This is a genomic window from Mesorhizobium sp. WSM4310 (assembly GCF_007003935.1).
Taxonomy (GTDB): domain Bacteria; phylum Pseudomonadota; class Alphaproteobacteria; order Rhizobiales; family Rhizobiaceae; genus Mesorhizobium.
The window spans coordinates 1-54,364 of sequence record NZ_VFTA01000021.1; the positions used below are offsets into that span (position 1 = coordinate 1).

Consider the following 54,364-nt stretch of genomic DNA (forward strand, 5'->3'; position numbering starts at 1 on the left):
CCTCCCTACCCCGGGGGCGCCCGCCGCGGCCGCTGCCGGATCAACCGCGCCGCCGCCAAGCAGGCTGCCGAGGATTGCCGCGCCGCCGACGCCGCCAATGGCGCCACCCAGGATTTTGGGAAGCTGGCCCATCGCCGCGTTCTTGAGTGCAACACCGACCGCCTGACCACCGATGATACCCGTAATCACCTGTACAATGATCGGAAGAAGCGTTTCCATATGATTAGTCCCTCCATAGCTGCCAGCCTCCCGGGCCGACACCATCATGAGACGCCGAATTGACTGAAAGTCAAATGCAGAAACGCTGAAATAAAAGGGGCGGCCCGAAAACCGCCCCTGCTTGCGCGAAAAGCTGTGACTATTGTTATTCTGCGGCGATTGCGTGCTTCGGCTGAACGGCCGCAGAATAGTCATTCATAAGGTTCTTGGCGATTTCGCCAACCTCGAATCGGTAAGGGCCGATCTCCGAAACCGGCGTTACTTCCGCCGCCGTTCCGGTCAGGAAGCATTGTTCGAAGCTTTCGAGTTCTTCCGGCAGGATGGCGCGTTCGATTACGTCCAGGCCACGGTCCCTGGCGAGCCCAATGACCGTGCGGCGGGTGATGCCGTCGAGGAAGCAGTCGGGCTTGGGCGTATGGATCTTGCCGTCCTTGACGAAGAAGATGTTGGCACCGGTTGCCTCGGCGACCTGGCCGCGCCAGTCGAGCATCATGGCGTCGGCATAGCCTTTTGCTTCGGCGGCGTGCTTGGACATGGTGCAGATCATGTAGAGGCCGGCGGCCTTCGACTTCGACGGCGCCGTGCGCGGGTCGGGTCGGCGCCATTCCGCGACATCGAGGCGGATGCCTTTCAGCTTCTGCGCCGGATCGAAATAGCTCGGCCACTGCCAGATGGCGATGGCGACGTTGATGCGGTTGTTCTGCGCCGAAACGCCCATCTGCTCGCTGCCGCGCCATGCGATCGGCCGGACGTAGGCGTCCTGGAACCCTTGCTTCTTCAACAGCGTGGTCGAGGCGTCGTTGAGCTCGGTGACCGAATAGGGAATCTTGAAGCCGAGCAGGCGGGCCGATTCATGCAGGCGCTCGGTGTGCTCGTTGAGCTTGAAGATCTCGCCGCCATAGGCGCGCTCGCCCTCGAAGACCGCGCTGGCATAGTGCAGACCGTGCGTCAGAACATGGATCTTGGCGTCGCCCCACGCAACGAATTCGCCATTCATCCAGATGAAGCCGTCCAGTTGATCGAAGGGAACGGATGCCATGGTAACCTCCCGCGGGTCGCGGCCCGCATATCCTTGGTGTCGTAGCGTGTTCTTTTTGGCCGCGCCGTGTGATTGGAGACGCCGGCCGGTGTTGCGAAGCGTAGGCGGATAATCGCGCTCTGGCAAACTCAGGAAGTTCCGGAAAAACCGGCCTGCCTTGCCTTTTCGTTCGCAATCCGCCCAAAAGCTTGTCAAAAATTACCATTGCGGGGAAATTACGTCAATAGTACTGACATAATCTCCCGTTCCCATGGAGAAATGATGACGGATCGAAGCCCAGCCGCCGGAAAGCCGATCAGGACCGCGATGTCAGTCGAGGACGGCATAGACTTCGCCATCATCGAACTGTTCTTCTTTGCCTATCGCGACTTCACCTCCGATCCCGACCAGATCCTGGCCGACTATGGCTTCGGCCGCGCCCACCATAGGGTGCTGCATTTCGTCAACCGCCGGCCGGGGCTGACGGTCGCCGAACTGCTCGACGTGTTGAAGATCACCAAACAGAGCCTGGCGCGCGTGCTGAAGCAGCTGATCGACACCGACCATGTCGTGCAATTGCAGGGTCCGCGCGACCGCCGCCAGCGCGAACTCTATCCCACCGCCAAGGGCCGCGCGCTGGCGCTCGCCCTGGCGCGGCCACAGTCACGCCGCATCCGTGCTGCATTGGAAGATTCCGGCGCCACCGAACGGGCCTTGGTGGAACGCTTCCTCGAAGCGATGGTCAATCCGGAACTGAGAGCTCAGATCGACGTTGGGTCCGCAAAAATGTCAGGAAAAAGCCATGGAGAGCACTGAGAGGGTCGATCAGGCGGCCGCACCGGACGACGACGCGCCGCATCTGCTTGTGGTCGACGACGACACCCGCATCCGCAATCTTCTCAAACAGTATCTGACCGAAAACGGCTTTCGCGTCACCGTCGCCGGCAATGCCGGCGAGGCCAGGCGCAAGCTCGCCGGACTCGACTTCGACCTGCTTGTGCTCGATGTCATGATGCCCGGCGAAAGCGGCGTCGATCTCACCAAATCGCTGCGCGCCGAAAAGAACGTGCCGATCCTGATGCTGACCGCGCTTTCGGAAACCGACAGCCGCATCCTAGGGCTCGAGGCCGGCGCCGACGACTATCTGCCAAAACCCTTCGATCCGCGCGAGCTGATCCTGCGCATCAACAACATCCTGCGCCGCGGCGGCCCCGCGACCACGCCCAAGGTCGAACAGCTGGTCTTCGGTCCCTACACGTTCCAGATCGCCAGGCGCGAACTGAAGCGCGGCGGCGAGGCGCTGAAGCTGACCGATCGCGAGCAGGAGATCCTGGCGATCTTTGCCGCGCGGGCCGGCGAGACCATCCCGCGCCACGAACTGGTCGGCGACGATTCGGAGGTCGGCGAGCGCACCATCGACGTGCAGATCAACCGGCTGCGCCGCAAGATCGAGCGCGATCCGTCCAATCCTGTCTGGTTGCAGACCGTGCGCGGTATTGGGTATCGGCTCAGCGTGGAATAGAATGCCGGACGCGGCTCTGGAGCCAAACGTCGTTCTGATCTAGTGCCGCGGACGAAATGAAAAGAGCCAATGGCAACGACGCAACTGGAAGGGCCGGGACCTGACGGCTTGAGCGCACGCGCCACGCGAACGCTCAAGGCGGTGCCGCGCATCTGGAACCGGTTCTGGCGCCTGATTTCGCTTTACATGCCCAAGCGCCTTTACGCGCGCTCGCTGATCATCGTCATCGCGCCGATGATCCTTCTGCAATCGGTGGTCGCCTTCGTCTTCATGGAGCGCCATTGGGCAACGGTGACCCAGCGCCTGTCGCAGGCGACCGTGCGCGACATCGCCGCCATCATCGACCTGATCGAGACCTACCCGCACGACGCCGACTACGCCAACGTCATCCGCATCGCCCAGGACCGCATGCAGCTGAAGGTCGACCTGCTGCCGCCGGATCCCTTGCCGCCGCCCGGTCCGAAACCGTTCTTCTCGATCCTCGACGACGTTCTCTCGGCCGAGATCACCCGCCAGATAAACCGGCCGTTCTGGATCGACACGGTCGGCAATTCCAACATCGTCGAGGTGCGCGTCCAGCTCGAGAACAAGGTGCTGCGCGTCTTCGTGCGCCGCAGCCAGGCCTATGCCTCCAACACCCACATCTTCCTGATCTGGATGGTCGGCACCTCGCTGGTGCTGCTGATGATCGCCATCCCCTTCCTGCGCAATCAGATCCGGCCGATCCTGACGCTTGCCGAGGCCGCCGAAAGCTTCGGCAAGGGCCGGCCGATGCCGCGCGATTTTCGCCCGCGCGGCGCCGAGGAGGTGCGCCGCGCCGGCTTTGCCTTCATCCAGATGCGCGAGCGCATCGAGCGCCAGATCGACCAGCGCACCGCCATGCTTACCGGCGTCAGCCATGATCTCAGGACCATCCTCACCCGCTTCAAGCTGCAGCTGGCGCTGGCCGGCGGCAAGGCCGAGACCAAGGCGGCGCTCAACCAGGACATCGACGACATGCAGTCGATGCTGGAAGGCTATCTCGCCTTTGCCCGCGGCGAAGCCTCGGAGGATCCGGGACGTTTCGATCTCGAAGCCTATTTCCAGAAGCTCAGCGACGAGGCCGCCTTGCGCAAATGCAAGCTGTCGACGACGCTTTCCGGTGATCCGACCGTGCATGTGCGGCCGAACGCCTTCGCGCGGCTGTTGTCCAACGTCATCGGCAATGCCTTCCGCTATGCCAAGACGGTGGAGGTCAGCGCCGATCACGGCCGTGGCTCGCTCGTGGTCACCGTCGACGACAACGGTCCCGGCATTCCGGCCGACAGGCGCGAGGACGTGTTCAAACCCTTCGTGCGGCTCGACGAAGCCCGCAACCTCGATTCCAGCGGCACCGGGCTCGGCCTGTCGATCGCCCGCGACATCGCCCGCAGCCATGGCGGCGACATCACCCTCGACGACAGTCCGCTCGGCGGCCTGCGCGCGGTGATCAAGGTTCCAGCCTAGGCTGGCCAAACATCGGGCTTCATCCGCCCGTCATGAAATCATGGTGAAGAGCGCGCATGAAACGCGCGACATCACTTGATTCGGCCTTGCCGCCCCATTTCGATCCCGTGCCCGCCCGGGTGCGCTGGAGCGAAGCGAGGGCCGCCGGCTGGTCGCCGTTCCGGCATCGTCTCAAGGCTACCGTCGACCTTTCCAGCAAAGGGCCGCCATGCGCATATTGATGGTCACCGACGCCTGGCGCCCGCAAGTCAACGGCGTCGTCCACACGCTGGAGCGGCTCACCGAAACGCTGAAATCCTTCGACGTCGCGGTGGATTTTCTGACACCCAACATCTTTCGCACGCTGCCCCTGCCGACCTACCCCGACATCAGGCTGGCGCTGACCACGCCAGGCCATGTCGCGCGCCTGATCGACGCCTACAAGGCCGACCATATCCACATCGTCACCGAAGGACCGCTGGGCATCATGGCGCGGCGCTATTGCCGCAATGCCGGCCGGCCGTTCACCACCAGCTATCATACGCGCTTTCCCGAATATCTCAGCGCCCGCCTGCCAGTGCCGGAAAGCTGGGCCTATCGCTGGCTGCGCGACTTCCACAATTCCGGCCAGGGCACGCTGGTCGCCACCCAGTCGCTCGCCGATGACCTTTCGGCGCGCGGCTTCAACAAGCTGAGGCCATGGACGCGCGGCGTCGACACCGACCATTTCCGCCCGGACAAGCGCAAGGACCTCGGCCTCCCCGGCCCGGTCTTCCTCTGCGTCGGCCGCGTCGCCATCGAGAAGAACCTCTCCGCGTTCCTCGACCTTGACCTGCCCGGCAGCAAGGTGATCGTCGGCGAGGGACCGGAGCTCGCCAAGCTGAAGGCCCGCTACTCCAACGCGCATTTCCTCGGCCATCGTCCCAATGACGAACTGGCGGAGATCTATGCCTCGGCCGATGTCTTCGTCTTCCCCAGCCGCACCGATACCTTCGGCAACGTCATCATCGAAGCGCTGGCCAGCGGCACACCAGTCGCCGCCTATCCGGTGACCGGACCGATCGACATTGTCGGCGACGGCTTTGGCGGCGCGGTCTCCAACGATTTGCGCGAAGCCGCGCTCGCCGCCCTTGAGGTCGACCGCGGCCAGGCGCGGGAACGCGCCCTGCGCTACAGCTGGAAGGCTTGCGCCGAGATGTTCCTCGACACGGTCGAGGAAGCGCTCGGCAGGACGCGCAAGCTGGCGGCCTGACGGCGGCAGTTGTGTGACCTCTTCGATGGCGCCCACTCATGCGTTTCCTTCAGGAAATCCAGACCTTCGACAACTTGCCGATACTTTTAGACAAGTCTTCCGCGTGAAGTTGATGGAATGCATTGGAAGATCGTGCACCGGCAAGCTTTAGTCCCGGTGAGCGCGCTCCTTGCGAGAGCTTGCGCGACAGTTCCTTGCGGTGCATTATTCTGCATCTGTAGTTCGCTGCGGGATTGACACTGATTTCAACGCTGGACCAGTCGCCTGCCGTATCGCCGAAGCGTCGCGTCTTGCGCATCAGCAGGACCGTTGCGAAGGTGTTCGGCTATTGCCGTGCGAATGCCTGGCCACTCTTCGTGGCCGCCTGGTTTCCCTGCTTTCTGACGACGCTCTGTCTGGCGGCGCTTGCTCTTATTCTCTTTGCCAATCCGGGGCAGGTGCCCGGCTGGCTTCTATCGCGAGGCTTTGACTCCAGGACCTGGCTTTCCGCGATTGTTGCGGCGCCGTTCTCGGCGATGGTCATTGCGTTCGTTCTGGACCGCATGGCAAACGCGCCCGAGCGCGGCCGTGTCGTTGTTCGGCGCGGCGTTGAACGTGTCAAACGCTACGCTATCCCGGGCATGCGCTTTGAGCTTGGCCAGCGGATTCTCTTGGCTGCGTTGCTTCTCGCAGTGATCCAGCTTGTTTGCGGCTTTGCCGTCGCCGGCGAGCACAGACTGCTTGCGGCCCTGCTGGCCACACGTGACCTACCGCTCAACCCTCAGGACGTCGCGCATTGGGTGTCGGCGATGGGAGTCTTCAACCTGTTGGCAGGTGCTTTCGTACTTGTCTGGACATATCTTTTTGTCGGTGATTTTCTCTGGACAGGATCGTTTGATCCAATCGGGTGCTGGCGCGCGCTGGATGGCAATCGTCTGCGTTTCCTCGCCATAATGTTCATCGTTTTCGCAATAGTTGCCATACTCAAATATGGGCTGGTCCTGGCCGGAGCCCTGATCCTCATTCCAACGGATGCCGCGTCGCCTTCCTTCCTGACCCTTATGCTGGTGCATTTCGGACTCGCCTGGCCGTTCGACATCCTCCATCTCGTACTCTCGGCCGCAACGGTCGGAACCATTCTCGGCGCGTTTCGGCCACCAGCTAGCGCTTCAATCCGGTCGGCTGTGCCGCTATGACGGCGCCCGCCGGGCGTCCTGACAGCGCTGCGCCGGGCGAGGTTCTTTTGAGCAGGCCGGGGTAAAATTCTAGAACAACCGCCCGCCGTCCGGCACCTTGCGCTCGATGGCGCCGAGCACCACGGCGCCCTCCTCGTCGGGAAAGCCCAGCGTCAGCACTTCCGACATGAACGGGCCGATCTGACGCGGCGGAAAATTGACCACGGCGAAGACCTGCCGGCCGACCAGCGTCTCGGGCGTATAGTATTTGGTGATCTGCGCCGATGATTTCTTGATACCGATCTCAGGCCCGAAATCGATCTTCAGCTTGAATGCCGGCTTGCGCGCCTCGGGGAACGGCTCTGCTTCGATGATCGTGCCGGCACGGATGTCGACACGATCGAAATCAGCGAAGCTGATTTCGGGCTTTCGCGTGGTGCTTGAACTCATCCAGTGCGACTCAGGCGTTGCCGTAGGTCTCGAACAGCACGCCGGCCAGCGCGTCCTTGGCCGAGGTTCCCGACCAGACGACGAACTGGAACGCCTGGAAATAGCATTCGCAGGCTTCCAGCGCAGAGGACAAAAGCACCTCGACCTGCTGGCTCGACGGCTCGACCCCACCGGCCAAAAGCAGCGACTGGCGGAACATGATCGCGCCTTCCTGCTCCCAGAGGTCGAAATGGCCGAACAGCATCTGTTCGTTGATCAGCGACAACAGCCGCATCACTTCCAGCGCGCGGGTCTCCGGCACCTTGATGTCGAAGGCGCAGGCCAGGTGCAGCGCCTCGAAATCCTCCATCCAGGAGAAGGAGACGTGATAGTCGGTCCAGCTGCCTGCGACCGAGATCGAAATTTCATCGTCGCCGGCCCGTTCGAAGGACCAGTCATTGTTGTGGGCCACCTGCTCGATAACATCCACCGGATGGATTTCGCGGGAGAATTCGAGTTCGAGAAGTTCCATGGAATGCTTCCTGTCGTTCTGAGGAGCGCCGCCACACGCTCCGCGGGAGGGCACACACAACGAACAATCTGATCTAGAACTCGGACGGCCAGGACTTCTCGACGCAAAGACCCCAGACCGGACCCCACCGCCCGGCCGCATGACCCTGCTCCGAATCATGCAACAAATTCAGTCTATTGATCGGGAGTCGCGTGAACAGCCCAATTTTTCGCACTGCGTCATTCGCATGTGGAAAGGCGCTGTCACAAAGATTCATGCAATGCCGTTAAGCGATTCACGGCAAAGCGATTTTCAGGATCGGACTATGTGGAAAAGTTTAACGATTATTTTTTTGCGCGAGGCTTCGCCGTCGCCGCTGGTGCGGCATCGCCGGCGAGTTCGGCGAGCTTCGCCTCGAGCGCTTCGATGCGGGCGGCAAGCCTGGCATTCTCGTCCCGGGCCTTGGCGGCCATCTCGCGCGCGGCCTCGAATTCCTCGCGCTGCACCACGTCCATCGAATTGAGGATGCGCTCCGCCTGGCCCTTGAAGGCGGTCTCGACCTCGCGGCGCACGCCCTGCGCGGCACCCGCGGCGTCGGTCATCAGCTTGGCGAATTCATCGAGAATGCGGTTCGGTCCGGTCGACATGGCAAATCCTCGCTTTGCTCGAAATGACGTAGTGGCGCGGAGCGCCGAATGCAAGAACGTTGAGGGCTGGTGCGGCCTCTGCGTTGCTATGGCGCATGGCGATGCCTTGCCTGCGCCAAGCTTTCAAATGGCCCCAAGCTGTACTTGAGGACGCCAAATCGCCTACTGTGTGGTCATCACGCCGTGCCTCAGCATGCTCCAATCAGGGTCACCCAATGGCAACGCCCCCGCGCCGACCGACAAATCCGTTCGCAGCCGCCGAAGCGGCATTCAAGCCGGTCAAGAAGCCGGCAGCGCCCATTCGCGAACCCTCGACCGCCCCGAATGTCCGCGAGCTTGTCTCGATCCGGATCGACCGGGCCGTGCTCGACCATTTCCAGGAAGACGGCCCCGGCTGGCAGGACAGGATCAACGACGCATTGCGGCAGTGGGTGGCCGCCAAGGGTTGAACTCACCACTCATGGCGCGATGGCTCGCAATGGCGATCCGTCGCGACCCCTGACGGCGGCCGGCTTGCCTTGACCCTGCCAAAACCCTGCCGCATGGTCCGCGCCCGAATGCGACCGCAACCGAGAGCTCCCCGTTGAACGAATATTTCCTGCTGCCGCTGGCCTCGTTGCCCTTCCCCAACATCAACCCGATCCTCATCCAGATCGGGCCGCTGGCGGTGCACTGGTACGGCGTCGGCTACATCGTCGGCATCCTGTTTGCCTGGTGGTATGCCAAGCGGCTCGCCGCCAATCCGAAGCTTTGGCCCGACGGCATCCTGCCGATGAAGCCGGAGGACCTCGACGATTTCATCGTCTGGGCGGCCATCGGCGTCGTGCTCGGCGGCCGCACCGGCTATGTGCTGTTCTATGACCTGGCGCGCTACATCGCGCATCCGCTCGACATCTTCGCCGTCTGGCAAGGCGGCATGTCGTTCCATGGCGGCCTGCTCGGCGTCATCCTCGCCATGACGCTGTTTTCCATCAAGCGCGGCATCCGCACCTGGTCGCTGTTCGATGTCGTGGCCGCCGGCGTGCCGGTTGGGCTCGGCCTGGTGCGCGTCGCCAACTTCATCAATGCTGAACTCTGGGGGCGGGTAACAGACGTGCCGTGGGGCGTCATCTTCTGCAACGAACGGCTTCAACAAGCTCAAGCACTTTGCCCAGCCGGCCTGGATCCTCGCCATCCTAGCCAGCTCTACGAGGCCCTGCTCGAAGGCCTGGTGCTGTTTGTCGTGCTACGCGTCCTCACCCATTCGCGCCTCAAGCTGAAGACGCCCCGCTTCGTCGCGGGCGCCTTCATCTGCGGCTATGGCTTGTCGCGCATCTTCGTCGAATTCTTCCGCCAGCCAGACCAGCAGCTCGGCTACCTCCTCGGCACCAACTGGCTGACCATGGGCATGATCCTGTCGACGCCGATGGTGCTGGCCGGCATCTGGGCGATGGCGACAGCCAAGCCGGTGAAGCAAGCGCAGCCGCAGGCGACATGACGCGGCTGAAGACCCGCATCGTCGACCTGATCGAGGCACTCGGCCCCCTTCCGGTCAACGAGTACATGGCGATGTGCCTGTTCGACCCCGCGGACGGCTACTACACGACACGCGAGCCCTTCGGCGCCGCCGGCGACTTCGTCACCGCGCCCGAGATCAGCCAGATGTTCGGCGAACTCGTCGCCGTCTGGCTTTATCAGGTTTGGGCAGCGATTGGCCGGCCGATGCCGGTCACCACCGCCGAGATCGGCCCGGGTCGCGGCACGCTGATGAAGGACATGCTGCGCACCCTGTCGCGGCTCGACCCGGTCCTGGCCAATGGCGCCGCCTTCGCCATGATCGAGACCAGCCCGCGCCTGACTGAAATCCAGAAGCAGACGCTGGGCGCGACGCCTTTCGCGGTTCGGTGGCACGAGACCATCGACACCCTGCCCGATCAGCCGCTGCTCATCGTCGGCAATGAATTGTTCGACGCCGTGCCGGTCCGCCAGTTCGTCCGCGCCGGCACGGGCTGGCGCGAGCGCATGGTCGGCCTCGACGATGAGGACGAGCTGCGCTTCTTCGCCGGCGCCGGCTCGATTGACTCGGCCCTATTGCCCCTCGACGCCGCTGAAGCGCCGCAAGGCGCGATCGTCGAAGTGGCACCGGCTCGCACCGCCCTGATGGCCGCCATTGCCGGGCGCATCGCCCGAAACGGCGGCGCTGGGCTGTTTCTAGACTATGGCCATCTCCAGCCGGGTGTCGGCGACACGCTGCAGGCCTTGCGCCGACACGATCACGAAGATGTGCTGGCCAATCCCGGCGAGGCCGATCTCACCTCGCATGTCGATTTCGCCGCCCTTGCCGCCACCGTACGCGCGCATGGTCTCGACGCGCATCTGTCGACGCAAGGCAATTTCCTGCTCGGCATGGGCATTCTCGAGCGCGCCGGCCGGCTTGGCGCCGACGGCGACCAGGCGGCCCGCGACAAGATCACCGGCGATGTCGAGCGTCTCGCCGGACCGCAGGCCATGGGCGAACTGTTCAAGGTGCTTGCCGTCCTGCCGCGCGGTGTGCCGATCCGGCCCTTTGCGACGGCGGATTGACTTTTCACCGCTGCCCCTCCCAATCTCCCGTCCGGTAGAAGAGCGGCAGAACAGCCGGCCACCTCGCTTCCGGACTTTTTCTTGACGAAACCGCCCACACGGACAACAACGCCCGCATGCTGAATCAGACCAAACCGGATCCCGTTCGGTCGCCGCTGCTGGACAAGGCGCAGGCACAAGGCATCCGCCATGGCTATTTCACCCGGATGGGCGGCGTCTCGACGGGCATCTATCAGGGCCTCAACATCGGCACCGGGTCGGATGACGACAAGGCCCTGGTGGCCGAGAATCGCGCCCGTGTCGCCGCCTGGATGGGCGTGCCGGCGAACCATCTGCTGACCGCCTGGCAGGTCCATTCGCCCAACGTCATCGTCGCCAGGGAACCCTTTGCCGGCGAACGGCCCAAGGCCGATGCCATCGTCACCGACCGCCCGGGCATCGCCATCGGCGCCTCGACCGCCGACTGTGGCCCGGTGCTGTTTGCCGATTCCGGCGCGCGCATCATCGGCGCGGCGCATGCCGGCTGGAAAGGTGCCTTTACGGGCGTGCTGGAGAACACCGTTGCCGCCATGGAAAGCCTGGGCGCCCGGCGCGAAAACATCGTCGCCGTGCTCGGCCCCTCGATCGGCCCCGCCAATTATGAAGTCGGGCCGGAATTCGTTGCCCGCTTCGTCGAGGCCGACGCGCAGAACATCGGCTATTTCGCGCCCTCCGCCACATCAGGCCATGCCATGTTCGACCTCAACCGCTACACGGTCGACCGGCTCATCAGGGCCGGCGTGACCGCCGAGGGCCTCGGGCGCTGCACCTATGGCGAGGAAGATTTGTTCTACTCCTACCGGCGCACCACGCACCGCAAGGAACCCGATTACGGCCGGCAGGTTTCGGCCATCGTTTTGGAGAGTGAATAATGGCGCTGCATTTTGAACGATCGGAATTTGACGCGCGGCGCGACCGGCTGATGATCGAGATGGCCGAGAAGAAGCTCGACGCCATCCTGCTGTTCGCGCAGGAAAGCATGTACTGGCTGACCGGCCACGACACCTTCGGCTTCTGCTTCTTCCAATGCCTGGTGGTGAAGGCCGACGGCTCGATGGTGCTCTTGACCCGCTCGGCCGACCTTCGCCAGGCGCGCCACACCTCGATCATCGACAACATCGTGCTGTGGACCGACCGCAACGGCGCCAACCCGGCGGTCGACCTGCGCAATCTGCTCAACGACCTCGACCTGCTTGGCGCCCGCATTGGGGTCGAATACGACACCCATGGCCTGACCGCCTATAATGGCCGCCGGCTGGACGAGCAGTTGCAGACCTTCGGCCAGATCGCCGACGCTTCCGGCATTGTCGGCCGGCTGCGCCTGTTTAAGAGCCCGGCCGAGATCGCCAAGGCCGAGAAGGCCGCCAACCTCTCCGACGACGCGCTGGACGCGGCACTGCCGCTGATCAAGCAGGGCGGCGACGAGGCACTGATCCTGGCCGCCATGCAGGGCGCGGTCTTTGCCGGCGGCGGCGACTATCCGGCCAACGAATTCATCATCGGTTCGGGCGTCGATGCGCTGCTGTGCCGCTACAAGGCCGGCCGCCGCAAGCTCACCAAGAACGACCAGCTGACGCTCGAATGGGCCGGTGTCTTCCATCACTATCACGCGCCGATGATGCGCACCGTGCTGACCGGCAAGGTGTCGAAGCGCCATCAGGAGCTGTTCGATGCCGCGCGTGCCGCCCTTCTCTCGGTGGAAAAGGCGATGACGCCGGGCAATACGTTCGGCGACGTCTTCGACGCCCACGCCCGCACCATGGAGGCGCACGGCCTGACCAAGCACCGGCTGAACGCCTGCGGCTATTCCGTCGGCGCCCGCTTCACGCCGTCCTGGATGGACATGCCTATGTTCTACCAGGGCAATCCCGAGCCGATCGCGCCACACATGACGCTGTTCGCCCACATGATCATCATGGATTCCGAGACCGAGACGGCAATGACGCTTGGCCGCACCTACCTGACCACCGAATCCCAGCCGAAGCCGCTTTCCCGCCATGATCTCGACTTGATCGTACAGTGAATCCATAATGGGAGGCGTTCTTCGCCAAGGAGTTAGAAGGCAAATGAGACGATCGCATGTGACGACCGTGTCATTGCTTGTGGCATTGGCTCTGGCTGCCTGCACCAACGCAAAGGACGTTCTCGAACCATCCGCCATCACCCCGCCGGCCGCCTCGGCGCAGCCCGTGCCGGGAGCCCAGGGTGGCACGACGGCCACCGTTGCCGCAACGTCACCCACCGCGCCTGCCGCCACCACGGGCGCTGCTGCAACCACCACCACGCCGCTCACCTCGGCGCAAAGTGCTGCCATCCTGTCGAAGACCCGGCTGCAGATCGCGCCGATCGTCGGCGCTTCGGTCGAGGCCGCGACACCGCTGACGGCGGAACTGCAGACGCGCGCCAGGCAGCGTGGCATTACGCTCGCCGGCAGCGCCGACCAGACCGCGACCCATGTGCTGAAGGGTTATTTCTCGGCGATTTCGGAGGGCAAGGACACCACCGTCATCTATGTCTGGGACGTCTACGACCCCTCAGGCAACCGCCTGCACCGCATCAACGGCCAGATGAAGGCGCCTTCCGGCGCCGGCGCGGGCGCCGACAGCTGGAAGGGCGTCTCGCCGGCCACCATGCAGTCGATCGCCGACCAGACCATCGACCAGTTCGCGGCATTCCTGGGTGGCAAGGCTGGCTAGCAGGGCATGCTTGAGGGTTGCCTCTCGGCGATGGCACGAACCTTTCTTCAGCTTAGCCGGCGGATTCCCGATCTCGGCGCTTGCAATACCAGCGCGGGCCGCTAAAAGCCCGATTAAAAGGTCCGGGAGAGTCTGTCAGGCCTTCCCATCCTCCACCAGGAACGGTGCATGAAACTCTTCGCGGGCAATTCCAACAGGGTGCTGGCCGAAGCGGTCGCCCGCTATCTCAACATCCCGCTGGGCAAGGCCACTGTCAGGCGCTTCGCCGACCAGGAAATCTTCGTCGAAATTCAGGAAAACGTGCGCGGCGAGGATGTCTTCATCCTGCAGTCGACCTCGTTCCCGACCAACGATCATTTGATGGAGCTGCTCATCATGATCGACGCCTTCATGCGCTCCTCGGCCAAGCGCATCACGGCGGTGATTCCTTATTTCGGCTATGCCAGGCAGGACCGCCGGGCGTCGGGCCGCACGCCGATCTCGGCCAAGCTGGTCGCCAACATGATCACCCGCGCCGGTGTCGACCGCGTTCTGACGCTCGACCTGCATGCCGGCCAGATCCAGGGCTTCTTCGACATCCCGACCGACAACCTGTTTTCCGTGCCGGTGATGGCCCGCGACGTGAAGGCGAAATACAAGCAGCTCGGCAATGTCGTGGTGGTGTCGCCCGACATTGGCGGCGTCGTGCGGGCACGTGCGCTGGCCAAGCGCTTCGACGCGCAGCTCGCCATCGTCGACAAGCGCCGTGAGCGCCCGGGCGAATCGGAAGTCATGAACATCATCGGCGCGGTCGCCGGCAAGGATTGCCTGCTGATCGACGACATCGTCGATTCCGGCGGCACGCTGTGCAATGCCGCCGATGCACTCCTGGCCAACGGCGCCACCAGCGTCACGGCCTATATCACCCATGGCGTGCTGTCGGGCGGCGCTGTCGCCCGCATCAGCGGCTCGAAGCTGCAGGAGCTGGTGATCACCGATTCCATCCAGCCGACGCAAGGCGTGCTCGACGCCCCCAATATCCGCGTCATCTCGATCGCCGACCTGATGGGCGAGGCGATCTCGCGCACGGCGACCGAGGAATCGGTGTCGAGTCTGTTCGACTAACCCCCCCGCGATCGACGAAACGTCGGCCAGGTAGAGCGGACGCCTCCTATTGTCGGCCCCTTGTCTGCGCCGCCCTGCGAGCAGAAATTTCTCCTGACGCGCCTGCCGTGGCATACTGCCCCCGTAGACAATGGAGGAGTAGCATATGCCAATCCGGCGAAGGACTTTGCTTGGGCTTGCCGTTTCTGTCGCGGCTCTCTTTTCGGCGCCAATGGCTTGGGCGGCCGATTTTCCGGATCGGACCATCACGATGGTTGTTCCCTTTTCCGCGGGCGGCTCCACGGACCTGGTTGCCCGCCTCGTCGCCAACAAGATGTCCGAAAACCTCGGGCAGCAGATTGTCGTCGAGAATGTCGGCGGGGCCGGCGGCAGCATCGGCGCGGCCCAGGTCGCCCGGGCCGATCCTGACGGCTACACGATTCTGATGGGCACGGTTGCGACACACGCGCTCAACCCGCTCATCCTCAAGACCAAGCCCTACGATGCGGAGAAGGATTTTGCTCCGATATCGCTGCTTGTGCTGGTGCCGAACGTCCTGGTCGTGAACCCTCAATTTCCTGCCCAGAACGTCAAGGAACTGATCGACCTGTTGAAGAAGGACCCGGACAAATACGCCTACGCTTCATCGGGTAACGGCACCCCGCTGCATCTCTCGGGCGAGCTTTTCAAGACGATGGCCGGCGTGAGCATGCAGCACATACCCTATAAGGGCGCCGGGCCGGCCCTGAACGATGTCATCGCCAACCAGGTGCCGATGATGTTCGACAACCTGCCGTCTTCATCGGGCCATATCAAGGGCGGGACGCTGCTAGCCCTGGGCGTCACCACCAAGGAGCGCGTTCCCTCCTTCCCCGACGTCCCGGCGATTGCCGAAACCATTCCTGGCTATGAAACCTACAGCTGGAACGCCCTGTTCGCGCCCGCGGGCACCCCCGCGGACGTGATCGAGGTTCTCCATAAGGCAGCAGCCAAGGCGCTGCAGGACCCCGATGTGATTGCGCGCATGGGCCAATTCAGCGCCTCGATCGTGGCCTCCACTCCGGAAGAGCTGGCAACGCATGTGAAGGCTGAACTCGCCAAATGGGAGCCGATCGTCAAGGCGAGCGGCGTTCAGATGGACTAGGCGTTAATGCGCTCCGGCATTGCTTGCTATGGCGCCGGGGCCTCAAGGCGAGGCGGGGCTCGCCGCATGCCTTCGCTGTTGTCTCGCGCGCCGCGCATATAGCCGCGCGGCGACGAGCCCAGCATGCGCTTGAACATGGTGATGAAGGCCGGCACGCTGTCATAGCCGAGATCGAGCGCCACCCGGGTGATCGGCTCGCCATCGGCGAGCCGCGGCAGCGCCGCGAACAGGCAGGCCTGCTGGCGCCATGTCGACAGCGACAGGCCGGTCTGGCGCTGGAAGGCGCGCGTGAAGGAGCGCCGGCTCATGCCGGCGGCGTCAGCCCATTCGTCGATCGTCGCATGCGGCGACGGTGCGGCGACGAAGCGGCGGCACAGCGCCGCCAGCCTCGCATCGGACGGGAATGGCAGGCCGAGCGGCCGTTCCGGCAAGGTCGGAATCTCATGCAGCAATAGCTTCATGATCAACCCGCCGCGTCCTTCCAACTCGCCGCCTTGCGGCAGCTTCTCCGATTCCACGATCAGGCTGTGCATCAACGCGGTGACGCCGACGACACGCAAGCCCTCCGGCAGCCCCGGGATCGCGCCCGGCATGACATAGACCGAGCGCATCGAGACATCGCCCAGCATCTCGACGGAATGCTCGATGCCGGCCGGAATCCACATCGCGTGGTCTGGCGGCACCATCCAGCGCCCATGCCGCGTCGTCACCAGGACGACGCCGACCAGCGCGTGCAGCAACTGGCTGCGCCTGTGGCGGTGTTGCGGCACGTGGTAGCCGTCGGGATATTCAGTCGGCAACGCCACCGCCGGCCCGGCGACCTCCTCCAGCCATTGCCAGCGGCTCTGGTGCAACTGGCCGAGATCGGCATTGCCGGCGCGGAAGATTTCCCTGCCATGCGGCATCTTGTATGGCCCACTTGCGAAACTATTGGACCAAACCACGAAAGAAGTCGCGCGGCAAGCGGCTTATAAGGCAACCGTCCCTGAGGCGGCCGCGGGAGCGTCCGCCAGATTGCCCGCGGGCGTGCCCGCCAAAAAGACCACGGAGCCTGCCTTGACCGATACGACAGCCGCCAGCGTCGCGTCACCAGCGACCGCCAGTCACGCCTCAGCCCAGGCGACGGCCTTCACCGTCATCCTGGCGGTGAGCTTCTGCCATTGCATCAACGACATCATGCAGTCGCTGCTATCGGCCATTTATCCGCTTCTGAAACAGAATTACGGCCTCGATTTCTGGCAGATCGGCCTGCTGACGTTCACCTTCCAGGTGACGGCATCCTTGCTGCAGCCGGTGATCGGCATGATCACCGACAAGCGGCCGATGCCCTATTCCCTGCCCTACGGCATGGCCTCGTCGCTGATCGGCCTGGTCGTGCTGGCCTATGCCGGGCATTATTATCTGCTGCTGATTGGCGCCTCGTTGATCGGCATCGGCTCGGCGATCTTTCATCCCGAATCCTCGCGCATCGCGCGTTTCGCTTCGGGCGGCCGGTTTGGCCTGGCGCAGTCGCTGTTCCAGGTCGGCGGCAATTTCGGCCAGTCGATGGGGCCGCTGCTGGCCGCCTTCATCGTCGTGCCGTTCGGCCAGACCAGCATCGCCTGGTTCGCCGTCGGCTCGCTGATCGGCATCGTCGTTTTGTGGCAGGTCGGCGGCTGGTACAGCCGCCTGCGCGCCGCGCAAGGCACCCGCAAGGCGGCAAGCTTCGTCTTGCCCTTCCCGCGCCGCAAGGTGATGTGGGCATTGATCGTGCTGACCCTGCTGGTGCTGAGCAAGAACGCCTACATCGCCAGCCTTGCAAGCTACTACACCTTCTACTCGATCCATAAGTTCGGGGTGTCGGTGCAGATGAGCCAGGTGATGCTGTTCCTGTTCCTCGGCGCCTCGGCGCTGGGCATCCTGCTCGGCGGCCCGTTCGGCGATCGCTACGGACAGAAGGCGATGATCTGGTTCTCGATCGTCGGCGTGCTGCCCTTCACGCTGGCGCTGCCCTACGCCAATCTGGAATGGACGATGGTGCTCACCGTGCTGATCGGCCTCATCCTGTCGTCGGCCTTCTCCAACATTGTCGTCTTCGCCCAGGAACTGGTGCCGGGCCGCGTCGGCATGATCGCCGGCATCTTCTTCGGCTTCGCCTTCGGCATGGGCGGCATCGCGGCGGCCGTGCTCGGCGTCGTCGCCGACATGAAAGGCATCGATTTCGTCTTCCAGATCTGCTCGTATCTGCCGTTCCTGGGCCTGCTGACGGTGTTCCTGCCCAACATGAAGGAAGCCCGGAAGGCGCTGGCAGCAGCCTAGCTTCGGCTGCCCCCGAACGGATACGGAAAGGCACCCGCCAAATGGCGGGTGCCCCTTTTTTCTTAGAGAACTCAGGCCTTGAAGAAGGCCAGCAGGTCGGCGTTGATGACATCGGCGTGGGTTGTCGCCATGCCGTGCGGGAAACCCTTGTAGACCTTGAGCTCGCCCTTCTTGAGCAGTTTGATCGACAGCAGCGCTGAGTCGGCGATCGGGACGATCTGGTCATCATCGCCATGCATGACAAGCACCGGCACGTCGATCGCCTTCAGATCCTCTGTGAAGTCGGTTTCCGAGAAAGCCTTGATGCAATCGTAATGCGCCTTGGTGCCGCCCATCATGCCCTGGCGCCACCAATTGCCGATGACGCCCTCCGACACTGCCGCGTCCGGACGGTTGAAGCCATAGAACGGGCCGGCCGGGACATCCCGGTAAAGCTGGGCGCGGTTGGCTGCGACGCCGGAGCGGAAACCGTCAAAGACCTCGATCGGCAAGCCGCCGGGATTGGCCGCCGTCTTGAGCATGATCGGCGGCACCGCGCCGATCAGCACCGCCTTGGCGACGCGGCCACCTGAGCCGTACTTCGCGACATAGCGCGCCACCTCGCCGCCGCCGGTCGAATGGCCGACATGGATAGCGTTCTTGAGGCCGAGATGCGCGGCGAGTTCAGCGACATCGGCGGCGTAGGTGTCCATCTCATTTCCGGTGTCCGTCTGCGTCGAGCGGCCATGGCCACGCCGGTCATGGGCGATGACGCGGTAGCCTTGTGCCAGGAAGAACAGCATCTGTGCGTCCCAGTCGTCGCTGCTCAACGGCCAGCCATGATGGAAGACGACGGGCTGACCGGTTCCCCAGTCCTTGTAGAAAATCTGCGTGCCGTCCTTGGTGGTGATCGTGCCGCTGCCGGAACCGGATTTCGTCTGCGAGGCCATCTCAATCTCCTTTAATTGTTTTTCACGATAAACAATATCGCGACATTTATATCGCTAGCGCAACCCTAAAGCCTTGTCCATAGAAATATGTATCGCGATATCATTTTTCGTGGTATTGAATTTCTACGTCGGCAAACAAGGAACGCGTCGTGCCACTCCCTTTGGACAATCAGCTCTGCTTCACGCTCTACGCCACCTCGATGGCGATCAACCGCACTTACAAGCCGATGCTGGACGAGATGGGGATCACCTATCCGCAATATCTCGTGCTCAACGCGCTGGGCGAGGCCGACGGCATGTCGGTCGGCAGGGTCGCTCATCGGCTTGCTTTGGAATCGAGCACCGTCACCCCCCTGGTGAAGCGCATGGAACAGGCCGGGTTGGTCACCCGCCAGCGCAGCCAGGCGGACGAGCGCCAGGTCCAGGTCGACCTGACATCGGCCGGGCGCGCGCTGCTCGTCCAATGCACCTGCCTCAACGAGACCTTGATCGAGCGCTCGGGCATGACGCTGGCGGAGCTCGATGCGCTGAACCGGCAAATCCAGGCGCTGCGCGATGCGTTGAGCGGCGATCGGTAGCCACCGGCTGAAGCTTGAGTGCCTCGGCGCGGCTTGAACTGCGCTCGCACGGCATCGAAATGCTCCTTGGTTCGCCTCTCGTGCCCAGGCTGGCACGAAACGAAATTTCGAGCATGAGGCGTTACGGGGAATTGACCCACACGCTCTCGATTCTGCTATAGGGCTCTCGATTCTGCTGTAGGGAATGCCGCGGCGAAGATGAGATGAATGGGTGTCAGCAGCCCCAGGATAAATGGCTTCGTCATGACCTCCGGCAGTGGAGAAATTCCCAAGACTTGCTTGCGTTCTCTGCGCTTTTTCTGGATTCGCCATGCACGCCCAGCCGCTTCGTGTTCTGACCCTTCTGGTGCGTCACGGGACCGAGAAGTATCCGACCGCGTGGCAGGACTTGCGAGCTATGTTCGCCCACCAGATGCCGGACGTTGTGCATCGCATGCTCGTGATCGACAATTCGCTGCCGGTCGGTCATGGCTCTGATTTGGACCTCGGCGTCGAACTGATCGGCGCGTCGAACGAAGATTGGGAATTCTCCGCGTGGGACCGCGGCATCAATCAGACCGGCGCCAAACTTCATCACTATGATCTGGTCCACTTGGCCACTTCGGCTTTCGCGGCATCCGCATCTGACCATCTCAAATTGATTGATGGTGGCTCGTTGCGGTCGTTGCTTGGTTTGCAGGGAGCGCTGGGTTGCATTGATTCTCGCCGCGAGGCCTTCTCGATTTTCGGAATCGGTTCGCAGGCTTGGCTCCGCAGCTCGTTCATCCTGATGACCCCGCGGCAACTCAGCAGCCTGGGATCCCTGGTAAGCGTCGGCAGGGACGCGCCGATTTTTAGCGGCAACCCTCGACAGCCCTTCCGTGAAGACGCACCGATCTCGCAAGCATATCAGCAGTTTTTGCTGCATTGGCTTACCGGCGACGGCGAAGAGGTAATCTGGCATTCAAGGTTCGATCTCACACCTGAAACGCTGCCGTTTTTCGAAAGCAAGGCGCGGGCTATTCTCAATGAGCTGATGCTCACCAACCGGTTGCTGGCCAATGGATGCGCGCTCGTTGACATGACGTGGTTGGCGCAAAAGGTCCGTGCGGCGAGCTCGGAATCCGAGATTGATATTCCGGACTGGCGCGTGCAAATCAGCTCCCGAGCGCGAGTCAAACGCACTTTGATCCAAAAGCTTCGCCGCTGGCTGTCTAAACATATGCCGCGGCAAAGATGACTGCCATCGCTGGTTGCCCACCGCAGACATGGCAACTGCCGGCGGACTGTCAGACGAAGATCGGTCCTCGATCTGCCCTTCATGCCTTCCAGCCCGACCGCTTGCGCCTCTCGCCACCTTCCGCTATAGAGCCGCCACCCGCGTAGACACCCTTGGAGGCAACGCGGCGGAAGGCTGCCTTCCCTTGTGATCCCGAACAAAGCTCCGTCTCAAAGCGGACGCCCTCATTCGGACATCGAGGTCTGGCGGCTTTCGACGTTTTCGGCTTGGGCAATCTGCCCTCCGCAAACGCTCCATAACACGCGAAAGGAAAAGCCATGAGCCACGATACTTACGAGCTCAAGGCCGAAGCGCGCGAACAGGTCGGTAAGGGGTCCGCCCGTGCAGTTCGCCGCAACGGTAAAGTGCCTGCAGTAATCTATGGTGACAAGCAGCCTCCCCTGGCGATCGCTCTCACCTACAAGGACATCTACTACAAGATCCACGGCGGCGGGTTCCTGACCACGGTCGCCACGATCGATGTCGACGGCAAGAAGATCCAGGTCCTGCCCAAGGACTTCCAGCTCGACCCGGTCAAGGATTTCCCTGTCCATGTCGACTTCCTGCGCATCGGCAAGGACACCGAAGTCAATGTCGACGTGCCTGTCCACTTCATCAATGAGGACAAGTCTCCCGGCATCAAGCGCGGCGGCGTGCTCAACATCGTGCGTCACGAAGTCGAGTTCCACTGCCCGGCCAATGCCATCCCGGAATTCATCACCATCGATCTCACCGGCACCAACATCGGCGACTCGATCCACATCTCGGCGGTGAAGCTGCCGGCCGGCGTCAAGCCGGTCATCTCCGACCGCGACTTCACCATCGCGACCATTGCCGGTTCGTCGGCGATGAAGCCGGAGGTCGAAGAGACGGCCGAGGTGGTTGCACCTGAAGCGGCACCTGTCGCCGAAGAGAAGTAACTCTTTCCCGCCCGGAGCAGACGATGCTTGTCTTTGCAGGCCTCGGCAATCCGGGCGCGAAATACGCAGATAACCGGCACAATGTCGGCTTCATGGCGGCGGACGCAATTGCCCGCCGCCATTCCTTTTCGCCCTGGTCGAAGAAATTCCAGGGCCTGATCGCCGAGGGCACGATTGCCGGCGAAAAGATCATCCTGATCAAGCCGCAGACCTTCATGAACCTGTCCGGCCAGTCGGTCGGCGAGGCGCTGCGCTTCTACAAGCTCGAGCTTTCCGCGCTCACTGTCTTCTATGACGAGATCGACCTTGCCGAAGGCAAGCTGCGCATCAAGACCGGCGGCGGCGCCGGCGGCCACAACGGCATCCGCTCGATCGACGGCCATGTCGGCAACACCTATCGTCGCGTGCGCATCGGCGTCGGCCATCCCGGCGTCAAGGAAATGGTCCAGCACCATGTGCTCGGCGATTTCGCCAAGGCCGACCGCGAATGGCTCGATCCCTTGCTCGAGGCGATCGCCGACAACGCCGCCATGATCGTCAAGGGCGACGAATCCGGCTTCATGAACAAGGCCGCCCTGGCCGTCCAGGGCAAGACGGTTCTGGAACTCGATAAGCCCGCGTCGAGCCAAGCCCCCAAGCAACAGAGCCACATCCGCCAGGCACGCCCGCAGCAGGCGCCCGCCAAACTGCCGGAATCCGGCCCGATGGCCGCCATGCTGAAGAAACTCTTCGGCAACAAGGACTGAGCGCGCACGCATGCGGCCTTACAGGGCTTGACGTTGATCACCCCTATCGCCCATAGCCCTCATCAAATTTCGCTTTTCCCGATAGGACTGGACAAAATGGGTTTCAAATGCGGCATCGTTGGCTTGCCCAACGTCGGCAAGTCGACGCTCTTCAACGCGCTGACCAGGACGGCGGCGGCGCAGGCCGCCAACTATCCGTTCTGCACCATCGAACCGAACACCGGCGAGGTGGCGGTGCCCGACCCGCGCCTGCAGAAGATCGCGGCCATCGGCAAGTCCAAGGAGATCATCCCGACCCGCATCTCCTTCGTCGACATTGCCGGCTTGGTGCGCGGCGCCTCGAAGGGCGAAGGGCTGGGCAACCAGTTCCTCGCCAACATCCGCGAGGTCGACGCCATCGTGCATGTGCTGCGCTGCTTCGAGGATGACGACATCACCCATGTCGAGGGCCGCATCGACCCTGTCGCCGACGCCGAGACGGTCGAGACCGAGCTGATGCTCGCCGACCTGGACAGCCTCGAGCGCCGCATCGTCCAGATCCGTAAGCGCGCCGGCAGCAAGGACAAGGAAGCAACGACCGTGCTGCCGATGATGGAGGCGGCGCTCGAGCTGCTGCAGGCCGGCAAGCCGACCCGTATATTGCTCAAGGGCATCTCGGCGGAAGATTTGCGCATCCTGCAGGGCCTGAACCTGCTGACCTCGCACCCCGTGCTCTATGTCTGCAATGTCGCGGAGGCCGATGCCGCGACCGGCAACGAGCACACCAGGGCCGTGGAAAAGATGGCTGCCGCGCAGGGTGCCGGCACGGTGGTGATCTCGGCCGCGATCGAGGCCGAAGTCGCCCAGCTCTCCGACGAGGAAGAGATGGAATTCCTGTCCTCGCTCGGCCTCGACGAGCCGGGCCTCAACAAGGTCATCCGCGCCGGTTATGAGCTTTTGCATCTCATCACCTATTTCACCGTCGGGCCGAAGGAGACGCGCGCCTGGACCATCCACAAGGGCGACAAGGCCCCGCAGGCCGCCGGCGTCATCCACACCGACTTCGAACGCGGCTTCATCCGCGCCCAGACCATCGCCTATAACGACTTCGTCACGCTGGGCGGCGAAGTGGCGGCCAAGGAAGCCGGCAAGGCGCGAGACGAAGGCAAGGAATATGTCGTCCAGGACGGCGACATCATGCTGTTCAAGTTCAATACCTGACGCCTGGCGGGTCGCCACCAGGATCTGGTGCTCGCCTGCCGGAGCATCCACTACAATCTCGGCTCGGGCTGGATAGAGCCTTTTATCGAACGGTACGGGCCGCCGGAAACCGAGCCGGCGAAGCTTTCCTGGTATCGGCTGCTCGACGAGTTCTTATGAGCGGCGATCCCGGCCCGGCTCCCGACGCTTGTCTTGATTTTGTCATGGCACGGGTCTAAGCGGCTGGCACACGGTCGCGCACGCGACGAAGAGCCGTGCAATCCGACACGACGCGCAATCCGAACGAACCTTCGCAGGGGAGATCTGGCGATGATCAAGGCATTTGTCGTGGACAATGATCGCCTGCGCGTCGTCGACGACCTGCTGGCCGATGGCGACAGGGTCGTCTGGGCCGACCTGATCAGTCCGACCAAGGAAGAAGAGGCCACCATCGAGAACTGGCTCGGCGTCGCCGTCCCTACCCGCGAGGAGATGGAGGAGATCGAGATTTCCAGCCGCCTCTACATAGAGGATGGCGCCTACTTCATGACCGCCACCTTGCCTGCCCAGACCGAGGTCGACGATCCCCTGATGTCGCCCGTCACCTTCGCGCTCGCCGGCAACAGGCTGATCACCATTCGCTATCATGAACCCAAGGCCTTCAAGACCTTCCCGCTGCGCGCCGAGAAGGTGGCGACCGGCTGCACCAGCGGCGACACCATCCTGATCGGCCTCCTAGAAGCGATCGTCGACCGTCTCGCCGACATCCTCGAACGCGCCGGCCGCGATATCGAGACGATTTCGCGCGACATTTTCCAAGCGCGCTCGACCAAGGTGTCGAAGCGCAACCGCGACTTCCAGGAACTGCTGAAAGCCATCGGCCGCAAGGAAGATATCGCCTCGTCCGTGCGCGACAGCCTGATCTCGCTGCAGCGCCTTGCCGGCTTCCTCGCCCATGTCGCGACCCAGACCAAGATGAGCAAGGATGTCCGCGCCCGCATCAAGACCTTGTCGCGCGATGTGCTGTCGCTCGCCGACCACGCCACCTTCCTGTCGCAGAAGATCTCCTTCCTGCTCGACGCCACGCTCGGCATGATCTCGATCGAGCAGAACGCCATCATCAAGATCTTCTCGGTCGCCGCCGTCATCTTCCTGCCGCCGACACTGGTCGCCTCGATCTACGGTATGAATTTCGACGTCATTCCCGAGCTGAAATGGGAGTTTGGCTATCCCTTCGCCATCGGCCTGATGATCCTGTCGGCGATCCTGCCCTTCTGGTATTTCCGCCGCCGCGGCTGGCTCTGACCGCTGCCGCCGGCGCCGGCTGCCTCAGGCTGGCTCACCAGAAAGGACTTGACCAAATCGCTGCCGGCCTGCATCCGGGTTGCCCGATCCTTGGGATTTGACCGGATTGCCGACATGAGCGCAAAGACATGGGCCTATGAGGATTTCGTCGAGGGCGCCTCGTTCGACCTCGGCACGAAACAGGTGAGCGCGGCCGAGATCATCGAGTTCGCCAGTGAATTCGATGCCCAGCCGATGCATCTCGACGAGGAAGCCGGCAAGGCCAGCATCCTCGGCGGCCTCTCGGCCTCGGGCTGGCACACCTGCGCCATGTTCATGCGCATGCTGTGCGATGCCTTCCTTTTGGACTCCACCTGCCAGGGCGCGCCCGGCGTCGACCAGGTCAAATGGAAGAAGCCGGTCCTGGCTGGCGATACGCTCAGAGGCAATTTGGTTGTCCTGGCCAAACGCCTGTCGCGATCGAAGCCGCAACTCGGCCTCATCACGATGCGCAGCGAACTGGTCAACCAGCGCGGCGAAAGCGTCTTCGAGCTTGAGAATTCCGTCATGTTCCTGACGCGCGATGCCGCGGGGTGTCAGGCATGACCCTGGATGAATTCTTCCGCATCGGCACCACGATGACGCTGGGCTCGCACACATTCGAGCCCGAGGCGATCAAGGCGTTCGCCCGCAAATACGACCCGCAGATCTTCCATATCGACGAGGCGGCCGCCAGGAAGAGCGTGCTCGGCGGGCTTTGCGCCTCCGGCTGGCACACCGCCGCCACCTGGATGAAGCTCAACCTCGAAGCGAGCATGGATGCCGAGGGGGCCAGTTGGAAGGGCCCCGGCCCGGCCCCGGAATTCGGCCCCTCGCCCGGCTTCAAGAACCTGAAGTGGCTGAAGCCGGTCCATGCCGGCGAGACCGTCACCTTCAGCCGCACCGCGCTGTCCCATCGCGCCATCGCCTCGCGCCCCGGCTGGCGAATGCTGTCGCTGCGCGCGGAAGGTTTCGATTCGACCGGCGACAAGGTGCTGGAGTTTGAAAGCGCCGTGCTGGTGAAGGTAGAGTAGCCGCAACGCCCCTTCCTTCTCCCCTTGTGGGAGAAGGTGGATCGGCGCGCAGCGCCGAGACGGTTGAGGGGTGTTCCAGCGGAGTGAGGCGTTGGCGTTCCCTGGAACACCCCTCATCCGTCGCCTTCGGCGACACCTTCTCCCACAAGGGGAGAAGGAAGAACCGCCTCTCAATGTCCCTCGAACCCGATCAGCGTCCTTACCGGCACGCCAAGCGCCTCGAGCTTGGCGCGGCCGCCGAGATCGGGCAGGTCGATGACGAAGCAGGCGGCAAGAATATCGGCGCCGATCTGGCGCAGCAGCTTGACCGCCGCTTCCGCCGTGCCGCCGGTGGCGATCAGGTCGTCGACCAGGATCACCTTTTCGCCTGGGGAAATGCCGTCCTTGTGCATTTCCATTTCGTCCAGCCCGTATTCCAGGCTGTAGGCGACGCGCACCGTCTCGAAAGGCAGCTTGCCCTTCTTGCGGATCGGCACGAAGCCGGCCGAAAGCTGGTGGGCGACGGCCCCGCCCAGGATGAAGCCGCGTGCCTCGATGCCGGCGATCTTGTCGACCTTCTGGCCGGCATAGGGATGCACCAGTTCGTCGATGGCGCGGCGGAAAGCGCGCGCATTGCCAAGCAGGGTGGTGATGTCGCGAAACAGGATGCCGGGCTTGGGATAATCCGGGATGGTGCGGATCGCCGCCAGCAGCGTGTCTTCGAGCGAAGGTTTCATGAGGCGGCTCCGGATGATCCAGCTGACAGGTTTGGAACGCGCGGGAGGCTGATCGTAGCGCGACGCGACCGACAACGGCTAGCGCGATGTGGCGGCCGAGACAAGCGCGTCCGGCAAAGGATTGGCCTGGCCAGGCGCAGTGACCGTCCGCGCCGATCCTCTGCTGGTCACCGGAAGCGCAGGTTCTCGCGCGACAATTGTCCGATCGAACTGCAGCCCATCAGCTTCATGCCGCGTTCGATCTCGACCCGCATCTGTTCAAGCGCCCGTTCGACACCCAGCTGGCCGGCCGCCGCCAGCGGAAACAGATAGTAACGGCCGATGCCGACGGCCTTGGCGCCGAGCGACAGAGCCTTCAGCACATGCGTGCCGCGCTCTACGCCGCCATCCATGATGACGTCGATCCGGTCGCCGACGGCATCGACGATCTCGGCCAACTGGTCGAATGCCGCCCGCGAGCCGTCCAGCTGCCGGCCGCCATGATTGGAAAGCACAATGCCGCTGCAGCCGATCTCGACGGCGCGTTTGGCGTCCTCGACCGACATGACGCCCTTGAGGCAGAACGGGCCCGACCACTGCCTGACCATCTCGGCGACATCGTCCCAGGTCATCGACGGGTCGAGCATTTCAGTGAAATAGCGGCTGATCGACATCGTGCCTCCGCCCATGTCGACATGTTCGTCGAGCTGCGGCAGCTTGAACCCCTCATGGGTGAAATAATTGATCGCCCAGGCCGGCTTGAGCGCGAACTGCGCCATCCCCGCGAGGTTGAGCTTGAAGGGAATGGCAAAGCCGGTGCGCTTGTCGCGCTCGCGGTTTCCCCCGGTGATGCTGTCGACGGTCAGCATCATCACCTCGACGCCAACTTGCTTCGCCCGCTGCATCATCGCCCGGTTGAGGCCGCGATCCCGGTGGAAGTAGAACTGGTAGACCTGCGGACTGGCACTGATCCCGCGCGCCTCCTCGAGGCTGACCGTGCCAAGCGAAGAGACACCGAACATGGTGCCGTATTTGGCGGCGGCCTTGGCCACCGCGCGCTCGCCCTGATGATGGAACAACCGCTGCAGGGCGGTCGGCGAGCAATAGAACGGCATCGCCAGCTTCTGCCCCATCACCGTCACCGACATGTCGATCTCGCTCACCCCGCGCAGCACGTTGGGAACGAGGTCGCAGGTCTCGAAGCTTTCGGTGTTGCGGCGATAGGTGACCTCGTCGTCGGCCGCGCCATCGATGTAGTCGAAGATCGGCCCGGGCAGCCTTCGCTGCGCCATGCGGCGGAAATCGGAAAAGTTATGACAGTCACGAAGCCGCATCATCGATTCCCAGGCCCATGGCAGGCCAGCATTCGCCGCCCTTCTATGCCTCGAATATCAATCCAATGCAGCCCTGCCAACGGGCTAATTGCGGAACTCGCGCCGAGCATGGCCGTGAACAGAAAAGGGGCGCCTGGAGCGCCCCTCGCGTCGAAGCCGACTGCTGACGGAATTTACATGCCGAGATCGGAACGAAGCTCTGCCCTGGCCACTTCGTATTCGGCCTTGAAGTCGTCCCGGTTGAGCAGGACAGCGGCAATGACGCTGCCGGAAATCCTGCCCATCTCGACGTCGGACGCATAGTGGATACCGCCAACCTCACGGTTGTGGGCGTATTCGGCCGCCCGCGCCATGATCTCGGCGCGCTTCTCCGGAACCATGTCGGCCAGGATGATGCTCATCATGGTGCCGACGGTGGCGTGGCCGGATGGCCAGGAGCCGGAGCTCGACAACTTGACCACAGGCTTGACGAGGTCGCTGAGCTGATGCGGACGCGGGCGCTTCCAGACATCCTTGGCCGGATCGACGACAGCGCCTTCGGTCTCGACCACGCGATCGAAGAAGGCGCTGAATTTCGGCAGCTTGTCCTTGTTGAAATTCGGCCCCATCACATTGGCAAAGCGCCAGACATTCTCCTCGGAGTCGGCGACGGCGCTGGCCACCATCTCGGGCGTGCGTGTCACCTGCAGCGTCAGCACCTCGCCGAGTTCGGCCTTGGTCTGCGCCGAATCATTTGCCGGTGGCGGCGGCAGGATCATCGTCAGGTCGATGTCCTTGTACGTGACGAAGGGTTTTGCGTCTTCGGCCCGGGCGGCAGAGCCGATGACCAGCAACAGCAGACCGGCTGTCAGCGATGCGTATTTCTTCATGGGTGCGATCCTTTTGTGCGAATGGCGCAGGATCGCTGTTGGCGGTGACGGTCATGTGACACAGCCTGTCGCCGGACATGCAAAAAAGGCGCCTTTCGGCGCCTTTCTTGGTCGTTGGCTACGCCGGCTTAGTGGGCCACGCCTTCCCACACCTTGCGCTTGGTCAGGTAGACCAGCGCGCCGAAGAGCAGCAGGAACACCAGCACGCGGAAGCCCATCTTCTTGCGGTCTTCCATGTGCGGCTCGGCGGCCCAGGTCAGGAAGGCCGATACGTCGCGGGCATACTGGTCGACTGTCTGCGGCGAACCGTCATCATAGGTCACCTGGCCGTCGGAGAGCGGCTTGGGCATCTTCAGCGACACGCCGGACATGAAGTACGGGTTGTAGTGCGTGCCCTCGGGAATGACCATTCCGGCCGGCGGCGTCTGGTCGTAGCCGGTCAGCAGCGAATGGATATAGTCGGGGCCGCCCGCGTCATACTGGGTGAAGATATCGAAGACGAACTGCGGAAAGCCGCGCTCGACGCCGCGCGCCTTGGCCAGCAGCGACATGTCGGGCGGGGCAGCGCCACCATTGGAGGCAGCCGCGGCTTCCTCATTGGCGAACGGCGCCGGGAAATGGTCGGACGGCTTGCCGGGACGGTCGAACATGTCGCCGGCGTCGTTGGGGCCGTCATGGATGGTGTATCCGGCGGCCAGCGTCTTGACCTGGGCTTCGTTGTAGCCGAGGTCCGACAGCGTGCGGAACGCCACCAGGTTCATCGAATGGCAGGCCGAGCAGACTTCCTTGTAGACCTTCAGGCCGCGCTGCAGCTGCGCCTTGTCATAGGTGCCGAACGGGCCGGTGAAGCTCCAGCTCATTTCCTTCGGCTCGTCGATCGGGAAATGCGTGGGTGCCGCGGCGTTGTGCGCCTCTTCGGCCGCGAACGCTGCGGTGCCGGCGGCCACAAGGCCGACCAGCGCCAGCGAGGTGAGAATCTTTTTCATGCCAAATCCCCTTAGATTCTCTACCGCTCAGCCCTTGGTCTCTGGCGCGGCCGTGGCGCCCGCCGGATGCCCGCTGCCACCCTTGTTCTTTTCGAGCACCGCCTCGGTGATCGAGTTCGGCAGCCTGCGCGGCGTCTCGATCAGGCCAAGCACCGGCAGCGCGACCAGGAAGAAGGCGAAGTAGAAAAGCGTCGCCATCTGCGCCATAAAGACATAGCTGCCTTCCGCCGGCTGCGAGCCCAGCCAGCCGAGCAGGATGGCATCGGCCACGAACAGCCAGAAGAACAGCTTGTACCAGGGCCGGTAGACCGCCGAGCGCACCTTGGAAGTGTCGAGCCAGGGCACCAGGAACAGCATGACGATGGCGCCGAACATGCACAGCACGCCGCCGAGCTTGGAATTGATCGGCCCGATGTTGAAAGTGATGGCGCGCAGGATCGCGTAGAACGGCAGGAAGTACCATTCCGGAACGATATGGGCCGGGGTCTTCAGCGGGTTGGCGACCGTGTAATTGTCAGGATGGCCGAGATAGTTCGGCAGGTAGAAGACGAAATAGGCGAAGACGAACAGGAACACGATCATGCCGAATGCGTCCTTGATGGTCGCGTAGGGCGTGAAGGCCACGGTATCGGTCTTCGACTTGACCTCGATGCCGGTCGGGTTCGACTGGCCCACGACATGCAGTGCCCAGACGTGCAGCACGACGACGCCGGCAATCATGAACGGCAAGAGGTAGTGCAGCGCGAAGAAGCGGTTCAGCGTCGGATTGTCGACGGCAAAGCCGCCGAGCAGCAGCTGCTGGATCCAGTCGCCGACCAGCGGAATGGCGCTGAAGAAGCCGGTGATGACGGTGGCGCCCCAGAAGCTCATCTGCCCCCATGGCAGCACATAGCCCATGAAGCCGGTCGCCATCATCAGCAGATAGATGATGCAGCCCAGGATCCACAGCAGCTCGCGCGGCGCCTTGTAGGAGCCGTAATAGAGGCCACGGAAGATATGGATGTAGACGGCGACGAAGAAGAACGAGGCGCCGTTGGCATGCAGGTAGCGCAACAGCCAGCCGGAATTGACGTCGCGCATGATCTTTTCGACGGAGCCGAAGGCGAGATTGGTGTCGGCCGTGTAGTGCATGGCCAGCACGATGCCGGTCAGGATCTGCGCCGCCAGCATGATCGACAGGATGCCGCCGAAGGTCCAGGCATAGTTGAGGTTGCGCGGCACCGGATAGGCGACGAAGCTGTCATAGACCAGCCGGGGCAGCGGCATGCGGGCGTCGAACCAGCGTCCGAGACCGGTTTTGGGCGTATAGGTCGAGTGTCCCTCGCTCATCGAAATATCCCCTGCCTCAACCGATAAGGATCTTGGTATCGGAAATGAATTTGAATACCGGCACAGCCATGTTTTCCGGTGCCGGGCCTTTGCGGATGCGGCCGGCGGTGTCGTATTGCGAACCATGGCACGGGCAGAACCAGCCGCCGAAATCGCCTTCCTGGCCGAGCGGGATGCAGCCCAGATGCGTGCAGACCTGAACCATCACCATCCAGGCTTCCTTGCCGGGCGTGGTGCGGTTGGCGTCGGTCGCCGGCGCATCGGCCGGCAGATTGGCGTTGCGGGCGATCGGATCCTTGAGATCGGAGAGGTTGACGGCCTCGCCGTCCTTCATTTCCTTTTCGGTGCGGTTGCGCACCACGACCGGCTTGCCGCGCCACTTGACGATCAGCGACATGCCAGGCGTCAGCGAGGCGACATCGACTTCCACCGAGGCGAGCGCCAGCGTCGAGGCATCGGGGCGCATCTGGTCGATGAAAGGCCAGGCGACGGCGCCGGCTCCGACCACGGCAGCCATGCCCGTGGCGACATAAAGAAAATCTCGACGATTGGGATCGTGGATGTCGGTTGCGCTCACGGGTGCCTGATCCTTTCGCCTCTTCCGCGCCGGTGGCCGAGCCTTGTTCCCCGCTCAATCACGCCAACCCGACAGCGCATGGCGAACAGGCTAGCGAATTCCTCCGGCATTTGGACTTCGGTTTATGCGTGAAGCCCGTTTTTGTCCAGACGGCTCAAGGCACAAGGGCAGATTGTCGCGGGGACAAAATCCCCTATTGTCCGGTGGAACGGCAGAGGGCCGCAAAAGGCTGCTAAACAACCGGGAAATATCAGCAAAATCCAAGGCTCAAGCTTGCCTCGACACGGGGCGCCGGTGTGATCTATCCTCCATCGCATGGCGCACGTCATAGACCGCGACGAATGGGCAGTTCGCTCCGACCATTGGAAGGGCGAGTTGCAAGGCGGCGCCTACGGCTCCAGCTCCTGCCTGATTTTCAACTACCTGCCCGATGTCGGCGGCGGCCCACGGCTGCATTCCCACCCTTATGCGGAGATCTTCATCATCCGCCAGGGCACCGGGCTGTTTACCGTGGGCGACAAGGAAATCGAGGCTTCCGCCGGCCAGATCGTCATCGTGCCACCCCACACGCCGCACAAATTCACCAATCTCGGTCCGGGCCCGCTGGAAACGACCGACATTCACGAGAACGGCACGTTCATCACAAAGTGGCTCGAGTGACGGTTCAAGGCCCTGTCGAATTCCCGATTGCCGCCTAGATCTATGGCAGAGGCAGTCGGCAGGATCAGGACATGCAAGTCTCGACCGTCGAAATCGAAGGACTGAGCATTGCCATCCGCGAGGCGGGTCCGGCCGAAGCGCCGGCATTCCTCCTGCTGCACGGATGGCCGCAAAGCTCCTACGCGTTCGAACGGGTGATCGGCCGGCTGGCAGCCGACTACCGGGTCGTCGCCCCCGATCTGCCCTGCATCGGTGGCTCACAAGGCATGCCCCGGGCTGGCGACAAGCGGACCCTGGCAAGGCTGATGAGAGGCGTCGCCGAGGCTTGCGAGCTGCGGCACCTCGTGGTCGCCGGCCATGATGTCGGCGGCCAGATCGTATTTGCCCTGTTGCGCGACCATCCGGACATTCTCAGCGGCGCGGTGATCATGGATGTCGTCATTCCAGGCGTGGCGCCGTGGGAGAAGGTCATTCGCAATCCGCAGATCTGGCACTTTGCGTTCCATGCCGTTCCGGCCTTGCCGGAAACGCTGGTGAGCGGCCATCAGAGCGCCTATTTCGACTTCTTCTTCAATGTGCTTTCGCAGGATCGGGCCGCGATCCCCGACGATGCCAGGGAAATCTACGCAAAGGCCTATTCCCGGCCCGAAAGCCTCCAGGCCGGTTTCGCTTGGTATCGCGCCTTCCCCGAGGATGCCAAGGCCAATGCCGCGCGGCCCGCCACGCCGATCGCGGTTCCGGTGCTGTATCTCAGGGGTGCGGCCGAGCCCGGCGAGATCGGCGACTATGTCGATGGCCTGCGGGCTGCCGGGCTCTCGAATGTCATAGGCGACGTCATAGCCGACAGCGGGCACTTCGTCGCCGACGAGAACCCCGAAGCGCTCGCCATCCGCCTGGCGCGATTCCATAGGGAAATCAGCGCTGCAAGCGCCGAGCCTAGCGGGCGCCGAGCCTGACCAGCACGGCCCTGGGGATGTCGTATTCGCGGATGACGCCATCGTGCTTGCGCAAGCCGCACAGCTCGCGCTGGATGAAATAGCCGTGCACCGCCTCGGCGGCCTGCTTGAGAAGCTTGGGGCGCCACTCCTCATCGGCATTGTCGCGCAACATGGCCAGCGTTTCCTCGACCTTTTGGCCGGCGCGGCCGAGTGCGGCCGCCTTTTCGGCCAGGACTTCGTGGCCAAGCGTGTCGAAGGCCGCTTCAGCGGCCGAAGAGCCGGCAAGACGGGACGGCGGACGCAAGGACATTTCAGTTCCCCTTCCCCAAAAGCATGCGGTGGGTGACGAATTCTTCGCCTTCCACGCGCCGAAAGCCAAGCCTTTCATAGAAGCCGAAGGCGTCCCGCGGCGCGCGGGTGTTCAACGCGGTGAAATGGCGGCGTGCCCGATCGATGACGGTCTCGACCAGCATGCGGCCGAGGCCGGCGCGGCGGTGAGGCGCGCTGACGAACAGGTGCCGGACCCGGCCCTGGTCCCTGCCCCCGGCATAGGGATCGATGTTCAGCCCGCATACACCGGCAAGTTCGGCGCCATGCCACGCCCCGAACAACGCCTCGCCCCGCTTGAGGAACTTGTTGCGGCCACTTGCCCAGCCATCCGCCAGGCGCACCAGCATCCAGTAGCCTTCCAGCCGGCTCTCATCCTTCAGCCTGTCGAAGGCCGGCGTGGTCGGCCGGAGCCGCTTGAGCACATAACCGACTTCCGGCGTCCCGCCCATGCGCCTACTCCGCCGGCCGCGTCTCTTCGAGCACGCTGTCCTCGTGAGAGAGGAAGCCGCCGGACTGCCGCCTCCACAGCCGCGCATAGAGCCCGCCGAGTGCCACCAGTTCATCATGCGTGCCTTGCTCGACGATGCGGCCGCCGTCGAGCACCACCAGCCGGTCGAGCGCGGCGATGGTCGACAGCCGGTGGGCGATGGCGATGACCGTCTTGTTCTCCATCAGCCGGGCGAGATTCTCCTGGATCGCCGCCTCGATGTCGGAATCGAGCGCCGAGGTCGCCTCGTCGAGGATCAGGATCGGCGCGTCCTTGAGGAAGACGCGGGCAATCGCCACGCGCTGGCGCTGGCCGCCCGACAGTTTGACGCCGCGCTCGCCGACATAGGCCTCGTAGCCGGCGCGGTCCCGGTTGTCGCGCAGGCCGAGGATGAAGTCATGCGCCTCGGCCTTCTTGGCCGCCGCGATCACCTCGGCGTCGGTTGCATCCGGCATGCCGAGCTTGATGTTGTCACGCAGTGAACGGTGGAAGAGCGCCGTATCCTGGCTGACGACGCCGATATTGGCGCGCAGCGAATTCTGCGTGACTTTGGCGACGTTCTGGCCATCGACAGTGATCGACCCGCCTTCCAGGTCGTAGAGCCGCAGGATCAGGTTGGCGAGCGTGGTCTTGCCGGCACCCGATGGCCCGACCAGCCCGACCTTTTCGCCGGGCTTGACGACAAGGTCGATGCCGTTCAGCACGCCGAACCCCTTGCCATAGTGGAACTCGACCCCCTTCACGTCGATGCGTCCGCCGGCAACGACAAGCTCCCTGGCATCGGGCGCATCGACAAGCCCCAGCGGCTGCGAGATCAGCGCCTTGGAATTCTCCAGCACACCGAGATTCCGCAATATGCCGTTGAGCTGCATCATCACCCGGCCGAGCAGCATGTTGAGCCGCAGCACCAGCGACAGCGTGAAGGCGACCGCGCCGACGGTGATCGAGCCTTCGACCCAGAGATAGACGGCAAAGCAACCGATCGTCGTGATCATGACGCCCGACAGTGTCGTCAGCGCCATACGCACGCCGGTCAACCGGCGGGTAAAGGGGCGCAGCGCGTCGAGATAGATGTCGAAGCCGTTCTTGATATAGCGGTCGTCGCCGTCGGCCGAGAACAGTTTCAGCGTCTGCACGTTGGAATAGGAATCGACGATGCGGCCATTGATCATCGAGCCGGCCTCGGCTGTCGCCTCGGCATGCTTGCGGATCGCCGGCAGATAAAGTTTCGCCAGCCAGCCGAAGGCGGAAATCCAGATCACCACCAGCACCGCCAGTCGGAGATCCAGTCCGGCGACCAGCGCCAGCGTCGTCACCGTGTAGACGACCATGAACCAGATGACCTCGATGAAGCTCTCCATCAGGTCGCCGGTCGCTTGCCCCGCCTGCCAGACTTTCGTCGCGATGCGGCCGGCGAAATCGTTCTGGAAGAAGGCGTAGGACTGGCGCGACACATGCCGGTGCGCCTGCCAGCGCACCAGATTGTAGAAGCCGGGCGTGATCGTCTGCTCATCGACCAGCGCCGACAGGCCGACGACGATGGTGCGGATGACCAGCACCACCGCGATCATGAACACCAGCTCGGGGCCGGCGGCGGCCCACAGCGCGTGCCAGCTGCGCCCGCCGGGAAGCTGGTCGAGTATGTCGACCAGCCGCCCGACGAAGTAGAACAGGCCGGCCTCGACCAGCGGCGCGATGCCGCCGATGACCAGCATGGCGAAGAAGGCGAACTTCGCCTGGCCGACATAGTGCCACAGAAAGCCGCCGACACTCGACGGCGGCCGAAGATTCGCCGGCTCCCTGAACGGATAGACCCAGTTCTCGAACCAGCGATAGATGGCTGTCATCATGCGGCGGCCATCATTCTGCGGCTTGCCCTTTCGCGATCACGTCATTGGCGACATCGGCCGGTATGTCCTCGAGCAGGAACCCGCCCGACTGGCGCTGCCACAGCTGCGCGTAGAGCCCGCCCTTGGCGACCAGTTCCTCGTGCGAACCTTCCTCGATGACACGGCCTTGATCCATCACCACAAGCCTGTCCATCGCCGCGATTGTCGACAGCCGATGGGCGATGGCGATGACGGTCTTGCCCTGCATGAGCTTGTAGAGGTTCTCCTGGATGGCCGCTTCCGCCTCGGAATCCAGCGCTGATGTCGCCTCGTCAAGGATAAGTATAGGTGCATCCTTCAACATAACGCGAGCAATGGCGATGCGTTGCCGCTGGCCGCCGGACAATTTGACGCCGCGGTCACCGACATAGGCGTCGAACCCCTTGCGGCCCTTGTGATCCGCGAGCCCGCCAATGAAGTCCAGCGCCTCGGCCCGCCGCGCCGCCTCGACAAGCATCTCGTCCGAAGCATCGGGCCGGCCGTAGAGGATGTTCTCGCGCACCGAACGGTGCAGCAGCGAGGTGTCCTGCGTGACCATGCCGATCTGGGCGCGCAGCGAATCCTGCTTCACGCCGGCGATCTCCTGGCCGTCGATCAGGATCTTGCCGCTTTCCAGATCGTAGAAGCGCAACAGCAGGTTGACCAGCGTCGACTTGCCGGCGCCCGAGCGGCCGACAATGCCGACCTTCTCGCCCGGCTTCACCGTCAACGACAGGTTTTCGATCACGCCTTTCTGCTTGCCATAGTGGAAGCGGATATCCTCGAAGCGGATCTCGCCCCTGGAAACGGCGATCGCCTTCGCATCCGGCCTGTCCTCGACAAGGCGCGGCAGCGAGATCGAGGCGATGCCGTCCTGGACGGTGCCGATGTTCTCGAACAGGCCCGACATCTCCCACATGATCCACTGCGACATGCCCCACATCCGCAGCACCAGGCCGATGACCACGGCGACCGCGCCGATCGTCACCACTTGCCCCATCCACAGCCACAGCGAGATGGCGGTGACCGAGAACAGCAGCAAGGCGTTCAGAATGTAGAGTGTGCCGAAAAGCACCGTCACCAACCGCATCGACCGGTAGACCGTGTCGAGGAAGCCCATCATGCCTTCCCTGGCGAAGGTCGCCTCGCGCTTGGCATGACTGAACAGCTTGACTGTCTGGATGTTGGAGTAGCTGTCGACGACGCGGCCGGTCATGACCGAGCGCGCATTGGCCTGCTCCTCGCCGACCTTACCCAGCCGGGGAATGAAGTAGCGCAGCAACAGCACGTAGCCGACCAGCCAGACCGCCAGGGGCGCGGCCAGCCGCCAATCGGCGGAGCCGACGATCAACAGCATGCCCAGGAAATAGACGATGACGTAGTTGAGCACGTCGATCACCTTGATGACGCATTCGCGCACGGCGAGCGCGGTCTGCATCAGCTTGGTGACGATGCGGCCGGCGAACTCGTCCTGGTAGAAGCTCATCGACTGGTTGAGCAGGTAGCGGTGCACCTGCCAACGGATGCGCATGGGATAGTTGCCCATCAGCGTCTGCTGGTTGAGCAGCGAATGCACCCATACCGTGCCCGGCAGTGCGAACAGCACGATGAAGGCCATTCCGGCGAGCTTCCAGCCTTCCGTCTGCAGGAAGGTTTCGCGATTCTGCCCCGACAGCCAGTCGACGATGCGGCCAAGGAAGCCGAACATCCAGACTTCCGCGATGGCGATGGCCGCCACCAGCACCGCGTCGACAAGGATATAGGGCCAGGCGCCGCGCGTATAATGCAGGCAGAAGGCTACCAGCGTCTTCGGCGGCTCGACCGGTTCCGCCGTGGGGAACGGATCGAGCCTTCTTTCAAACCAGCTAAACAACAACATAGGTCATGCCTGTGAAATCTGTTTTCCGCTTACGCGGCGCGTGAACGTACGAAGTCCTCGGACCGTGTGGCGCCGAGGGCCGACGGTCCGGAATCGTCGGCCCCGCTTCGCCCAATATAGGGGCTCGTGGGCTTTTCGCCGACAGGCTCGTTCGCCGATCCTGTCGACGCGGTGTCGACAAGCCGGATTTTCGCGCCCGGCCGGATCAGCCGGATGATCCGGCGCACCAGCGAAGGCCGGCTGGGGTCCGGAACAGCGTGCGAGAAATCGACATCCGGCAGCATGCCGCGGTGCGGCCGGCGCCGGACTTCGGCATGGACCGCGGACGAATAGGTCTCGCCGATCAACAGCGCCCAGGTCGGCAGTCGGTGGATATGCAGGCTCCTCGAGCCCGGTATTCTGTAGGGATCGAACATCGGTCCGTCCTCCGTATGAAAATAAAGATGAAAAGGCCAAGCAACATCGTCCGCCGGCATTCGGCCGGAGGCGCGGATTGCCTCGGTCCGCAACCGACGCTCGGCATCGGTCTGGACACGATAAGCGTCGGTCCGGACACGACTGAACGAGTCGGTCTGGACATGTTCAGCTGGGGCGTTCAGCCCTTTTGACTTTTTGAAAAACATCGCAGGATTCCTTCAAGAGCCGAAAAATCGTCTCGGCGGGAATCGGTGCGATCAAGTCTTAGAGAGTCAGGTGAATCGTCGTACCGAAGCCGCCGGCAGGCGTACAAGCCCACGAGAGGGGCGCTGGATGTGCATGGTCATCATGAGTGTCCCCTCCATCGGTTCGGGTTGACAATGCGATTGACATACCCGACTTCGCAGAAAATGGCCACCCGCAGGTCCAGGAATTTCAAAAACCGGAAAGCTCCTGTGGCCGATCTGCCACTTATTAGAAGGATGCGGAAATGAACCGTCGTCTCCGCATCGCGCTCTACCAGCCGGATATTGCCGGCAACACCGGGACAATCCTGCGCTTCGCCGCTTGCCTCGGCCTTGGCGTCGACATCATCGAGCCGGCCGGCTTTCCGCTGTCCGACAAGGCGCTCAAGCGCGCCGGCATGGACTACCTCGAAATGGCTGCCCTCACCCGGCATGTCGACTGGAACGCCTTCGAGGACTGGCGCAACAAGGACGGGCGCCGGTTGGTGCTTCTGTCGACCAAAGCTGCGACCCCCTACACCAGCTTCAGCTTTGCGGACGGCGACATCCTTCTGTTCGGCCGCGAATCCGCGGGCGTGCCGGATCCTGTCCATCAGGCGGCGGATGCGCGGCTGACTATCCCCATGCAGGGCATCGCGCGCAGCATCAATGTCGCGCTGTCCGTCGCCATGGTGGCGGGCGAGGCCGTCCGGCAGCTCGGATAGGATCGGCGGCCCATCGACAGCCTTGCCGTCGCCGACGACAGCGGTTTCTCCGGCCATTCTCACCCAGGCGCACATCGCCTTCTCCTGTCATTTGCCCAATCAGCATTTCTTCGCTACAAGCTCAACTTAACTTGAGGTCAAGCGGAAAATCGGAAATGGCTCCAGCAACGGAATTGACGGTCGGCCAGGTGGCCATGCGCAGCGGCGTGGCAGTGTCGGCACTGCATTTTTATGAGACGCGCGGGCTGATCCGCAGCCACCGCACGTCAGGCAACCAGCGCCGTTACGGCCGCGACGTGCTGCGGCGGGTGGCAATCATCAAGGTCGCGCAGGAGGTCGGCATCTCGCTCGCCGAAATCGGCGAAGCCCTTGCGTCGCTGCCCGAAAGCCGCACGCCGACGCGCGACGACTGGGGATTGCTGTCGACCGCATGGCGCGACGCGCTCGACCACAAGATCGCCCAGTTGAAGAAACTGCGCGACGGGCTGAGCGACTGCATCGGCTGCGGCTGCATGTCGATCGACAAATGCCCGCTCAGGAACAAGGGGGACCGGCTGGCAAATGAGGGAGCGGGCGCGCGGAGGCTGTTGGTCGGACCCTAATCGGCCGCCGGCAGCCGCCTGATGGTGAACTCGATCAAATCCCCCGGCCGCTCGAACCAGCTTTCGATCTCCGTCCAGTAGGCTTGCTTGGGAAAGCGCTCGAACCATTCCTTGGCCTTGAGCCGCGCATCAGAGCGCGGCAGGACGAAGGTCTCGCGCAGAAAGCCGTCGCGCGGCATGCGTGCGCGCTCGGTCCGGCTCTGATCGAGCCTTTTCTTCAGGCCATCCAGCGGCGGTCTTGCCGGGGTGCGCACGAAACAACTCCCTGCACCTGGCACATGCCCCCGAAAGGATCATGCGCAAAAGCAAAGTGACTTGACCCTGTCCCCTAAGAGATTAGGGATCGCGCCGGCAAAAGACGAGTCATTTGTAGGGGCGGGCCACCCCGCAACCGGAGACGGCACTTTGGAACGACCTGAAATACCCGCTGGCCTGCCCGCCGACATTGAAGAGAAGAAGATGAAGGCGCGCCTGTGGTTCGAGGCGCTGCGCGAACGCATTTGCGGCGCTTTCGAGCAGATCGAGCAGGATCTCCAGGGCCCCCTCGCCTCATGGTCGCCGGGCCGTTTCGAAAAGACGCCGTGGGAGCGTGACCAGGGCAAGGGTGGCGGCGGCACCATGTCGATGATGCATGGCCGCGTCTTCGAGAAGGTCGGCGTCCACACCTCGACCGTCTACGGCGAGTTCTCGCCCGAATTCAGGAAGCAAATGCCCGGCGCCGAGGAGGACCCGCGCTTCTGGGCCTCCGGCATCTCGCTGATCGCGCACCCCTGGAATCCCAACGTTCCGGCCGTGCACATGAACACGCGCATGGTCGTCACCTCGAGGCAATGGTTCGGCGGCGGCGCCGATCTGACGCCGGTGCTCGACCGCCGCCGTACCCAGGACGACCCCGACACTGTCGCCTTCCACCGCGCCATGCAGTTCGCCTGCGAAAAGAACGCCGCCGTCGCCGACCACCCGAAATTCAAGGCCTGGTGCGACGAGTATTTCTTCCTGCCCCACCGCAACGAGCCGCGCGGCGTTGGCGGCATTTTCTTCGACTGGCTGCATTCTGGCGAGGACAGAGGCGGTTGGAACGCCGACTTCAACTTCGTCCAGGACGTCGGACGCTCCTTCCTCGTCGTCTACGGCCACCTCGTGCGCGCCAATTTCAACGAGAACTGGACGGACGGCGACCGCGACGAACAGCTCATCCGCCGCGGCCGCTATGTCGAGTTCAACCTGCTTCACGATCGCGGCACCATCTTCGGCCTGAAGACCGGCGGCAATGTCGCCTCGATCCTGTCGAGCCTGCCGCCGGAGGTGCGCTGGCCGTAGGATCAGCCGGAGCAATTCCATTCTGGAATCGCGTCAAGTCGAGGAGACAGGGCGGGCGGTGCACGATGCTTTGATGCAACCAGACCGCTCCTCGCGTGTTATAGCTCTCGCCCCGCCCACGTCCGGGAATGGACCGTGGGCCAAAAAAGTCGCGGAGCCTCGACAGGCTCCCTGGAGAAAAAGGAGAAATCCGATGAAGCAATTCCACTGCGGCTCGCTTGTTCCCGGCTGTGAGTGGCACACCCGTGCCGACGAGGAAGCCGAAGTGATGCGCCGTGCCGTCGAGCATATGCGCGAGACGCATGGCGAGACGACCATCCGCGAAACCATGATCGAGGCGATCCGCTCGCGCATTGAAAAAGTCCGCGACGCCGCCTAGGCTTTGCCCGGCCTGCTTTCGCCAGCGTTAGCAACCAGCCGCGTTGGCGCTTCGAGATCGGGGCGCCGCCGCGGGCGCCTCGGAGCCGGACCTTACGGGGTCAAAAAATCACATTTGCATCAGCTAAAATAAACCACGCGGTAACCGAACCCGTGCCACCGTCCCGAGGATAATCCGGCCACAGTGGGCTGCCAGAGGAGCCCGTCGCCACCAGGCGCTGATCCGGAATCAGGTGGGCGAGGTGTTTCGCGCATGCGCGAAAAGTCCGGCAGTCGAGTGAGGTTCCGCACGATGGCGCTCCTGCTGTGCGCGCTCATCGGGGCGTCGCCGGCTGCCGCCCAGGACATGACGACATCGTTGGTCGACATACATCAGGGCTCGCCCCTCAGCGACCGCGCGAGGAGCCTTGGCAATGGCGGCTACGAACTGCAGAACGGGACCTTTGTCTCGTTCAACCAATGGTACCGGGCAAACTGGGTCGACATGCATGTGGACCTGCTCACCCAGATCACGGAGGATACCGGCATCCTTTGGGGCTTTGGGACCGGAGAAGAGGGCGTGAAGTATCAGATCGAGCCAAGCCTCAAGCTTGGGTTCCTCACCCAGATGCATCCGAACCCGAACAGCACTCTTTCCCTTTCGCTCACTACGACCATCGGCGGCAAGCTTACCGAAAAGTCCTGCGAAGCCGATTACGGCGATTTTGGCACCTACAGCGTCAATTGCCGGCTCGCGGCCAGCCGGATGGCGCCTGAGGAAACCTTGAAATATCTGGTTAACGCTAAACCGGAGAGCCAGCACATCTGGCTGAATTACCGTGTAACTTTCTGATCGCCGGGAGGATGCAAATGAAAATCATCTCGCCCCGAAACTCGCGATCACCCGTCTTGGTTCTTGTTTGAACGGAGTAACAGCATGTCAGGGAGTTGCTTCAAATTCGGCATCGCCACGGCTCTCGCCATCCTGTCGGCGCCGATGGCATCGGCACAGGAGGCCGTCAATGCGGACGAGATGGCCGCGCTGTGCCACGGCGGCGGCCTGTCCACATGCGTGAGCGCAACGATCCCGGTCGCGGGCACGCAAGCAGTACAGCGGTGGATGAGCCCCGAAATTGGCGCGGCTTGGGCCGCCGGATACAAGGGCAGGGGCGTCACGATAACGATCGTCGACGATTTCTCCAGTACATCGCGGTTCTCCGGCAATTTCGGTGTTGGGGTTCAAACCCAGCGCCACGGTGAATGGACGCGTGAGGAAGCCGGCATGATCGCGCCCTTGGCGACCATCAGGTCGAAGGACTTCTCAACCGGTTCGGCCGTCGGCCTTGCGCCCGGCCTGAACGTGCTCAATCTGAGCTACGGCATGTACGCCAGGGCGGGCTACAGCTCGAACCAGATCGGCTGGGCCCCGGAGGAAGCCTCCATCATCTCCTACGCCACCAGGGGGACGGCTGTCGTTTCGAAGGCCGCGGGCAACGATTCGGTCGCTGTGGGCGGGGTCACGAACGGCCAGCAGGACTATCTCGACCTTGCCCTGATCGGAAAACCATCCGCGATCTTCGTCGGCGCGCTGTCCACCAACGGCACGACGTCCAGCAAGGCCCAGCTTGCCTGGTATTCGAATACCGCCGGCTCCAATGCGCTGGTGCAAAGCCACTTCCTCGTGGTTGGTGTCGATGGAAGCAAGACAGGCCTTTATGGCACCTCCTTCGCCGCGCCGATCATTTCAGGATATGCGGCGATCATCGGCAGCAAGTTCACCACGGCCACGGCGACCCAGATCACCAACGATCTGCTCAACACGGCTCGTACCGACACGCTGGTCAACTACAGGGCCTCGGTCTACGGCAAGGGCGAGGCAAGCCTTTCGCGCGCCCTGGCTCCCACGGCGATCAGGTAGGAGAGCGACCTTTCGCCCGATCAAATCGTCGCCTCGGCTATGCCTTTTGATCGGCACGGTCGTCCGGGCAAGCTCCAGTCTAAGTTTCAAGCGCCTTCGCGGCGCGGTCCAGCAGCGTGCCGCGATCGGCGGCAAATCCCGCCTCGATCCATTCCGTTTCGAGGTTCTTGAGGATTTCGCCCAGCTTCGGCCCTGGCGTGGCGCCGAGCGCCGTCAGATCGGCGCCTTTCAGCGGAAACACCGGTTTTTCCCATTTGAGCGCGAAGGCCAGCAGGCGCGAAAAGCCGCCGGCTTCGAGCAGCGCGTCATTGTTCTCGACGGCGCGCACCCGGGCTCCGGCAAGCGATAGCCGCAGGCGGTCGACAACCCCTTGCCGGTCGCCGCGATAGAGCCTTTTCGCCAGTTCGCCCTCGGTCGTCTTCGGCTCGACCGCCGTCGAGAGCGCCCAGTAGCGCAAACGGTCCAATTCCGCGGTCGAAAACCTCAGCCGCTCGGCCAGCGTCTTCATGCGCGCGGCATCCGGCGGCACGATCGCCTCCAGCCGCAGCATCGGATCGGCCGGCCAGCCCAGATCCTTCTCGGCCTTGGTCAGCCCGTGGATGGCGTCGATGCCCCATTTCTCGCTTTCCGGCAGCGCGGCGGTCAAGACGCCGGCCTGCCGCATCCACAGCAGCGCCCGCGACGGATCAGGCGCCGAAAGCAGTTTCTTCAACTCGGACCAGACGCGCTCCGCCGAAAGATGGGCCAGGCCTTCCTTCAGCCGGGCGCAGGCCTTCAGCCCCTCGGCATCCGGCCGGCCTTCGCCATACCAGGCGAAGAAGCGGAAGAAGCGCAGGATGCGCAGATAATCCTCACGAATCCGTGCTTCCGCATCACCGATGAAGCGCAGCCGCCGCGCCTCGATATCGGCGATGCCGCCGACCAGGTCGACGATGGAGCCATCCGCGTCGGCGTAGAGGGCGTTGATGGTGAAGTCGCGCCGCTCCGCATCCAGCTTCCAGTCGCGCCCGAACGACACTTTGGCGCGGCGGCCGTCGGTCTCGACATCGGCGCGCAAAGTGGTGATTTCATAGGGTTTGCCGCCGGCGACCACCGTGATGGTGCCGTGCTCGATGCCGGTCGGCACCGGCTTGAAACCCTCCGTCTCGGCGCGGCGGATGATTTCCTGCGGCAAACAGGTGGTGGCGATGTCGACATCGGCGACCGGCTGGCCCATCAGCGTGTTGCGCACGGCGCCGCCGGCGACACGCGCCTCTTCGCCGCCTTCAGCCAGGGCGGCAAGCAGGCGCTGCAAATGCTTGTCGGCGAGCCAGTCGGCCCTGCCCGCGATCGAAACACTCACGCATAGAGCCTTTCATAGAGCGTGCGGATGATGCCCGCGGTGACGCCCCAGATACGCTGGTCGCCATAGGGCATGTCGTAGAAGAACCATTCGAGATCGTTCCACATGCGGCTGTCACGCTTGTGATTCACCGGGTCCATCAGGAAGCGCAGCGGCACTTCGAAGGCGGCATCGACTTCGTCGGCATTCAAGGCCAGCTGGAAGCCTGGCCGCACGATGGCCAGCACCGGCGCGATGCGGTAGCCGCTGCCGGCGACATAGTCGGGCATGCGGCCGATGATCTCGATGCGGTCCTGGTCAAGGCCGATCTCCTCGAAGGTCTCGCGCAGCGCCGCCGCCTCCGGGCTGGCATCGGTCGCATCGATGGTGCCGCCGGGAAAGGCCACCTGCCCCGAATGGTTGCGCAGCTTTTCGGCCCGTTTGGTCAGCAAAACCGTCGCCTCGTCTTCGTGATCGACCACCGGGATCAGCACCGCGGCATTGCGCAGCGCCTTGCCCTGGTTGAGGCGCGGATGACCCGGATTGAAGCGATGGTCGCCATAGTCGTCGCCGGCATGCGCCTCCGGCTGCGCGGCGAAGCGCGCGCGAAAATCCGCCGACGAAAACGGCATCAGTGACAGGCGATCCATCATGCGCTCAGCCGCTTCAACTGGTCCGCCGGCATGATCGGAAACACCGCGCCCTTCGAGCGCACGGCAAACATCTCCTTGCCGCCGATCTCGATCTCCTCGCCATGTCCGACCAGCTCGTACATGACAGGCCGCCCCACCAGCGCTTCCAGCCTGCCGCGCACCAGCACATAGGGCTTCAGGCCCCCGGTCTCGTTCTCGTCGACGAAACGCAGCGGCCGTTCCGGTCCGGCCTCGACCACGTCGCCGACATTGGTGCGGAAGGTGATGATCTGTTCGTCGCCACTGCCCGAAACATCCATTTCGACGGCGACGAACGGCGCATCGGCGACGCGGATGCCGACCTTTTCCACAGGCGTCACCAGATAGGTCCTGCCATCCGCGTCCTTGCGCAGCACCGAGGAGAAGAGCTGCACCAGCGGCATGCGACCGATCGGCGTGCCGAGATAGAACCAGGTGCCGTCGGCCTTGATCTCCATGTCGAGATCACCGCAAAAGTCGGGATTCCAGCGCTCCACGGGCGCCGCGCCCTTGCCGGCGCGCGCCGCGCGCGAGATCAGCGCCTCCAGGCCGCGCGCCTCGGTTGCCTGCGTAAGGCTTTGTTGGCGATGTTCGTCGTGTTCCGTCATCGTCACGAAATAGTCACTGTTGTTCCGCTTGTCAGCCTAAGTCTGTGATTTAAGTTCGGCCATAGGCGCCACGCGAGGCCGAATCGCGGCAACCTATGATATGGTGCGGGCCGGTATTTCCAAGCGAAGGGATCGAGCCGAATGAGCGTGATGGTCAAGGAAAGCCCGATCAGCGAAACGGACATGATCGCCGAGGCCGAAAAGGCACTGGCAGACATTTCCAGGATCCGCGACGGGGTCGGCCGGGTGATCTTCGGCCAGGAGAATGTCGTCGAACGCACGCTCGTGGCGCTGCTGGCCGGTGGCCATGCGCTGCTGGTCGGTGTTCCCGGCCTTGCCAAGACCAAGCTGGTCGAAACGCTGGGAATCGTGCTCGGCCTCGATTCGCGCCGCATCCAGTTCACGCCCGACCTGATGCCGTCCGACATCCTCGGCTCCGAGGTGATGGAACAGGACGAGACCGGCAAGCGCTCCTTCCGCTTCATCTCCGGCCCGATCTTCGCCCAGTTGCTGATGGCCGACGAGATCAACCGCGCCTCGCCGCGTACCCAGTCGGCGCTGCTGCAGGCCATGCAGGAATACCATGTCACCATCGCCGGCGCCCGCTATGACCTGCCCGCACCGTTCCATGTGCTGGCGACCCAGAACCCGCTGGAGCAGGAAGGCACCTATCCGCTGCCGGAAGCCCAGCTTGACCGCTTCCTGATGCAGGTCGACATCCTCTATCCCGAAATCGAGGCCGAGCGCCGCATCCTCCTGGAAACCACCGGCATCGAGGATGCCAAGGCGCAGAATGTGCTGCAGCCGGCTCGATTGAAGGAAATCCAGACGCTGATCCGCCGCATGCCGGTGCCCGAAAGCGTCGTCGAGGCGATCCTCACTCTGGTGCGCTCGGCCCGTCCAGGCCAGGGCAATGCCGATACCGACAAGCATGTCGCCTGGGGCCCCGGCCCGCGCGCCAGCCAGGCGCTGATGCTGTGCACGAGGGCGCGGGCGCTCTATGACGGGCGCCTGGCGCCCTCGGTCGACGATGTGCGGGCGCTGGCCGAGCCGGTGTTGCAGCACCGCATGGCGCTGACTTTCGCCGCCCGCGCAGAAGGCACCAGCGTGCGCGACGTGGTGGCGAAGCTTGTGAAAGGGATTTGATGGCGCGCATCGGCGAGGTCCAGGCCCCGGCAGCAACGCGCGACGCGCTCGCCCGTGGCCGGTTGCGGGCTTCGCTGGTGCCCGACCTGCTGGTCGAGGCGCGCCGCATCGTCAACACCGTGATCGCCGGCTGGCATGGCCGCCGCAAGCGCGGCATCGGTGAGAATTTCTGGCAGTTCCGGCCCTATGTCGAGGGCGATTCCTCGCGTATCGACTGGCGCCGCTCGGCCCGCGACGACCACACCTATGTACGCGACCGCGAATGGGAAGCCGCCCATACGGTGTGGCTGTGGGCCGACCCTTCGCCGTCCATGCTCTACAAATCGACCGGCGCCAGCGTCTCCAAGCAGTCGCGCGCGCTGGTGCTGGCGCTGGCCATGGCCGAACTGTTGTCGCGCAGCGGCGAACGCATCGCCTGGCCGGGCCTGACCGATCCATTCACCGCCCGCAACGGCGCCGAGCGCATCGCCGCCCAGCTGATGCATGCCGGCGACTTGCCAGCCAAGCCTGACCTCACCGACATCAGGCGCTTCTGCGACATCGTCATCGCCAGCGATTTCCTCGATCCGGTCGAAGAGACGATGGAATGGCTCGACGTGCTCGCCCGCCACGGCGTGCGCGCCCATCTGATCGAGGTTGCCGACCCGGCCGAGGAAACCTTTCCCTATGCCGGCCGCACCGAATTCACCGATCCCGAGACCGGCGAAAAGCTGACCGCCGGACGCGCCGAGATGCTCGGCGACGAATACCGCCTGCTCTACACCGCCCGCCGCCAGGAGCTGGCCGGCTGGTGCAAGCGGCTCGGCTGGAGCTTTACCGTCAACCACACCGATCGGCTGGCGTCCGACGCGCTGGTGCGCCTGCACATGGCGATGACAGCCGACGGCGGCTATGCCGGTAGCGGTCGTACCGGTCAGCCTGGAAAGGCGGTCGCATGAGCTGGCTGCCGCTCTCCTTTGGCGCGCCCATGGTGCTGTGGGGTCTGCTGGCGCTGCCGGTGATCTGGTGGCTGCTCAGGCTGACGCCGCCCAAGCCGCAGGCCGAGATCTTCCCGCCGCTGAAGATCCTGGCACGCGTCTTGAAGCGCGAGGAAACGCCGCATCAAAGCCCCTGGTGGCTGACGCTGCTCAGGCTGCTGATGGCGGGCCTCATCGTCGCGGCCCTGGCCGAACCGGTGTTCAACCCGCGCGAAAAGCTGCCGGCCGAGGGCGCGGCCCTTGCTCTGGTCATCGACAATGACTGGGCGAGTGCCGCCGACTGGAACAAGCGCGTCGCCACCGCCGAGCGGCTGATCAAGGATGCCGGCTCGAACGGCGTGCCGGTCATCATCGCGTTTACCGCCGAAAAGGCCAATGCGGAGATCGGCCCCTTCGATGCCGCCGCCGCGCTCGACCGGCTGCGCGCCGCCAAGCCGCGGCCGATCCCGACCGATCGGCCCGCCGTCTATGCCCGCGTCGCCGGCGTGCTGGAGACCTTGCCCGGCGCCAGCGTCGCCGTGCTGGCCGACGGCCTCGCGGCCAAGGGCGACGAGGCCGCCTTCAACACGCTGTTGTCGAAGAATGCGGCACGCGTGGTTTGGGCAACGGCCGATCGGCTTTCGCTGACCGGCCTCACCGCCGCCGACAACCAGGTCGACGGTTTTGCGCTCACCGCCATCCGCGCGCCGGGTGACCCGGCACCGGCGCAGGTCACCGCCGGCGCCTTCGATGACAAGGGCCGCCGCATCGCCGATGCGACGCTGACCTTCGCGCCCGGCGAAGCCACCGCCACCGGCACCATGGCGGTGCCGTTCGAGCTGCGCAACGACTTCGCTTCGATCGCCCTCGACGGCGAGCGCCAGGCGGGTGCGGTGCGCGTGCTCGACGAAAGCTCCAAGCGCCGCCGCGTCGGGCTGTTATCGCAGGCCGAGGCCGACCAGGCGCAGCCGCTTCTGTCACCGCTCTATTACATCAGGCGCGCGCTGCAGCCCTTCGCCGATCTGGTCGAACCCTCCAGCGCCGATCTCGCCGACGCCATCCCGCAGATCCTCGACCAGAAGCCGGCGATGATCATCATGGCCGATATCGGCACCATTCCGGCGCAGGTCCGGCAGCGATTGGTCGACTGGGTCGACAATGGCGGCACGCTGGTGCGTTTCGCCGGCTCGCGGCTGGCCGCCGCAGGCAATGACGACGATCTGCTGCCGGTCCGCCTGCGCACCGGCGAGCGTTCGCTGGGCGGCGCACTGTCCTGGACCTCGCCGCAGCCGGTCACCGAATTTCCCAAGGCCGGTCCTTTCGCCGATCTGGCGCCGCCTACGGAAGTCACCGTGAGCAGGCAGGTGCTGGCCGAACCGACACCCGATATCGTCGAGCGCACCTGGGCCGCTCTTGCCGACGGCACGCCGCTGGTCACCGGGCTGAAGAAAGGCAAGGGCACGCTGGTGCTGTTCCACGTTACGCCCGAGGCGACATGGTCGAACCTGCCGATCTCGGGCAGCTTCGTCGAGATGCTGCGTCGCATCGTGCAGCTGTCGCGCAACCAGGGCGCGGCGATCGCCAATGCCGAAGCCGCCGCCACATCGCTGGCACCCTACCGCATGATCGCGGCCGACGGCTCGCTGGTGCCGCCGACGCCGGATGCACGGCCACTGGTGCCGAGCGCCGGCGCGCGGGTGACCTTGGAGAACCCGCCCGGCCTCTACGGCTCGGAAACCGGCGTCTTCGCCCACAATTTGCTCGATGCCGCAAGCACCTTCGTGCCGCTGGCGCGCCCGCAACTCACGGTTCCGGTCACATCAATCCAGTACGCCTTCGATGAATCCCGCAATCTGAAAGGTTCGCTGGTCACCGCCGCCCTGTTGCTGATGCTGCTCGACACGCTGGCGGTGTTCTGGATGGGCGGGCTGTTCTCGCGCCGGCGGCGCCGTGCCGGCGCTGTGGCCACCACCGCTGCGATCCTGATCGCACTTGGCGCATTGTTCGGCCATGCCGATTTCGCCCGCGCCGACGACGCCCAGCCGGGCGACGAGGCGGCCATCACGGCGATTTCGAAAACCCGCATCGCCTATGTGCTGACCGGCGTGCCGGGCGACGATTCGATCAGCCGTGCCGGGCTCGAGGGCCTGACCCGCTTCCTGATCGAGAAGACCGCGCTGGAACCCGGCGTACCGGCCGGCGTCGACATTGCGAAGGACGAACTGTCCTTCTATCCGCTGATCTACTGGCCGATCGATCCGGCCGCCCCCATGCCGAGCCAGGCCGCGATCGCCCGTATCGACGCCTATATGCAACAGGGCGGCACGGTGCTGTTCGACACGCGCGACCAGTTCGCCAACGGCATCGGCGCCGATTCGACCAGCCCGGCGACAGAGCGGCTGCGCGACATCCTCGGCAACCTCAACGTGCCGCCGCTGGAGCCGGTGCCGTCGGACCACGTGCTGACCAAGTCCTTCTTCATCCTGCCGGAGTTCCCTGGCCGCTTCGCCGGCAGCCCGCTCTGGGTCGAGGCATCGCTCGACGCCAGCAACGCCGACAACCGGCCGGTGCGCACCGGCGATGGTGTCTCGCCGATCATGATCACCGCCAATGATTTCGCCGGCGCCTGGGCCGTCGACGAGAACGGCGACCCGCTGCTGCCGACGGTGCCGGCCGACCCGATGCAGCGCATCTATGCGCTGCGCGCCGGCGTCAACATCATGATGTATATGCTGACCGGCAACTACAAATCCGACCAGGTGCATGTCCCCATTCTGCTCGAACGGCTGGGGCAGTAACCGATGAACTGGTCGATCTCCTTCGAACCGCTGATCTCCTGGCCATTGCTGGCCCTCGTGCTGGTACCGCTGGCGCTGCTGGCGCTTGTCGGCCTGTGGTTTCGCCAGCGCGGCGGTGTCCTGCGCTTCATCGCCCTGCTGGCGCTGGCCGCCGCCCTGTTCAACCCGGTGTTCCTCAACGAGGAGCGCGAGCCCCTGAAAAGCGTCGTCGCGCTGATTGTCGACCGCAGCCAGAGCCAGGACATCGGCGACCGCACCAGGCAGACCGATGAAGCGCTCGCCGGACTGCAGCAGCGTCTAGGCCGCTTCAAGCAGTTCGACGTCCGCGTCGTCGAGGCCGGCAAGTCCGATGCCGCCGAGGAGCGTACCGAAACACGGCTGTTCGGCGCGCTGGAAGGCGCCTTGCGCGACGTGCCGCCGTCGCGCATCGGCGGCGCCATCATGATCACCGATGGCGAGGTGCACGACGCGCCCCCGGGCGCGCCCGACTTCAACGCCCCGCTGCACGCCTTGATCACCGGCAACGACCACGAAAAGGATCGCCGCATCCGCTTCGAGAACGCGCCGCGTTTCGGCATCGTCGGCAAGCCGCTCGACATGACCTACCGCGTCATCTCGACGGAAAACGAAGCCGGCCCGGTCGATGTGCGCGTCTCGGTCAATGGCGAGCAGGTCGCGGTCGAGCATGCCACCGTCGGCCAGGCCATGCCGCTGCAGGTGACCATCCCCGGCGCCGGGCGCAACATCATCGAACTCGCCATCGACCGCGAACCCGGCGAACTCACCGACACCAACAACCGCGCCATCGCGCTGGTCGACGGCATCCGCGAGAATTTGCGCGTGCTGCTCGTTTCGGGCGAACCGCATGCGGGCGAGCGCACCTGGCGCAATCTGTTGAAATCGGACGCCTCGGTCGATCTCGTCCATTTCACCATTCTGCGGCCGCCCGAGAAGCAGGACGGCACGCCGATCAACGAATTGTCGCTGATCGCCTTCCCGACGCGCGAACTGTTCGTCGAGAAGATCAAGGATTTCGACCTCATCATCTTCGACCGCTACCAGCACCGCGACGTGCTGCCGATCCTCTATTACGACTACATCTCCGAATATGTCGAAAAGGGCGGCGCGCTGCTGATCGCCGCCGGCCCCGAATATGCCGGCGAGTCTTCGATCGCACGCACGCCGCTGATGTCGGCTTTGCCCGCCATGCCGACCGGCGAAGTGCTCGAAAAGGCCTTCTATCCGCGCCTCACCGACCTCGGCCAGCGTCATCCGGTGACGCGCGGCCTCGACGGTTCGGCCACCGAGCCGCCGCACTGGAGCCGCTGGTTCCGCACCATCGGCGTGCAGAACCCGCAAGGCGAGGTGGTGATGAAGGGCGCCGACAACCGGCCCCTGCTGCTGCTCGACCGCAAGGGCGAAGGCCGTGTCGGCATGCTTCTGTCCGACCAGGGCTGGCTGTGGGCGCGCGGCTTCGAGGGCGGCGGTCCGCACGTCCAGCTCTATAGGCGCATCGCCCACTGGCTGATGAAGGAACCCGAGCTCGAGGAAGAGCGGCTGACCGCCGAGGGACGCGGCATGGTGCTGGAGATTCGCCGCCAGACCATGGCCGACGATCCAGGCTCCGCTCAGATCATCACGCCTTCAGGTAAGACGGTGACCGTCAAGCTCGATAAATCCGAGCCCGGCGTCTTCCTCGGCAGCGTCCAGACCAATGAGATCGGCCTCTTCCAGGTCGCCAATGGCGATCTCACCGCGCTCGCCCATGTCGGGCCGGTCAATGCGCCGGAATTCGCCGATGTCATCTCCACCGAAAACCGGCTGAAGGCACCGGCGGAAGCCACCGGCGGCAGCGTGCGCCGGCTGGCGTCATCGACGGCCCTTGGCAGCGACGTGACCCTGCCGTCCATCGTGCCGGTTCGCTCGGCCGGCGATGCCTCCGGCAGCGACTGGATCGGCCTGCGCACCACCGACGACAGCGTCTTGAAGGCCGTCTCGCGCGTGCCGCTGTTCGGCGGCTTCCTCGGCCTCGGCCTGCTGCTCCTGGCGATGGGATCGATGTGGTATCGCGAGGGACGGTAAGCTTCCCTTTTCCCCGGTTTCACGGGTGCCCGAAGGGCGGATGAGGGGCGGCGCTGACCTCTGAAGCATTGATGCTAATCAGGCGTTGGCGCCAAAGCTGTCCGCGCTTTATGTCAAACGGCACCTGCCGAGGCCCCGTTGCCTGCGGCAACTCCCCAGCGTTCGTGACCTTTCATCGTGCCACTGGCACGATGAATTCGCCTGTGGCGAACCGATCACTCACTCCTCCGGCTCGGTCGTGAACAGCAGCGGGTAGCCCTTGGCCTTGCCGGCGTCGGTGGCTCGCGTCGCCTTGGTCTCGGCGACATCCTTGGTGAAGACCGCGACCACGCAGACGCCGCGCCGGTGCGCGGTGATCATGATGCGGTGCGCCTGATCCTCGCTGAGCTTGAACTCGCCCTTCAGCACCGTCACCACGAATTCGCGCGGCGTGAAATCGTCATTGATGAGGATGACCTTGTAGAGCTTCGGCCGCTCGGTCTGCGGCTTGACCTTGGTTCGCGGTTTTGTGGTGATTTCTGGCATCGGAACCGACAGTTTCGCGATCGGGCTTTACCCGGTATTTTGCCACGGGCGGCAGCGATCGTCCATTTTGAGTGGCATGCGGGCGGCCGGCGGGCCGGCCCGGTCATTTGCAATCATGTGGGAAATTGTCGGGCGCCGTTCAACGGCCCTGGCGGCCGAAGATACGGCGGTTCGCGCCGGCATCCGCCCGGCGCTCCATCCAGGCCGCGATCAGCCATCCGACAACGCAGACCAGCGTCACGGCAAGCAGCACGATCAGCAGCCACGCCTGGACAGGCGTGATGTAGTCCCAGTTGCTGGAAATTATCGGCGCGAACAGCGAGGGCTCGGTGCGGCCACTGGCAGGATCGGGCACGGGGCTGGCGGTGAGCAGAATCAGCCCCCTGGCGACACCGGTGGCAACCAGGCCGCCGATCACCATCGAACGCAAAATGGACGAAAGCCGCTTCTTCATGCGGATTGTCCTACACGACCGGCGTTGCAAACGGGTTAAGCACGATCGAAATGCTCGGCTGGAAGCCGCCGGTGTTCAGCTCATCGACCATGCATTCGGCGCAAGGCCGCCCCAGCCGGTTGCGGCGGGGCGGCCTTGCTAGAACTGACCTCGAAACTGATCAGGGCTTCTTCGGTGCAGCCTTCGGGGCCGCCATGGCGGGGGCTGCCTTCGCGGCGGCCGCCTTGGCAGGGGCCTTCTTGACCGGGCACTTGTGCTTCTTGGTCACCTTGCAGGCGGCCTT

60 protein-coding genes (1 of these 60 cut by a window edge) are annotated in these 54,364 nt (G+C 63.9%); 34 read left to right on the forward strand and 26 right to left on the reverse strand.

Annotated features, from left to right (window positions below; genetic code table 11):
- A partial coding sequence (locus FJV80_RS21410) for a hypothetical protein (RefSeq protein WP_142877410.1) occupies positions 1 to 219 on the reverse strand: 219 nt, incomplete at its 3' end.
- Between the two features lie 145 nt (positions 220 to 364).
- Positions 365 to 1,258, reverse strand: a complete 894-nt coding sequence (locus FJV80_RS21415; protein WP_142877355.1) for a branched-chain amino acid aminotransferase — start codon at positions 1,256 to 1,258, stop codon at positions 365 to 367.
- A gap of 261 nt (positions 1,259 to 1,519) precedes the next feature.
- Between FJV80_RS21415 and FJV80_RS21420 the strand changes: the two genes are divergently transcribed.
- The 4 genes from FJV80_RS21420 to FJV80_RS21435 all read left to right on the forward strand — a co-directional run bounded on the left by FJV80_RS21420 (position 1,520) and on the right by FJV80_RS21435 (position 5,475).
- A complete protein-coding gene (locus FJV80_RS21420; RefSeq protein ID WP_032933687.1) occupies positions 1,520 to 2,053 on the forward strand; it encodes a MarR family transcriptional regulator in 534 nt (177 codons plus the stop codon).
- The gene (locus FJV80_RS21425) at positions 2,040 to 2,759 is read left to right on the forward strand and encodes a response regulator transcription factor (protein WP_019860633.1); all 720 of its coding nucleotides are present in this window, start codon (positions 2,040 to 2,042) and stop codon (positions 2,757 to 2,759) included. Before FJV80_RS21420 ends, FJV80_RS21425 begins: the two co-directional genes overlap by 14 nt.
- A gap of 69 nt (positions 2,760 to 2,828) precedes the next feature.
- Positions 2,829 to 4,244 carry an ATP-binding protein gene (locus tag FJV80_RS21430; protein WP_095773546.1) on the forward strand — a complete coding sequence of 472 codons (1,416 nt, stop codon included), beginning with the start codon at positions 2,829 to 2,831 and terminating at the stop codon, positions 4,242 to 4,244.
- Positions 4,245 to 4,452: 208 nt separating this feature from the next.
- Positions 4,453 to 5,475 carry a glycosyltransferase family 1 protein gene (locus FJV80_RS21435; protein ID WP_095773545.1) on the forward strand — a complete coding sequence of 341 codons (1,023 nt, stop codon included), beginning with the start codon at positions 4,453 to 4,455 and terminating at the stop codon, positions 5,473 to 5,475.
- Between the two features lie 49 nt (positions 5,476 to 5,524).
- Here FJV80_RS21435 and FJV80_RS34610 read toward each other — a convergent pair whose 3' ends face one another.
- Positions 5,525 to 5,773, reverse strand: coding sequence for a hypothetical protein (locus FJV80_RS34610; protein WP_185975248.1), 249 nt, complete (start codon positions 5,771 to 5,773; stop codon positions 5,525 to 5,527).
- On the opposite strand from FJV80_RS34610, the gene FJV80_RS21440 reads away from it, so the two are divergent.
- Positions 5,766 to 6,650, forward strand: coding sequence for a hypothetical protein (locus FJV80_RS21440; RefSeq protein ID WP_245318149.1), 885 nt, complete (start codon positions 5,766 to 5,768; stop codon positions 6,648 to 6,650). The genes FJV80_RS34610 and FJV80_RS21440 overlap by 8 nt on opposite strands.
- 69 nt (positions 6,651 to 6,719) lie before the next feature.
- On the opposite strand, the gene FJV80_RS21445 is transcribed toward FJV80_RS21440, so the two are convergent.
- The 3 genes from FJV80_RS21445 to FJV80_RS21455 all read right to left on the reverse strand — a co-directional run bounded on the left by FJV80_RS21445 (position 6,720) and on the right by FJV80_RS21455 (position 8,216).
- A complete protein-coding gene (locus FJV80_RS21445; RefSeq protein ID WP_095773543.1) occupies positions 6,720 to 7,079 on the reverse strand; it encodes a tRNA-binding protein in 360 nt (119 codons plus the stop codon).
- Between the two features lie 10 nt (positions 7,080 to 7,089).
- Positions 7,090 to 7,590, reverse strand: coding sequence for a YbjN domain-containing protein (locus FJV80_RS21450; RefSeq protein ID WP_013893499.1), 501 nt, complete (start codon positions 7,588 to 7,590; stop codon positions 7,090 to 7,092).
- Between the two features lie 323 nt (positions 7,591 to 7,913).
- Positions 7,914 to 8,216 (reverse strand): accessory factor UbiK family protein, encoded by a 303-nt coding sequence (locus tag FJV80_RS21455; RefSeq protein WP_142877356.1) that lies wholly within the window; start codon positions 8,214 to 8,216, stop codon positions 7,914 to 7,916.
- A 215-nt stretch (positions 8,217 to 8,431) separates the two neighbouring features.
- On the opposite strand from FJV80_RS21455, the gene FJV80_RS21460 reads away from it, so the two are divergent.
- The 8 genes from FJV80_RS21460 to FJV80_RS21495 all read left to right on the forward strand — a co-directional run bounded on the left by FJV80_RS21460 (position 8,432) and on the right by FJV80_RS21495 (position 15,740).
- Complete coding sequence (locus FJV80_RS21460) at positions 8,432 to 8,665, forward strand: BrnA antitoxin family protein (protein ID WP_095773542.1); 234 nt, start codon at positions 8,432 to 8,434, stop codon at positions 8,663 to 8,665.
- Between the two features lie 134 nt (positions 8,666 to 8,799).
- Positions 8,800 to 9,693: a prolipoprotein diacylglyceryl transferase gene (gene lgt, locus FJV80_RS21465; protein WP_095789066.1), complete on the forward strand. Its 894-nt coding sequence runs from the start codon at positions 8,800 to 8,802 to the stop codon at positions 9,691 to 9,693.
- Positions 9,690 to 10,778, forward strand: coding sequence for a class I SAM-dependent methyltransferase (locus FJV80_RS21470; RefSeq protein WP_095773541.1), 1,089 nt, complete (start codon positions 9,690 to 9,692; stop codon positions 10,776 to 10,778). The genes lgt and FJV80_RS21470 overlap by 4 nt, the downstream gene beginning before the upstream one ends.
- Before the next feature lie 116 nt (positions 10,779 to 10,894).
- Positions 10,895 to 11,689 (forward strand): peptidoglycan editing factor PgeF, encoded by a 795-nt coding sequence (gene pgeF / locus FJV80_RS21475; protein ID WP_142877357.1) that lies wholly within the window; start codon positions 10,895 to 10,897, stop codon positions 11,687 to 11,689.
- On the forward strand, positions 11,689 to 12,840 hold the full coding sequence (locus tag FJV80_RS21480; RefSeq protein WP_142877358.1) for a Xaa-Pro peptidase family protein: 1,152 nt from the start codon (positions 11,689 to 11,691) through the stop codon (positions 12,838 to 12,840). Before pgeF ends, FJV80_RS21480 begins: the two co-directional genes overlap by 1 nt.
- Before the next feature lie 43 nt (positions 12,841 to 12,883).
- Positions 12,884 to 13,513 (forward strand): hypothetical protein, encoded by a 630-nt coding sequence (locus FJV80_RS21485; protein ID WP_095773538.1) that lies wholly within the window; start codon positions 12,884 to 12,886, stop codon positions 13,511 to 13,513.
- Between the two features lie 168 nt (positions 13,514 to 13,681).
- Positions 13,682 to 14,617, forward strand: coding sequence for a ribose-phosphate pyrophosphokinase (locus FJV80_RS21490; protein WP_010911102.1), 936 nt, complete (start codon positions 13,682 to 13,684; stop codon positions 14,615 to 14,617).
- 145 nt (positions 14,618 to 14,762) lie between these two features.
- Positions 14,763 to 15,740, forward strand: a complete 978-nt coding sequence (locus FJV80_RS21495) for a tripartite tricarboxylate transporter substrate binding protein (RefSeq protein WP_142877359.1) — start codon at positions 14,763 to 14,765, stop codon at positions 15,738 to 15,740.
- A 26-nt stretch (positions 15,741 to 15,766) separates the two neighbouring features.
- On the opposite strand, the gene FJV80_RS21500 is transcribed toward FJV80_RS21495, so the two are convergent.
- The gene (locus FJV80_RS21500; RefSeq protein WP_095773536.1) at positions 15,767 to 16,645 is read right to left on the reverse strand and encodes a helix-turn-helix transcriptional regulator; all 879 of its coding nucleotides are present in this window, start codon (positions 16,643 to 16,645) and stop codon (positions 15,767 to 15,769) included.
- Positions 16,646 to 16,796: 151 nt separating this feature from the next.
- Between FJV80_RS21500 and FJV80_RS21505 the strand changes: the two genes are divergently transcribed.
- A complete protein-coding gene (locus FJV80_RS21505; protein WP_185975245.1) occupies positions 16,797 to 18,038 on the forward strand; it encodes an MFS transporter in 1,242 nt (413 codons plus the stop codon).
- A gap of 71 nt (positions 18,039 to 18,109) precedes the next feature.
- On the opposite strand, the gene FJV80_RS21510 is transcribed toward FJV80_RS21505, so the two are convergent.
- Positions 18,110 to 18,967 (reverse strand): alpha/beta hydrolase, encoded by an 858-nt coding sequence (locus FJV80_RS21510; RefSeq protein ID WP_142877361.1) that lies wholly within the window; start codon positions 18,965 to 18,967, stop codon positions 18,110 to 18,112.
- Positions 18,968 to 19,116: 149 nt separating this feature from the next.
- Between FJV80_RS21510 and FJV80_RS21515 the strand changes: the two genes are divergently transcribed.
- The 8 genes from FJV80_RS21515 to FJV80_RS21555 all read left to right on the forward strand — a co-directional run bounded on the left by FJV80_RS21515 (position 19,117) and on the right by FJV80_RS21555 (position 26,005).
- A complete protein-coding gene (locus FJV80_RS21515) occupies positions 19,117 to 19,545 on the forward strand; it encodes a MarR family transcriptional regulator (protein ID WP_095789063.1) in 429 nt (142 codons plus the stop codon).
- A 310-nt stretch (positions 19,546 to 19,855) separates the two neighbouring features.
- Positions 19,856 to 20,764, forward strand: a complete 909-nt coding sequence (locus tag FJV80_RS21520; protein ID WP_142877362.1) for a hypothetical protein — start codon at positions 19,856 to 19,858, stop codon at positions 20,762 to 20,764.
- 317 nt (positions 20,765 to 21,081) lie between these two features.
- Positions 21,082 to 21,723: a 50S ribosomal protein L25/general stress protein Ctc gene (locus FJV80_RS21525; RefSeq protein ID WP_142877363.1), complete on the forward strand. Its 642-nt coding sequence runs from the start codon at positions 21,082 to 21,084 to the stop codon at positions 21,721 to 21,723.
- A 23-nt stretch (positions 21,724 to 21,746) separates the two neighbouring features.
- The gene (pth, locus tag FJV80_RS21530) at positions 21,747 to 22,469 is read left to right on the forward strand and encodes an aminoacyl-tRNA hydrolase (RefSeq protein ID WP_142877364.1); all 723 of its coding nucleotides are present in this window, start codon (positions 21,747 to 21,749) and stop codon (positions 22,467 to 22,469) included.
- Positions 22,470 to 22,565: 96 nt separating this feature from the next.
- Entirely contained in the window at positions 22,566 to 23,669 is a 1,104-nt protein-coding gene (gene ychF / locus FJV80_RS21535; protein WP_019860664.1) for a redox-regulated ATPase YchF, read from the forward strand.
- A 309-nt stretch (positions 23,670 to 23,978) separates the two neighbouring features.
- Positions 23,979 to 24,953, forward strand: a complete 975-nt coding sequence (gene corA, locus FJV80_RS21545) for a magnesium/cobalt transporter CorA (protein WP_140889002.1) — start codon at positions 23,979 to 23,981, stop codon at positions 24,951 to 24,953.
- Between the two features lie 114 nt (positions 24,954 to 25,067).
- Positions 25,068 to 25,538: a MaoC family dehydratase gene (locus tag FJV80_RS21550; protein WP_142877365.1), complete on the forward strand. Its 471-nt coding sequence runs from the start codon at positions 25,068 to 25,070 to the stop codon at positions 25,536 to 25,538.
- Positions 25,535 to 26,005 carry a MaoC family dehydratase gene (locus FJV80_RS21555; protein ID WP_095773528.1) on the forward strand — a complete coding sequence of 157 codons (471 nt, stop codon included), beginning with the start codon at positions 25,535 to 25,537 and terminating at the stop codon, positions 26,003 to 26,005. Before FJV80_RS21550 ends, FJV80_RS21555 begins: the two co-directional genes overlap by 4 nt.
- 170 nt (positions 26,006 to 26,175) lie before the next feature.
- On the opposite strand, the gene FJV80_RS21560 is transcribed toward FJV80_RS21555, so the two are convergent.
- The 6 genes from FJV80_RS21560 to petA all read right to left on the reverse strand — a co-directional run bounded on the left by FJV80_RS21560 (position 26,176) and on the right by petA (position 31,795).
- A complete protein-coding gene (locus FJV80_RS21560; protein WP_027047299.1) occupies positions 26,176 to 26,721 on the reverse strand; it encodes an adenine phosphoribosyltransferase in 546 nt (181 codons plus the stop codon).
- A gap of 167 nt (positions 26,722 to 26,888) precedes the next feature.
- Positions 26,889 to 28,034 (reverse strand): alpha-hydroxy acid oxidase, encoded by a 1,146-nt coding sequence (locus FJV80_RS21565; protein WP_179301085.1) that lies wholly within the window; start codon positions 28,032 to 28,034, stop codon positions 26,889 to 26,891.
- A gap of 173 nt (positions 28,035 to 28,207) precedes the next feature.
- Complete coding sequence (locus FJV80_RS21570) at positions 28,208 to 28,903, reverse strand: phosphatase PAP2 family protein (RefSeq protein ID WP_142877366.1); 696 nt, start codon at positions 28,901 to 28,903, stop codon at positions 28,208 to 28,210.
- 128 nt (positions 28,904 to 29,031) lie between these two features.
- On the reverse strand, positions 29,032 to 29,889 hold the full coding sequence (locus FJV80_RS21575; protein WP_095773525.1) for a cytochrome c1: 858 nt from the start codon (positions 29,887 to 29,889) through the stop codon (positions 29,032 to 29,034).
- Between the two features lie 27 nt (positions 29,890 to 29,916).
- A complete protein-coding gene (locus tag FJV80_RS21580; protein WP_095773524.1) occupies positions 29,917 to 31,218 on the reverse strand; it encodes a cytochrome b N-terminal domain-containing protein in 1,302 nt (433 codons plus the stop codon).
- 16 nt (positions 31,219 to 31,234) lie between these two features.
- Positions 31,235 to 31,795 carry a ubiquinol-cytochrome c reductase iron-sulfur subunit gene (petA, locus tag FJV80_RS21585; RefSeq protein ID WP_010911121.1) on the reverse strand — a complete coding sequence of 187 codons (561 nt, stop codon included), beginning with the start codon at positions 31,793 to 31,795 and terminating at the stop codon, positions 31,235 to 31,237.
- A 315-nt stretch (positions 31,796 to 32,110) separates the two neighbouring features.
- On the opposite strand from petA, the gene FJV80_RS21590 reads away from it, so the two are divergent.
- Positions 32,111 to 32,455, forward strand: a complete 345-nt coding sequence (locus tag FJV80_RS21590) for a cupin domain-containing protein (RefSeq protein WP_095773523.1) — start codon at positions 32,111 to 32,113, stop codon at positions 32,453 to 32,455.
- 71 nt (positions 32,456 to 32,526) lie between these two features.
- Positions 32,527 to 33,411: an alpha/beta hydrolase gene (locus FJV80_RS21595; protein ID WP_095773522.1), complete on the forward strand. Its 885-nt coding sequence runs from the start codon at positions 32,527 to 32,529 to the stop codon at positions 33,409 to 33,411.
- Here the strand turns inward: FJV80_RS21595 and FJV80_RS21600 are convergent.
- Genes FJV80_RS21600 through FJV80_RS21620 form a run of 5 tightly spaced genes read right to left on the reverse strand, consistent with a single transcriptional unit; the run spans position 33,392 to position 38,373 of the window.
- Positions 33,392 to 33,703 carry a DUF6665 family protein gene (locus FJV80_RS21600; protein WP_142877367.1) on the reverse strand — a complete coding sequence of 104 codons (312 nt, stop codon included), beginning with the start codon at positions 33,701 to 33,703 and terminating at the stop codon, positions 33,392 to 33,394. The two genes, FJV80_RS21595 and FJV80_RS21600, sit on opposite strands and share 20 nt — an antisense overlap.
- 1 nt (position 33,704) lies before the next feature.
- The gene (locus tag FJV80_RS21605) at positions 33,705 to 34,172 is read right to left on the reverse strand and encodes a GNAT family N-acetyltransferase (RefSeq protein WP_095773520.1); all 468 of its coding nucleotides are present in this window, start codon (positions 34,170 to 34,172) and stop codon (positions 33,705 to 33,707) included.
- A gap of 4 nt (positions 34,173 to 34,176) precedes the next feature.
- Entirely contained in the window at positions 34,177 to 36,060 is a 1,884-nt protein-coding gene (locus FJV80_RS21610) for an ABC transporter ATP-binding protein (RefSeq protein ID WP_142877368.1), read from the reverse strand.
- A gap of 10 nt (positions 36,061 to 36,070) precedes the next feature.
- Positions 36,071 to 37,957 carry an ABC transporter ATP-binding protein gene (locus tag FJV80_RS21615; RefSeq protein ID WP_142877369.1) on the reverse strand — a complete coding sequence of 629 codons (1,887 nt, stop codon included), beginning with the start codon at positions 37,955 to 37,957 and terminating at the stop codon, positions 36,071 to 36,073.
- Between the two features lie 29 nt (positions 37,958 to 37,986).
- A complete protein-coding gene (locus FJV80_RS21620) occupies positions 37,987 to 38,373 on the reverse strand; it encodes a hypothetical protein (protein WP_142877370.1) in 387 nt (128 codons plus the stop codon).
- Between the two features lie 491 nt (positions 38,374 to 38,864).
- Here FJV80_RS21620 and FJV80_RS21625 point away from each other — a divergent pair, with 491 nt between their 5' ends.
- Together FJV80_RS21625 and soxR are read left to right on the forward strand one after the other, a co-directional pair.
- On the forward strand, positions 38,865 to 39,323 hold the full coding sequence (locus FJV80_RS21625) for a tRNA (cytidine(34)-2'-O)-methyltransferase (RefSeq protein WP_095773517.1): 459 nt from the start codon (positions 38,865 to 38,867) through the stop codon (positions 39,321 to 39,323).
- Positions 39,324 to 39,478: 155 nt separating this feature from the next.
- Positions 39,479 to 39,925, forward strand: coding sequence for a redox-sensitive transcriptional activator SoxR (gene soxR / locus FJV80_RS21630; protein ID WP_095792781.1), 447 nt, complete (start codon positions 39,479 to 39,481; stop codon positions 39,923 to 39,925).
- On the opposite strand, the gene FJV80_RS21635 is transcribed toward soxR, so the two are convergent.
- Positions 39,922 to 40,179: a hypothetical protein gene (locus FJV80_RS21635; protein WP_032933697.1), complete on the reverse strand. Its 258-nt coding sequence runs from the start codon at positions 40,177 to 40,179 to the stop codon at positions 39,922 to 39,924. The two genes, soxR and FJV80_RS21635, sit on opposite strands and share 4 nt — an antisense overlap.
- 151 nt (positions 40,180 to 40,330) lie before the next feature.
- On the opposite strand from FJV80_RS21635, the gene hemF reads away from it, so the two are divergent.
- The 4 genes from hemF (at position 40,331) to FJV80_RS21655 (ending at position 43,520) form a co-directional block, all read left to right on the forward strand.
- On the forward strand, positions 40,331 to 41,245 hold the full coding sequence (gene hemF / locus FJV80_RS21640; RefSeq protein WP_095773515.1) for an oxygen-dependent coproporphyrinogen oxidase: 915 nt from the start codon (positions 40,331 to 40,333) through the stop codon (positions 41,243 to 41,245).
- 193 nt (positions 41,246 to 41,438) lie between these two features.
- Entirely contained in the window at positions 41,439 to 41,624 is a 186-nt protein-coding gene (locus FJV80_RS21645; protein ID WP_027047304.1) for a DUF1059 domain-containing protein, read from the forward strand.
- Positions 41,625 to 41,876: 252 nt separating this feature from the next.
- Positions 41,877 to 42,455, forward strand: a complete 579-nt coding sequence (locus tag FJV80_RS21650) for a hypothetical protein (protein WP_142877371.1) — start codon at positions 41,877 to 41,879, stop codon at positions 42,453 to 42,455.
- Between the two features lie 84 nt (positions 42,456 to 42,539).
- The gene (locus FJV80_RS21655) at positions 42,540 to 43,520 is read left to right on the forward strand and encodes a S8 family serine peptidase (RefSeq protein ID WP_142877372.1); all 981 of its coding nucleotides are present in this window, start codon (positions 42,540 to 42,542) and stop codon (positions 43,518 to 43,520) included.
- Positions 43,521 to 43,599: 79 nt separating this feature from the next.
- Here the strand turns inward: FJV80_RS21655 and FJV80_RS21660 are convergent, their stop codons facing one another.
- From FJV80_RS21660 to FJV80_RS21670, 3 genes are read right to left on the reverse strand one after another with little or no spacing between them, the layout of a single operon-like run.
- Positions 43,600 to 44,862 (reverse strand): CCA tRNA nucleotidyltransferase, encoded by a 1,263-nt coding sequence (locus tag FJV80_RS21660; protein WP_142877373.1) that lies wholly within the window; start codon positions 44,860 to 44,862, stop codon positions 43,600 to 43,602.
- Positions 44,859 to 45,491 (reverse strand): CoA pyrophosphatase, encoded by a 633-nt coding sequence (locus tag FJV80_RS21665; protein ID WP_142877374.1) that lies wholly within the window; start codon positions 45,489 to 45,491, stop codon positions 44,859 to 44,861. Before FJV80_RS21665 ends, FJV80_RS21660 begins: the two co-directional genes overlap by 4 nt.
- Positions 45,491 to 46,120: a DUF1285 domain-containing protein gene (locus tag FJV80_RS21670; protein ID WP_142877411.1), complete on the reverse strand. Its 630-nt coding sequence runs from the start codon at positions 46,118 to 46,120 to the stop codon at positions 45,491 to 45,493. The genes FJV80_RS21665 and FJV80_RS21670 overlap by 1 nt, the downstream gene beginning before the upstream one ends.
- Before the next feature lie 141 nt (positions 46,121 to 46,261).
- Between FJV80_RS21670 and FJV80_RS21675 the strand changes: the two genes are divergently transcribed.
- Genes FJV80_RS21675 through FJV80_RS21690 form a run of 4 tightly spaced genes read left to right on the forward strand, consistent with a single transcriptional unit; the run spans position 46,262 to position 53,102 of the window.
- Positions 46,262 to 47,266, forward strand: coding sequence for a MoxR family ATPase (locus FJV80_RS21675; RefSeq protein ID WP_095773508.1), 1,005 nt, complete (start codon positions 46,262 to 46,264; stop codon positions 47,264 to 47,266).
- Positions 47,266 to 48,204 (forward strand): DUF58 domain-containing protein, encoded by a 939-nt coding sequence (locus tag FJV80_RS21680; protein ID WP_095773507.1) that lies wholly within the window; start codon positions 47,266 to 47,268, stop codon positions 48,202 to 48,204. The genes FJV80_RS21675 and FJV80_RS21680 overlap by 1 nt, the downstream gene beginning before the upstream one ends.
- Entirely contained in the window at positions 48,201 to 51,020 is a 2,820-nt protein-coding gene (locus FJV80_RS21685) for a DUF4159 domain-containing protein (RefSeq protein ID WP_142877375.1), read from the forward strand. The genes FJV80_RS21680 and FJV80_RS21685 overlap by 4 nt, the downstream gene beginning before the upstream one ends.
- A gap of 3 nt (positions 51,021 to 51,023) precedes the next feature.
- Complete coding sequence (locus FJV80_RS21690) at positions 51,024 to 53,102, forward strand: hypothetical protein (RefSeq protein ID WP_095790110.1); 2,079 nt, start codon at positions 51,024 to 51,026, stop codon at positions 53,100 to 53,102.
- A 219-nt stretch (positions 53,103 to 53,321) separates the two neighbouring features.
- Here FJV80_RS21690 and clpS read toward each other — a convergent pair whose 3' ends face one another.
- From clpS to FJV80_RS21705, 3 genes are all read right to left on the reverse strand, one after another.
- A complete protein-coding gene (gene clpS / locus FJV80_RS21695; RefSeq protein ID WP_010911143.1) occupies positions 53,322 to 53,627 on the reverse strand; it encodes an ATP-dependent Clp protease adapter ClpS in 306 nt (101 codons plus the stop codon).
- 139 nt (positions 53,628 to 53,766) lie between these two features.
- The gene (locus tag FJV80_RS21700; RefSeq protein WP_095773504.1) at positions 53,767 to 54,081 is read right to left on the reverse strand and encodes a hypothetical protein; all 315 of its coding nucleotides are present in this window, start codon (positions 54,079 to 54,081) and stop codon (positions 53,767 to 53,769) included.
- A gap of 160 nt (positions 54,082 to 54,241) precedes the next feature.
- Positions 54,242 to 54,364, reverse strand: partial view of a hypothetical protein gene (locus FJV80_RS21705; RefSeq protein ID WP_142877376.1) — the end only. It continues 183 nt past the right edge of the window; the window shows 123 of its 306 coding nt (coding positions 184-306); its start codon lies off the right edge, out of view; it ends in the stop codon at positions 54,242 to 54,244.

Bases quoted from the DNA above. Each gene is read 5' to 3' on its own strand.
- FJV80_RS21415 (WP_142877355.1), bottom strand. From the start codon at position 1,258: ATGGCATCCGTTCCCTTCGATCAACTGGACGGCTTCATCTGGATGAAT.
- FJV80_RS21420 (WP_032933687.1), top strand. From the start codon at position 1,520: ATGACGGATCGAAGCCCAGCCGCCGGAAAGCCGATCAGGACCGCGATG.
- FJV80_RS21425 (WP_019860633.1), top strand. From the start codon at position 2,040: ATGGAGAGCACTGAGAGGGTCGATCAGGCGGCCGCACCGGACGACGAC.
- FJV80_RS21430 (WP_095773546.1), top strand. From the start codon at position 2,829: ATGGCAACGACGCAACTGGAAGGGCCGGGACCTGACGGCTTGAGCGCA.
- FJV80_RS21435 (WP_095773545.1), top strand. From the start codon at position 4,453: ATGCGCATATTGATGGTCACCGACGCCTGGCGCCCGCAAGTCAACGGC.
- FJV80_RS34610 (WP_185975248.1), bottom strand. From the start codon at position 5,773: ATGCGCAAGACGCGACGCTTCGGCGATACGGCAGGCGACTGGTCCAGC.
- FJV80_RS21445 (WP_095773543.1), bottom strand. From the start codon at position 7,079: ATGAGTTCAAGCACCACGCGAAAGCCCGAAATCAGCTTCGCTGATTTC.
- FJV80_RS21450 (WP_013893499.1), bottom strand. From the start codon at position 7,590: ATGGAACTTCTCGAACTCGAATTCTCCCGCGAAATCCATCCGGTGGAT.
- FJV80_RS21455 (WP_142877356.1), bottom strand. From the start codon at position 8,216: ATGTCGACCGGACCGAACCGCATTCTCGATGAATTCGCCAAGCTGATG.
- FJV80_RS21460 (WP_095773542.1), top strand. From the start codon at position 8,432: ATGGCAACGCCCCCGCGCCGACCGACAAATCCGTTCGCAGCCGCCGAA.
- FJV80_RS21470 (WP_095773541.1), top strand. From the start codon at position 9,690: ATGACGCGGCTGAAGACCCGCATCGTCGACCTGATCGAGGCACTCGGC.
- pgeF (WP_142877357.1), top strand. From the start codon at position 10,895: ATGCTGAATCAGACCAAACCGGATCCCGTTCGGTCGCCGCTGCTGGAC.
- FJV80_RS21480 (WP_142877358.1), top strand. From the start codon at position 11,689: ATGGCGCTGCATTTTGAACGATCGGAATTTGACGCGCGGCGCGACCGG.
- FJV80_RS21485 (WP_095773538.1), top strand. From the start codon at position 12,884: ATGAGACGATCGCATGTGACGACCGTGTCATTGCTTGTGGCATTGGCT.
- FJV80_RS21490 (WP_010911102.1), top strand. From the start codon at position 13,682: ATGAAACTCTTCGCGGGCAATTCCAACAGGGTGCTGGCCGAAGCGGTC.
- FJV80_RS21495 (WP_142877359.1), top strand. From the start codon at position 14,763: ATGCCAATCCGGCGAAGGACTTTGCTTGGGCTTGCCGTTTCTGTCGCG.
- FJV80_RS21500 (WP_095773536.1), bottom strand. From the start codon at position 16,645: ATGCCGCATGGCAGGGAAATCTTCCGCGCCGGCAATGCCGATCTCGGC.
- FJV80_RS21510 (WP_142877361.1), bottom strand. From the start codon at position 18,967: ATGGCCTCGCAGACGAAATCCGGTTCCGGCAGCGGCACGATCACCACC.
- FJV80_RS21520 (WP_142877362.1), top strand. From the start codon at position 19,856: ATGCACGCCCAGCCGCTTCGTGTTCTGACCCTTCTGGTGCGTCACGGG.
- FJV80_RS21525 (WP_142877363.1), top strand. From the start codon at position 21,082: ATGAGCCACGATACTTACGAGCTCAAGGCCGAAGCGCGCGAACAGGTC.
- pth (WP_142877364.1), top strand. From the start codon at position 21,747: ATGCTTGTCTTTGCAGGCCTCGGCAATCCGGGCGCGAAATACGCAGAT.
- ychF (WP_019860664.1), top strand. From the start codon at position 22,566: ATGGGTTTCAAATGCGGCATCGTTGGCTTGCCCAACGTCGGCAAGTCG.
- corA (WP_140889002.1), top strand. From the start codon at position 23,979: ATGATCAAGGCATTTGTCGTGGACAATGATCGCCTGCGCGTCGTCGAC.
- FJV80_RS21550 (WP_142877365.1), top strand. From the start codon at position 25,068: ATGAGCGCAAAGACATGGGCCTATGAGGATTTCGTCGAGGGCGCCTCG.
- FJV80_RS21555 (WP_095773528.1), top strand. From the start codon at position 25,535: ATGACCCTGGATGAATTCTTCCGCATCGGCACCACGATGACGCTGGGC.
- FJV80_RS21560 (WP_027047299.1), bottom strand. From the start codon at position 26,721: ATGAAACCTTCGCTCGAAGACACGCTGCTGGCGGCGATCCGCACCATC.
- FJV80_RS21565 (WP_179301085.1), bottom strand. From the start codon at position 28,034: ATGCGGCTTCGTGACTGTCATAACTTTTCCGATTTCCGCCGCATGGCG.
- FJV80_RS21570 (WP_142877366.1), bottom strand. From the start codon at position 28,903: ATGAAGAAATACGCATCGCTGACAGCCGGTCTGCTGTTGCTGGTCATC.
- FJV80_RS21575 (WP_095773525.1), bottom strand. From the start codon at position 29,889: ATGAAAAAGATTCTCACCTCGCTGGCGCTGGTCGGCCTTGTGGCCGCC.
- FJV80_RS21580 (WP_095773524.1), bottom strand. From the start codon at position 31,218: ATGAGCGAGGGACACTCGACCTATACGCCCAAAACCGGTCTCGGACGC.
- FJV80_RS21590 (WP_095773523.1), top strand. From the start codon at position 32,111: ATGGCGCACGTCATAGACCGCGACGAATGGGCAGTTCGCTCCGACCAT.
- FJV80_RS21595 (WP_095773522.1), top strand. From the start codon at position 32,527: ATGCAAGTCTCGACCGTCGAAATCGAAGGACTGAGCATTGCCATCCGC.
- FJV80_RS21600 (WP_142877367.1), bottom strand. From the start codon at position 33,703: ATGTCCTTGCGTCCGCCGTCCCGTCTTGCCGGCTCTTCGGCCGCTGAA.
- FJV80_RS21605 (WP_095773520.1), bottom strand. From the start codon at position 34,172: ATGGGCGGGACGCCGGAAGTCGGTTATGTGCTCAAGCGGCTCCGGCCG.
- FJV80_RS21610 (WP_142877368.1), bottom strand. From the start codon at position 36,060: ATGATGACAGCCATCTATCGCTGGTTCGAGAACTGGGTCTATCCGTTC.
- FJV80_RS21615 (WP_142877369.1), bottom strand. From the start codon at position 37,957: ATGTTGTTGTTTAGCTGGTTTGAAAGAAGGCTCGATCCGTTCCCCACG.
- FJV80_RS21620 (WP_142877370.1), bottom strand. From the start codon at position 38,373: ATGTTCGATCCCTACAGAATACCGGGCTCGAGGAGCCTGCATATCCAC.
- FJV80_RS21625 (WP_095773517.1), top strand. From the start codon at position 38,865: ATGAACCGTCGTCTCCGCATCGCGCTCTACCAGCCGGATATTGCCGGC.
- soxR (WP_095792781.1), top strand. From the start codon at position 39,479: ATGGCTCCAGCAACGGAATTGACGGTCGGCCAGGTGGCCATGCGCAGC.
- FJV80_RS21645 (WP_027047304.1), top strand. From the start codon at position 41,439: ATGAAGCAATTCCACTGCGGCTCGCTTGTTCCCGGCTGTGAGTGGCAC.
- FJV80_RS21650 (WP_142877371.1), top strand. From the start codon at position 41,877: ATGCGCGAAAAGTCCGGCAGTCGAGTGAGGTTCCGCACGATGGCGCTC.
- FJV80_RS21655 (WP_142877372.1), top strand. From the start codon at position 42,540: ATGTCAGGGAGTTGCTTCAAATTCGGCATCGCCACGGCTCTCGCCATC.
- FJV80_RS21665 (WP_142877374.1), bottom strand. From the start codon at position 45,491: ATGGATCGCCTGTCACTGATGCCGTTTTCGTCGGCGGATTTTCGCGCG.
- FJV80_RS21670 (WP_142877411.1), bottom strand. From the start codon at position 46,120: ATGACGGAACACGACGAACATCGCCAACAAAGCCTTACGCAGGCAACC.
- FJV80_RS21675 (WP_095773508.1), top strand. From the start codon at position 46,262: ATGAGCGTGATGGTCAAGGAAAGCCCGATCAGCGAAACGGACATGATC.
- FJV80_RS21680 (WP_095773507.1), top strand. From the start codon at position 47,266: ATGGCGCGCATCGGCGAGGTCCAGGCCCCGGCAGCAACGCGCGACGCG.
- FJV80_RS21685 (WP_142877375.1), top strand. From the start codon at position 48,201: ATGAGCTGGCTGCCGCTCTCCTTTGGCGCGCCCATGGTGCTGTGGGGT.
- FJV80_RS21690 (WP_095790110.1), top strand. From the start codon at position 51,024: ATGAACTGGTCGATCTCCTTCGAACCGCTGATCTCCTGGCCATTGCTG.
- clpS (WP_010911143.1), bottom strand. From the start codon at position 53,627: ATGCCAGAAATCACCACAAAACCGCGAACCAAGGTCAAGCCGCAGACC.
- FJV80_RS21700 (WP_095773504.1), bottom strand. From the start codon at position 54,081: ATGAAGAAGCGGCTTTCGTCCATTTTGCGTTCGATGGTGATCGGCGGC.